The 57,671-nt window shown below is 38.4% G+C and carries 60 protein-coding genes and 1 riboswitch (2 of these 61 running past the window's edge); of the genes, 38 read left to right on the forward strand and 22 right to left on the reverse strand.

Annotation, left to right across the window (positions count from 1 at the left end):
• Together HHO41_RS05455 and HHO41_RS05460 are read left to right on the forward strand one after the other, a co-directional pair.
• Window positions 1-572: the 3' portion of an ABC transporter transmembrane domain-containing protein gene (locus HHO41_RS05455; protein ID WP_169096271.1), read on the forward strand. 1,237 nt of this gene lie to the left of the window's left edge; only the last 572 of its 1,809 coding nucleotides appear in the window; its start codon lies beyond the left edge, outside the window; the stop codon is at window positions 570-572.
• Window positions 562-2,511, forward strand: coding sequence for an ABC transporter ATP-binding protein (locus HHO41_RS05460; RefSeq protein WP_481747085.1), 1,950 nt, complete (start codon window positions 562-564; stop codon window positions 2,509-2,511). Before HHO41_RS05455 ends, HHO41_RS05460 begins: the two co-directional genes overlap by 11 nt.
• A gap of 300 nt (window positions 2,512-2,811) precedes the next feature.
• On the opposite strand, the gene HHO41_RS05465 is transcribed toward HHO41_RS05460, so the two are convergent.
• The 11 genes from HHO41_RS05465 to HHO41_RS05515 form a co-directional block, all read right to left on the reverse strand.
• Window positions 2,812-3,732: a nuclease-related domain-containing protein gene (locus HHO41_RS05465; RefSeq protein WP_169096273.1), complete on the reverse strand. Its 921-nt coding sequence runs from the start codon at window positions 3,730-3,732 to the stop codon at window positions 2,812-2,814.
• A 125-nt stretch (window positions 3,733-3,857) separates the two neighbouring features.
• A complete protein-coding gene (locus HHO41_RS05470; RefSeq protein WP_169096275.1) occupies window positions 3,858-4,118 on the reverse strand; it encodes a small, acid-soluble spore protein, alpha/beta type in 261 nt (86 codons plus the stop codon).
• Window positions 4,119-4,301: 183 nt separating this feature from the next.
• A complete protein-coding gene (locus tag HHO41_RS05475) occupies window positions 4,302-5,015 on the reverse strand; it encodes an exonuclease domain-containing protein (protein ID WP_169096277.1) in 714 nt (237 codons plus the stop codon).
• Window positions 5,016-5,017: 2 nt separating this feature from the next.
• Window positions 5,018-6,004: a DUF294 nucleotidyltransferase-like domain-containing protein gene (locus HHO41_RS05480; RefSeq protein ID WP_169096279.1), complete on the reverse strand. Its 987-nt coding sequence runs from the start codon at window positions 6,002-6,004 to the stop codon at window positions 5,018-5,020.
• Between the two features lie 59 nt (window positions 6,005-6,063).
• Window positions 6,064-7,332: an ammonium transporter gene (locus HHO41_RS05485; protein WP_169096281.1), complete on the reverse strand. Its 1,269-nt coding sequence runs from the start codon at window positions 7,330-7,332 to the stop codon at window positions 6,064-6,066.
• Window positions 7,333-7,573: 241 nt separating this feature from the next.
• Window positions 7,574-8,131, reverse strand: a complete 558-nt coding sequence (locus HHO41_RS05490; RefSeq protein ID WP_169096283.1) for an AtpZ/AtpI family protein — start codon at window positions 8,129-8,131, stop codon at window positions 7,574-7,576.
• Window positions 8,128-8,499, reverse strand: a complete 372-nt coding sequence (locus tag HHO41_RS05495) for a F0F1 ATP synthase subunit B family protein (RefSeq protein ID WP_169096285.1) — start codon at window positions 8,497-8,499, stop codon at window positions 8,128-8,130. Before HHO41_RS05495 ends, HHO41_RS05490 begins: the two co-directional genes overlap by 4 nt.
• 15 nt (window positions 8,500-8,514) lie before the next feature.
• Complete coding sequence (gene atpB, locus HHO41_RS05500; RefSeq protein WP_169096287.1) at window positions 8,515-9,240, reverse strand: F0F1 ATP synthase subunit A; 726 nt, start codon at window positions 9,238-9,240, stop codon at window positions 8,515-8,517.
• A 256-nt stretch (window positions 9,241-9,496) separates the two neighbouring features.
• A complete protein-coding gene (locus HHO41_RS22570; RefSeq protein ID WP_282434265.1) occupies window positions 9,497-9,619 on the reverse strand; it encodes a hypothetical protein in 123 nt (40 codons plus the stop codon).
• A 50-nt stretch (window positions 9,620-9,669) separates the two neighbouring features.
• Window positions 9,670-10,938, reverse strand: a complete 1,269-nt coding sequence (locus HHO41_RS05505; RefSeq protein ID WP_169096289.1) for a dicarboxylate/amino acid:cation symporter — start codon at window positions 10,936-10,938, stop codon at window positions 9,670-9,672.
• A 369-nt stretch (window positions 10,939-11,307) separates the two neighbouring features.
• Entirely contained in the window at window positions 11,308-12,348 is a 1,041-nt protein-coding gene (locus tag HHO41_RS05515) for a DctP family TRAP transporter solute-binding subunit (RefSeq protein WP_169096291.1), read from the reverse strand.
• 103 nt (window positions 12,349-12,451) lie between these two features.
• On the opposite strand from HHO41_RS05515, the gene HHO41_RS05520 reads away from it, so the two are divergent.
• From HHO41_RS05520 to HHO41_RS05560, 9 genes are all read left to right on the forward strand, one after another.
• Window positions 12,452-14,026, forward strand: coding sequence for an ATP-binding protein (locus HHO41_RS05520; protein WP_169096293.1), 1,575 nt, complete (start codon window positions 12,452-12,454; stop codon window positions 14,024-14,026).
• Between the two features lie 26 nt (window positions 14,027-14,052).
• Window positions 14,053-14,724: a response regulator gene (locus HHO41_RS05525; RefSeq protein ID WP_169096295.1), complete on the forward strand. Its 672-nt coding sequence runs from the start codon at window positions 14,053-14,055 to the stop codon at window positions 14,722-14,724.
• 180 nt (window positions 14,725-14,904) lie between these two features.
• Window positions 14,905-16,137, forward strand: coding sequence for an ATP-binding protein (locus HHO41_RS05530; RefSeq protein WP_169096297.1), 1,233 nt, complete (start codon window positions 14,905-14,907; stop codon window positions 16,135-16,137).
• Window positions 16,138-16,336: 199 nt separating this feature from the next.
• A complete protein-coding gene (locus HHO41_RS05535) occupies window positions 16,337-17,368 on the forward strand; it encodes a 4Fe-4S binding protein (protein ID WP_169096299.1) in 1,032 nt (343 codons plus the stop codon).
• Window positions 17,369-17,593: 225 nt separating this feature from the next.
• Window positions 17,594-18,745 carry an HD-GYP domain-containing protein gene (locus HHO41_RS05540; RefSeq protein ID WP_169096301.1) on the forward strand — a complete coding sequence of 384 codons (1,152 nt, stop codon included), beginning with the start codon at window positions 17,594-17,596 and terminating at the stop codon, window positions 18,743-18,745.
• Between the two features lie 153 nt (window positions 18,746-18,898).
• Window positions 18,899-20,104 (forward strand): hypothetical protein, encoded by a 1,206-nt coding sequence (locus HHO41_RS05545; protein WP_248278375.1) that lies wholly within the window; start codon window positions 18,899-18,901, stop codon window positions 20,102-20,104.
• A 152-nt stretch (window positions 20,105-20,256) separates the two neighbouring features.
• On the forward strand, window positions 20,257-21,390 hold the full coding sequence (locus HHO41_RS05550) for a DEAD/DEAH box helicase (protein ID WP_169096303.1): 1,134 nt from the start codon (window positions 20,257-20,259) through the stop codon (window positions 21,388-21,390).
• 419 nt (window positions 21,391-21,809) lie between these two features.
• Window positions 21,810-22,949 (forward strand): trans-sulfuration enzyme family protein, encoded by a 1,140-nt coding sequence (locus HHO41_RS05555; RefSeq protein WP_169096305.1) that lies wholly within the window; start codon window positions 21,810-21,812, stop codon window positions 22,947-22,949.
• Between the two features lie 78 nt (window positions 22,950-23,027).
• Window positions 23,028-23,186, forward strand: a complete 159-nt coding sequence (locus HHO41_RS05560) for a hypothetical protein (protein WP_169096307.1) — start codon at window positions 23,028-23,030, stop codon at window positions 23,184-23,186.
• A 197-nt stretch (window positions 23,187-23,383) separates the two neighbouring features.
• Here the strand turns inward: HHO41_RS05560 and HHO41_RS05565 are convergent, their stop codons facing one another.
• Entirely contained in the window at window positions 23,384-23,752 is a 369-nt protein-coding gene (locus HHO41_RS05565; protein ID WP_169096309.1) for a DUF1360 domain-containing protein, read from the reverse strand.
• Window positions 23,753-23,937: 185 nt separating this feature from the next.
• Between HHO41_RS05565 and HHO41_RS05570 the strand changes: the two genes are divergently transcribed.
• The 6 genes from HHO41_RS05570 to HHO41_RS05595 all read left to right on the forward strand — a co-directional run bounded on the left by HHO41_RS05570 (window position 23,938) and on the right by HHO41_RS05595 (window position 29,012).
• Window positions 23,938-24,291, forward strand: a complete 354-nt coding sequence (locus HHO41_RS05570; protein WP_169096311.1) for a lmo0954 family membrane protein — start codon at window positions 23,938-23,940, stop codon at window positions 24,289-24,291.
• A gap of 18 nt (window positions 24,292-24,309) precedes the next feature.
• Complete coding sequence (locus tag HHO41_RS05575; protein ID WP_169096313.1) at window positions 24,310-24,954, forward strand: PspA/IM30 family protein; 645 nt, start codon at window positions 24,310-24,312, stop codon at window positions 24,952-24,954.
• A gap of 166 nt (window positions 24,955-25,120) precedes the next feature.
• Window positions 25,121-25,855 (forward strand): cell wall-active antibiotics response protein LiaF, encoded by a 735-nt coding sequence (liaF, locus tag HHO41_RS05580; protein ID WP_169096315.1) that lies wholly within the window; start codon window positions 25,121-25,123, stop codon window positions 25,853-25,855.
• Entirely contained in the window at window positions 25,852-26,898 is a 1,047-nt protein-coding gene (locus HHO41_RS05585; RefSeq protein ID WP_169096317.1) for a sensor histidine kinase, read from the forward strand. Before liaF ends, HHO41_RS05585 begins: the two co-directional genes overlap by 4 nt.
• Window positions 26,891-27,523 (forward strand): response regulator transcription factor, encoded by a 633-nt coding sequence (locus tag HHO41_RS05590; RefSeq protein WP_169096319.1) that lies wholly within the window; start codon window positions 26,891-26,893, stop codon window positions 27,521-27,523. Before HHO41_RS05585 ends, HHO41_RS05590 begins: the two co-directional genes overlap by 8 nt.
• 148 nt (window positions 27,524-27,671) lie before the next feature.
• Window positions 27,672-29,012, forward strand: coding sequence for a polysaccharide biosynthesis protein (locus tag HHO41_RS05595; protein ID WP_169096321.1), 1,341 nt, complete (start codon window positions 27,672-27,674; stop codon window positions 29,010-29,012).
• 53 nt (window positions 29,013-29,065) lie between these two features.
• Here the strand turns inward: HHO41_RS05595 and HHO41_RS05600 are convergent, their stop codons facing one another.
• Window positions 29,066-29,701, reverse strand: a complete 636-nt coding sequence (locus HHO41_RS05600) for a Bax inhibitor-1/YccA family protein (protein WP_169096323.1) — start codon at window positions 29,699-29,701, stop codon at window positions 29,066-29,068.
• A 76-nt stretch (window positions 29,702-29,777) separates the two neighbouring features.
• Entirely contained in the window at window positions 29,778-30,173 is a 396-nt protein-coding gene (mscL, locus tag HHO41_RS05605; protein WP_169096325.1) for a large conductance mechanosensitive channel protein MscL, read from the reverse strand.
• A 158-nt stretch (window positions 30,174-30,331) separates the two neighbouring features.
• On the opposite strand from mscL, the gene queF reads away from it, so the two are divergent.
• A complete protein-coding gene (queF, locus tag HHO41_RS05610) occupies window positions 30,332-30,829 on the forward strand; it encodes a preQ(1) synthase (protein ID WP_169096327.1) in 498 nt (165 codons plus the stop codon).
• Window positions 30,830-30,857: 28 nt separating this feature from the next.
• Here queF and HHO41_RS05615 read toward each other — a convergent pair whose 3' ends face one another.
• A complete protein-coding gene (locus HHO41_RS05615; protein WP_169096329.1) occupies window positions 30,858-31,130 on the reverse strand; it encodes an acylphosphatase in 273 nt (90 codons plus the stop codon).
• Between the two features lie 145 nt (window positions 31,131-31,275).
• Entirely contained in the window at window positions 31,276-32,508 is a 1,233-nt protein-coding gene (locus HHO41_RS05620) for an aminopeptidase (RefSeq protein ID WP_169096331.1), read from the reverse strand.
• Between the two features lie 272 nt (window positions 32,509-32,780).
• Between HHO41_RS05620 and HHO41_RS05625 the strand changes: the two genes are divergently transcribed.
• Window positions 32,781-33,935, forward strand: a complete 1,155-nt coding sequence (locus HHO41_RS05625) for a cation:proton antiporter (RefSeq protein ID WP_169096333.1) — start codon at window positions 32,781-32,783, stop codon at window positions 33,933-33,935.
• 35 nt (window positions 33,936-33,970) lie between these two features.
• On the opposite strand, the gene HHO41_RS05630 is transcribed toward HHO41_RS05625, so the two are convergent.
• Window positions 33,971-35,254, reverse strand: coding sequence for an MDR family MFS transporter (locus tag HHO41_RS05630; RefSeq protein ID WP_169096335.1), 1,284 nt, complete (start codon window positions 35,252-35,254; stop codon window positions 33,971-33,973).
• 138 nt (window positions 35,255-35,392) lie between these two features.
• On the opposite strand from HHO41_RS05630, the gene HHO41_RS05635 reads away from it, so the two are divergent.
• Window positions 35,393-37,582 (forward strand): DNA topoisomerase 3, encoded by a 2,190-nt coding sequence (locus tag HHO41_RS05635; protein ID WP_169096337.1) that lies wholly within the window; start codon window positions 35,393-35,395, stop codon window positions 37,580-37,582.
• 70 nt (window positions 37,583-37,652) lie between these two features.
• Here HHO41_RS05635 and HHO41_RS05640 read toward each other — a convergent pair whose 3' ends face one another.
• Window positions 37,653-37,817 carry a hypothetical protein gene (locus HHO41_RS05640; protein ID WP_169096339.1) on the reverse strand — a complete coding sequence of 55 codons (165 nt, stop codon included), beginning with the start codon at window positions 37,815-37,817 and terminating at the stop codon, window positions 37,653-37,655.
• 739 nt (window positions 37,818-38,556) lie between these two features.
• Window positions 38,557-38,655, forward strand: a riboswitch (cyclic di-GMP riboswitch).
• 22 nt (window positions 38,656-38,677) lie between these two features.
• Here HHO41_RS05640 and HHO41_RS05645 point away from each other — a divergent pair.
• Window positions 38,678-38,806, forward strand: a complete 129-nt coding sequence (locus tag HHO41_RS05645; protein WP_248278376.1) for an anti-repressor SinI family protein — start codon at window positions 38,678-38,680, stop codon at window positions 38,804-38,806.
• An 87-nt stretch (window positions 38,807-38,893) separates the two neighbouring features.
• Here HHO41_RS05645 and HHO41_RS05650 read toward each other — a convergent pair whose 3' ends face one another.
• A complete protein-coding gene (locus HHO41_RS05650; RefSeq protein ID WP_169096341.1) occupies window positions 38,894-39,217 on the reverse strand; it encodes a helix-turn-helix domain-containing protein in 324 nt (107 codons plus the stop codon).
• Between the two features lie 233 nt (window positions 39,218-39,450).
• On the opposite strand from HHO41_RS05650, the gene map reads away from it, so the two are divergent.
• Window positions 39,451-40,200 carry a type I methionyl aminopeptidase gene (map, locus tag HHO41_RS05655; RefSeq protein WP_169096343.1) on the forward strand — a complete coding sequence of 250 codons (750 nt, stop codon included), beginning with the start codon at window positions 39,451-39,453 and terminating at the stop codon, window positions 40,198-40,200.
• 23 nt (window positions 40,201-40,223) lie between these two features.
• On the opposite strand, the gene HHO41_RS05660 is transcribed toward map, so the two are convergent.
• Window positions 40,224-40,445, reverse strand: coding sequence for a DUF1128 domain-containing protein (locus HHO41_RS05660; RefSeq protein ID WP_169096345.1), 222 nt, complete (start codon window positions 40,443-40,445; stop codon window positions 40,224-40,226).
• Between the two features lie 137 nt (window positions 40,446-40,582).
• Between HHO41_RS05660 and HHO41_RS05665 the strand changes: the two genes are divergently transcribed.
• The 4 genes from HHO41_RS05665 (at window position 40,583) to HHO41_RS05680 (ending at window position 44,121) form a co-directional block, all read left to right on the forward strand.
• Window positions 40,583-41,050, forward strand: coding sequence for a low molecular weight protein-tyrosine-phosphatase (locus tag HHO41_RS05665; protein ID WP_169096347.1), 468 nt, complete (start codon window positions 40,583-40,585; stop codon window positions 41,048-41,050).
• A 16-nt stretch (window positions 41,051-41,066) separates the two neighbouring features.
• Entirely contained in the window at window positions 41,067-41,429 is a 363-nt protein-coding gene (locus HHO41_RS05670; protein WP_169096349.1) for a YtxH domain-containing protein, read from the forward strand.
• 34 nt (window positions 41,430-41,463) lie between these two features.
• On the forward strand, window positions 41,464-42,285 hold the full coding sequence (locus tag HHO41_RS05675) for a YihY/virulence factor BrkB family protein (protein WP_169096351.1): 822 nt from the start codon (window positions 41,464-41,466) through the stop codon (window positions 42,283-42,285).
• A gap of 357 nt (window positions 42,286-42,642) precedes the next feature.
• On the forward strand, window positions 42,643-44,121 hold the full coding sequence (locus HHO41_RS05680; protein ID WP_169096353.1) for a processed acidic surface protein: 1,479 nt from the start codon (window positions 42,643-42,645) through the stop codon (window positions 44,119-44,121).
• Window positions 44,122-44,406: 285 nt separating this feature from the next.
• On the opposite strand, the gene HHO41_RS05685 is transcribed toward HHO41_RS05680, so the two are convergent.
• A complete protein-coding gene (locus tag HHO41_RS05685; protein WP_211171049.1) occupies window positions 44,407-45,594 on the reverse strand; it encodes an MFS transporter in 1,188 nt (395 codons plus the stop codon).
• 138 nt (window positions 45,595-45,732) lie between these two features.
• Between HHO41_RS05685 and cax the strand changes: the two genes are divergently transcribed.
• From cax to pdaA, 5 genes are all read left to right on the forward strand, one after another.
• Window positions 45,733-46,809: a calcium/proton exchanger gene (gene cax, locus HHO41_RS05690; RefSeq protein WP_348981221.1), complete on the forward strand. Its 1,077-nt coding sequence runs from the start codon at window positions 45,733-45,735 to the stop codon at window positions 46,807-46,809.
• A 167-nt stretch (window positions 46,810-46,976) separates the two neighbouring features.
• Window positions 46,977-47,807 (forward strand): YfkD famly protein, encoded by an 831-nt coding sequence (locus tag HHO41_RS05695; protein ID WP_169096356.1) that lies wholly within the window; start codon window positions 46,977-46,979, stop codon window positions 47,805-47,807.
• 138 nt (window positions 47,808-47,945) lie between these two features.
• Entirely contained in the window at window positions 47,946-48,134 is a 189-nt protein-coding gene (locus HHO41_RS05700) for an SE1561 family protein (protein WP_169096358.1), read from the forward strand.
• Window positions 48,135-48,343: 209 nt separating this feature from the next.
• Complete coding sequence (locus HHO41_RS05705) at window positions 48,344-49,891, forward strand: fumarate hydratase (RefSeq protein WP_169096360.1); 1,548 nt, start codon at window positions 48,344-48,346, stop codon at window positions 49,889-49,891.
• Window positions 49,892-50,116: 225 nt separating this feature from the next.
• Window positions 50,117-50,917, forward strand: coding sequence for a delta-lactam-biosynthetic de-N-acetylase (gene pdaA / locus HHO41_RS05710; protein WP_169096362.1), 801 nt, complete (start codon window positions 50,117-50,119; stop codon window positions 50,915-50,917).
• 40 nt (window positions 50,918-50,957) lie between these two features.
• On the opposite strand, the gene HHO41_RS05715 is transcribed toward pdaA, so the two are convergent.
• Window positions 50,958-51,923 carry a DMT family transporter gene (locus tag HHO41_RS05715; protein ID WP_169096364.1) on the reverse strand — a complete coding sequence of 322 codons (966 nt, stop codon included), beginning with the start codon at window positions 51,921-51,923 and terminating at the stop codon, window positions 50,958-50,960.
• A gap of 168 nt (window positions 51,924-52,091) precedes the next feature.
• On the opposite strand from HHO41_RS05715, the gene HHO41_RS05720 reads away from it, so the two are divergent.
• From HHO41_RS05720 to HHO41_RS05750, 7 genes are all read left to right on the forward strand, one after another.
• Window positions 52,092-52,985: a DNA-3-methyladenine glycosylase family protein gene (locus tag HHO41_RS05720; protein WP_169096366.1), complete on the forward strand. Its 894-nt coding sequence runs from the start codon at window positions 52,092-52,094 to the stop codon at window positions 52,983-52,985.
• Window positions 52,986-53,001: 16 nt separating this feature from the next.
• Window positions 53,002-54,390, forward strand: coding sequence for a 23S rRNA (uracil(1939)-C(5))-methyltransferase RlmD (gene rlmD, locus HHO41_RS05725; protein WP_169096368.1), 1,389 nt, complete (start codon window positions 53,002-53,004; stop codon window positions 54,388-54,390).
• Window positions 54,391-54,617: 227 nt separating this feature from the next.
• Complete coding sequence (locus HHO41_RS05730; RefSeq protein ID WP_169096370.1) at window positions 54,618-54,977, forward strand: hydrogenase maturation nickel metallochaperone HypA/HybF; 360 nt, start codon at window positions 54,618-54,620, stop codon at window positions 54,975-54,977.
• Complete coding sequence (gene hypB / locus HHO41_RS05735; protein WP_169096372.1) at window positions 54,974-55,690, forward strand: hydrogenase nickel incorporation protein HypB; 717 nt, start codon at window positions 54,974-54,976, stop codon at window positions 55,688-55,690. Before HHO41_RS05730 ends, hypB begins: the two co-directional genes overlap by 4 nt.
• A gap of 73 nt (window positions 55,691-55,763) precedes the next feature.
• The gene (locus HHO41_RS05740; RefSeq protein ID WP_169096374.1) at window positions 55,764-56,291 is read left to right on the forward strand and encodes a cytochrome b5 domain-containing protein; all 528 of its coding nucleotides are present in this window, start codon (window positions 55,764-55,766) and stop codon (window positions 56,289-56,291) included.
• Window positions 56,291-57,196 carry a hydrogenase small subunit gene (locus HHO41_RS05745; protein WP_169096376.1) on the forward strand — a complete coding sequence of 302 codons (906 nt, stop codon included), beginning with the start codon at window positions 56,291-56,293 and terminating at the stop codon, window positions 57,194-57,196. Before HHO41_RS05740 ends, HHO41_RS05745 begins: the two co-directional genes overlap by 1 nt.
• Window positions 57,189-57,671: the 5' end (the start) of a nickel-dependent hydrogenase large subunit gene (locus HHO41_RS05750; RefSeq protein WP_169096378.1), read on the forward strand. Its footprint extends 924 nt past the window's final position; 483 of the gene's 1,407 nt are visible here — the first part of the coding sequence; it begins with the start codon at window positions 57,189-57,191; the stop codon falls past the right edge of the window. The genes HHO41_RS05745 and HHO41_RS05750 overlap by 8 nt, the downstream gene beginning before the upstream one ends.

Genomic DNA, 57,671 nt, shown 5'->3' on the forward strand with positions numbered 1-57,671 from the left:
AAGGAAGAATATTACTAGATAATCGAGATCTTTGCGATTTTGACCCGCGATTTTTGCGGAAGCAGATCGGTTATGTTCCTCAGGAATCTCTATTATTTACAGGTTCGATAAAAGACAATCTTGCGTGGGGCAAGAAGGATGCAACGATGGAGGAAATGGTTGAAGCGGCGAAAGCGGCACAAATACATGAGACGATTATGAAGTTACCAAAGCAATATGATGCTGTGATTGGTCAAAAGGGTGTTAATCTTTCCGGTGGCCAAAAGCAGCGGTTGGCAATCGCTCGAGCATTAATTCGAAAGCCTAAGATACTTTTATTTGATGACAGCACGAGTGCGCTTGACTTAAAGACGGAAGCAGCATTGCTTACGGCTATTAAGCGTTATTCATGTACAACCTTCATCATTACCCAAAAAATAAGCACAGCAATCGGTGCGGATTTAATTTTGCTGCTTGAAGACGGGAAGTTAATTGCTCGCGGCAATCATGATTCGTTATTGGAAGAATCCTCGTTATACCGGCAAATATATCAATCCCAATTCGGAGAGGAGAGGGTAAAGCATGTTCGATGAACTGAAAAAACCCTTTCAGTATCCGAAGGGTAATCATGAAGAATTGAATCAGGTTAATTTATCGATGGATTCAAATCGTGGCAGTGAGCAGGGGCTTAAAATGCATCCACATGGCGGTGGAGCGATGCGCCATGGGATGAGAAAAGTTGCTAAACCCACCAATTGGATATCGACTGTAAAACGAATTTGGTCCTATTTAGCGCGAAAAAAAGCTCTATTTGTTTTAGTTTTATCATTGGTGGTAGTGTCGACAGGGCTGGGTTTGTTAGCACCAGTGTTGGTTGGTCGAGCAATTGACCGTTTTGTTGTTACCCATAATTCGGAGGGGCTTATCTTATTATTGCTTAGTTTAGTTCTGGTATATGTTTTGTATGCTACAACAAGCTTTCTGCAAAACTATTGGATGATTGGCATTGCTCAAAAGACTGTTTATTCGTTGAGGGTTGATTTATTTAAGAAGTTGCACCGCCTTCCGATTGGCTATTTTGATAAGCGCCAGTATGGAGAGGTCATGAGTAGGGTGACAAACGATATCGAAAATGTCAGCTCAACCTTGAATAGCTCAGTGATTCAAATATCAACCAGTGTGCTTATGTTGATTGGTTCTGTTTCAGTAATGTTATGGTTAAGTCCGTTGCTAACCTTAATGACATTAATCATTGTTCCATTAATGTTTGCTGGAATGAAATGGATTACGAATCGAACTGGGCAGGCTTTTAAGGAGCAGCAGCGCAACTTAGGAGCACTAAATGGATTTATTGAAGAAACTATTTCGGGTCAAAGAATTGTGAAAACTTTTTCGCAAGAGGAAAAGGTTATTGAAGAATTTTTGGTTCGCAATGATCTCCTGAAGCAATCAGGCTTTTGGGCGCAGACAATCTCTGGTTTTATTCCAAAACTAATGCATGTTTTAAACAATTTAAGTTTTGCGATTATTGCTGGGATTGGCGGAGTGTTGGCGTTGAAGGGGATGATTACGATTGGGGTTATCGTCGTGTTTGTGGAGTATTCCCGTCAGTTTACCCGCCCTTTGAATGATTTAGCGAATCAATTTAATACGCTTCTGTCAGCTGTGGCTGGTGCGGAGCGTGTGTTTGAAGTTCTGGATGAGCGTGATGAAGCTGCTGATGAAGAAGAAAGTCAAATGGGGTCTGCTAGTTTGTCTGGTTTTGAGTCGTTGTTGACCGAGCCAATCAAAGGTGATGTAAAGTTTCAAAATGTTTCTTTTTCATATGTAAAAGAAGGAGATACTGTAACAGACATTAGTTTTCATGCGTTGGCTGGTCAGATGATTGCCCTAGTTGGACCGACTGGTGCTGGGAAATCAACAATCATTAACCTACTTGCACGCTTTTACGAGATTGATGGTGGTGGCATTCTAATAGATGATCGTGATATTAGGTGCTTTAAACGGGATCAGCTTCGCAGTCAATTGGGTTTTGTGCTTCAGGATGCGGTGTTGTTTGAGACTACTATTCGGGAAAATATCCGTTATGGGCGCTTGGAAGCGTCTGATGATGAAGTTGAGGAAGCGGCTCGCTTGGCAAATGCACATGATTTTATCACGCGGCTTCCGGCTGGTTATGATACGGTTTTGAAGCAGGATGGTAGTGGAATTAGTCAGGGACAGAAGCAGCTACTGTCAATCGCGCGGGCGATTTTAGTGAATCCGGCCATTTTAATTTTAGACGAAGCAACTAGCAATATTGATACGATAACAGAGTTGAAGATTCAAGAGGCGTTGCGGCGATTGATGACTGGCCGCACAAGCTTTGTGATTGCACACCGCTTGAATACCGTTTTAAAAGCAGATCAAATCTTAGTGCTAGACCAGGGGCGCCTGATTGAAAGCGGAAATCATGGGGAGTTGCTTGCGGCGTGTGGTTTTTATTACGAGCTTTATGAGAGTCAATTGAAGATGGGTTCTGTAGAGGAATAGGATTGCGGGTTGAGGGATAGCGCTGTGACTACTTGTGTTATGTGAGTGGTTGCGGTGCTTTTTTGGGTTGGGGCTATTATGAGAAAGAAAAGTTGTGGGATATCAAATAAGGTGTAATCGTGACCTCTAGAAGAGTAAAAGAGTTAGTAGGGGTAACGAAAAAATGGTAATCGGCACCTCTAAGTGGAGAAAAGATCGAGTAGGGGTAACGATTGAGTTCTAATCGTCACCCCAAAGCTAACAAAAATCGAGCTAGAGGTAACGATTCTTGATTCTACCTCTAATGAAAACGTCCAAAAATTAACTATCAATATCGTTTGGTAAATAAAACGATGTTCTTCCATGCTCTACAAGTTTGTAATTTGCTGATAAAACTTTTCGGATTGCCTTTTTTGTGTTAATAATACCGCACCACTCCATTACCCCGGACGTAGTCACCTTCCGCTCTGGAAAAAGCAACATATACTCCCTTACACTGCGTAATATTGCAGATGAAACGCTCTCTTTATGACCGCAATTTGAACAAACTAATGTATGATTCGATACAACAAGATTAAATGAAAAACATAAACCACAATATGTCTCTTTTCTGAGTTGTTTGTATTCATATTTTGGAACTTTTGAATAAGGTGAAGTTTTGATATGTAGGGAGAGTAGGCGTTCTGCGAGAATAAAATGGCTGTCATCCAATACAGATGGTTGCTTATCTAAGGAGGTCAAAAATCGATTAAGTTGATTTGGAAAAACAATCTGTTTGTTCATTGGGGCGTGGTATAGGTGGAAACTGGGATTGACGAAAACTAAGTTTGGATTAACAGTACTATAACCGAGTTTTAGGAGTAAACGCCGTAGGAGAACTTCGGATCGTTCCATTTGTGAAATAGGATTCGTGATGGGAGTACCGAAACAAGAATACCATTTTTCATTTTTAATATAGTAATCTCCTTCGAGATTTTTTACTTCAAAAGGGTTAATGGAATGTTGTTTGATTATGAGGGTGTCGATTTGAAAATGCTGGTTGTTAACTTCAAAGAGTAGATCGTTGAGGGTAATAAAATTATCGGTTAAGCCATGAATAAGAGAATCAAATTTTAACTCGCCTTCATAGCCTTTCTCGAGGGTAGTATAACGTGTTTTGTCATCGTCAGATAATGTCATTCTGTTGTTTAAATACCTCATTTTCAACAATTCATCAGATTCACTGCGGGTTTTTAGTTCCATAAGTCATCTCCAATCAATATTTTGATATATTAATAATATCATATTTGAGTGAGATGCCCTGATGTATATTTCTTTTAGAAAATGCAAAAACAGGGAAGCCTGCCCCAAGTTTCCCTGTTTTTTGCTTAATCCTTTTTCATCATCGATTGTTGGGCCATTTTGACCATTTCGCGGACCATGCTACCGCCAATTTTACCACCGATTTTTCCAACGTCACGAGTAGATAAATCACCGTTGTAACCGTGTTTGAGTGGAACTCCGGTCTCTTTTGCCACCTCGTATTTGACATTTTCGGGATTTGTTTGGTTATTTAAGTGAGCCTTTAACTGATCTAAAGCGTCTCTTGCCTCGGGAACGAGGATTTTATTTCTGCGACGACGTGCCACGGCAACGCACTCCTTTATGTCATAATGTTCAATCGAGTCAGCCAATCATTTTTATTTTCATAAAAATAGATTTCCCGAAAATGGCATAAAAAATCCGAAGCGATTTCTCGGCTCGGATGGAGTGGAAAGTAAGGGGGGATTTCATTTAATGCCAATGCCATGCGGCCCGTTCGTAAATTTCCTTTAGAGCCGTGCGACTCGTTCGTAAATTTCCTTTAAATTTTTAAAGCCAGCTCCTTGGAGCTTTTTCATGTAAAGGCACCAAAGTTGGGCTGTCAATTTGGCATCGCCGAGAGCGTGGTGGCGGCCAATTGCAGGAATTCCGTTGTATTCGCAAAAATCCTCAAGTCGGATAAGCTTTTCATTTGGTTCGGCGACACGATATAAGAAAGAGGTGTCGACAACACGATGTTTAAAATGGGTACGAAATAGCTTCCAACTTGCGTGCTGAAGAAAGCTCTTTTCGTGTCCTGCGTGATGGGCTACAAGTGTATCATCCTTTACGTACTTGAAGAAATTAACCAATGTTTCAGAGATTGGTGGTGCATCAACTAAATCGTTGTCGGTGATCTCTGTAAGCTCAATAATTTTTTGTGGTAGTGGTTTGTTGTATTGAACGAGGGAATAAAAGGTATCTTCGGCTTGGATGGTGTTCCCGCAAACTCGTATTGCACCAATTGAAATAATAGCATCACCTTGTTCAGGATTGAAGCCGGTTGTTTCAATGTCAAATACAACAACATTTAATTGATCGAGTGGGATTTTTAGCTTATCCTCGGAATTTAGATCTCGTTGCAGCTGACGAACGTAAGCGATTTGCTGTGCATTTTGCGCTTGGGCACTGCCGAAGACTCCCTGTAAACCTCGCATAAATTGATTAAATGGTTCAAATGCCATGGCTAACACCCTTTTTCGATGATCGCATTAACTTGCAGATGCAGCTTTTTTCCATCTTTCAAAATTTGTTTAATTTCCCTTTTTTCTTCGCGTGTTAGCATTGTGATTTTTAAATAATGAATGTCATCATAAGAAACATCAGTGGTAAAGGAAGTTAATCTTAATTCCAAGAGTCGTAAAAAATTGGTTTTACAGGTTGAAAGCATTGAAAGCATTTCGTGATAATTATTTATATTCATTAATTCGTCTAGGCGCTCAAGCGTAGATGTCTTGAATATCCCTTCTTTAATGGCAAGAAGCCTGATTGCATTGACGTAGGGAAGGAAGGCTGAATATTTTAAGTCGATTGCCCCAGCGTGAATGCCTTTTTCCTCCATGATGATTTGCCCAAGTGGTCCAATTGCGTTTTTGACGTGACTAACATTTTCCATCAACCTTCGAATCAGCGCTGGGTGCTTTTTTTGATAATCGAAAATCACTGTCTTTAATGTATTAACGAGAGAGCAATCGCCGATTAATAATCGAGAGTCGAAGAAGATTTGGAGATTTCGAATGGTTTTAAAGCTCTCTTCATCCATCCATTTTATCAGCTGCGTTTGCCATTGCTCCAAAGGCATACACCATTTTGGGTTAGAGCTCATTACATTGCCTTCACAGTATGGATATCCAACAATGTTTAAGCCGTATGATATCTCTTCACCAAGTACTTTAAAGTATTCATTTGTAAAAGCATCGTTTGTCTCATAGACCATTCCGTGATCTTGATCGCTGATAAGTCCTTGTTCAAATCTTCCGCCGCTTCCGGTAATAAACCAGGCGAAAGAGCAGGGAGGGGATCCGCTATCAATGCGTTTTAACGCAAGTTTATATACCGCTTTCATTATCGTGTCATGGAAGGTATTTAATGAATACGTATCGGTTTGATGTTGAGATATATGATGCTCCTTCCAATCTTTAATGGTTTGATAAGATTGAAATTCCTTTATCATGAGGACACACCCTTCAAAATCGAAAAAGTGAAAGCCTCTGTGAAAGAGGCTTTCGTGTTTTATGAATTTACACTTTTATTTTCTTCAGGTAAGAAAACTTCTGGGTAACCATAGCTACCATGTTCGCTGATATCTAGACCCATAATTTCTTCTTCTTCGGTTACACGTAGTCCGTTAAGAACTTTTTTCGCAATGGCTAGAATAATGAAGGAGACTACAAATGCATAAGCTGCAGAAGTGACGATTCCTAATGCTTGAACACCTAATTGTTCGAATCCACCGCCGTAGAATAAGCCGGGCTTACCGATTGTGGCGAGTTCTTTAGTGGCGAAGAAACCGTTTGATAATGTCCCCCAGACACCAGCTGTGCCATGCACGGATAGTGCAAAAATAGGATCATCGATTTTCATTTTTTCAAAAAAGCGAGCGCTATAGAATACAAGGAGACCTGCGATGAAACCGATTACGACAGCTGCCCAAGTGTCAACGAATGCGCATGAGGCGGTGATGGCAACGAGGCCAGCTAATGCTCCATTTAAAATGGTTGGTACATCTGACTTTCCAAGCACAATCCACGAGATGATTAAGGCAGCGACTGCGCCTGCACCTGCGGCGAGGTTCGTGTTTAATGCGACGAATCCAAAAAATGCGCCATCAACTGAAACGGTACTACCTGCGTTGAATCCAAACCAACCAACCCATAGTATTAATACTGATAATGCTGTGTAAACTTGATTGTGTCCATAAATATTATTTGCTGAGCCATCTTTATTGTACTTCCCGATACGGGGTTTTAACAAGATTGTTGCAGCTAGTGCAGCCATTGCGCCTGTTAAGTGAACAACGGTTGAACCGGCGAAGTCTTGTTTACCATGTTCTGCTAACCAACCGCCGCCCCAAATCCAGTGAGCAATAACGGGATAAACAAGTGCTGAGAAAAGTAGTGCAAAGAATAGATAGACTGATAATTTGGCTCTTTCGGCAAAGCCGCCAAAGGCAATGGTTAAAGAAATTCCTGCGAAAGCTAATTGGAAAAGAAAGAATACTGGGGTAGAAAGACTTGCATCTTTAATTTGAGTCCCTGAATAAAAGAAATCGGATAGGCCGATGAAGAAATTGGAATTTTCACCGAAAATAAATCCATAACCTACAGCCCAAAACACTAACGATGAGATACCAAAGGTGAATATTGTTTTACCAGCGATATGACCAGCGTTTTTCATTCTGGTTGAACCGGCTTCTAACAGAATAAACCCACCTAACATGAAGATAACCAAAACCGCGGATAACATTACCCATAAACTGTTCATCAAAAATGTAGTATCCATAAAATCTTCCTCCCTATAAAAATGTTATATTATATAACTTTTGATGTCAGAAAATATAACATCAATATCTTTACACTTATTTTAGCGCACAACGAAACAATGTCAATAGGTTTTTTGAAGTTTCTGAAAAATTATGTAAGGAAATCTAACATGAGATTTGTGCAAAAAAAACATTACCCAATATGTTCTAGAAGAACTGGGTAATGTAAATAATTGCAACAATAAAAGTAGAGAGTACTATTTAATGAATATGTTTGAATTTGTTTTTTTTCTCCTTCGAACCGGATAGCTCTCGCGCTTTTTGACTTGATATCTTCTGTTCAATGTTATCATGTGTTTTTATGTAATTCATAATCATTACATAAGCAACTGAACCACCGATGATGAGCCCTCCGAGCACTCCAATAATCGTAAAGAGCGGCTCGAGATTCCATCTTTCGTCAGCGTAGCTTCCTAGCTTGAAACTACCAAAAATAGTGATACCTAGCATAATGCAGATGATGATATTAAAGGATAACATTTTGATTAGAAATATCGTGAACTTATGCCAGTCGGTTTCTTTTTTTGACTTCTCGGAGAATATATAGTTTGAAATTTCATCTTTTAGATCATCGGAAACGTCATTATCGATAAGAAAATCACTGATATATTCTGCATTCGTTTTATTAGAGTTTTTTAAAATATAGGCTGTTTTTTCAATATTTCCTCTTGAATAAAAGACGTAAATCCATTTTTCTTCGATATCTAATTCGAGCTTCTCTGTTAAAGCGCCAAATGTTTTTGAGAATTCATGCTTCATCCGACATCACGCTGCCGATCTGTAGGAAGGCTATTATAAGCTTGAGAAATAATCATATTTGCCTCCTCTTTCGCCATTTTTATAATGGCTTGCGCTTCTTTTTGACTTTGTTTAATAATTTCTTTTGCTTCAACTTTTGTCTGTTGTAGAAGTGCTTCTTGCTCCTTGGCGTACATTTCCCCCTCAGACTTAAAGTTTTCTGCCAACATAAGCTGTTTTTCTATCGTTAACTTTCGATTCTCTAAAACAGCAACAAGGTTTGGTAACACATATTTTCTAAGCAATAAAAATAAGCCGGTGAAAAGCGCTGCTTGATAAATCATCGTTCCTAAGGCAACGTGCATTCCGAAAATTGTAAAATCCCCCATTTAGATTCAATCCTTTCACATTTCATGAGCTGAAAATCTTTGCCCAATATATACCATTGTTAGTGTAACGAAGATATAAGCCTGCAATGCTCCGATAAAAATACAGAAGGCTTGCCAGATTACCATCGGAATTGTAGCGAATATTGCAGAGAACCAGCCATTATGTACGGCGCCAGCTAAGAGTGCCAACATCACTTCCCCGGCATAAACGTTGCCAAATAAACGCAACCCCAGTGTCAAAGTTGTTGCAAACTGCTCCAATAGGTTTATCAGGAATAAAGCTTTAAATGGTTTAAAATAACCTAAAAAATATTTTTTTAAGCCATGGAGTTTGAAGTCGATGAAGTGGGTGTAGATAATCATCATGATCGCTAAAGTCATTGTGATGTGTGCATCGGAAGTAGGAGATTTCCACCATAGAATTGATGTATCTGTACCTGCGACAACTGAGAATGGAATTCCCAGCATATTTGAAACCAAAATAAACAAGAAAAGTGTAACACCGGTTGTCAGAATGAACATGTTATTCTTAATACCTATCGTGTTCATCATGATGTTTTGAATGAACTCGACGAGCCATTCCATGACATTTTGCCATTTTTTTGGTGTTGTGGTGGCAAGATTTCTTGATGATAAAAATGCGAAAAGGAAGACGAATAAAGCGGTGAAGGTGCTTGTGAGGATGAGTGATAAATCAAACGTCAGGTTAAAAAATGAGACGAGTGGCCTTTCGTAATGCATAATAAATCTACCCCTTTCTGTTCCCCCAAATCAGTAAGTGGCAGTTGTAGAAATATGAAAATTTTGTCTTATCTGGTTTTATTATATTATATTGATAAAGTGTTTCTGGGGGTTGATTGTGTCATATTTTTGAATTTTCAGTATTTTTTCATAATCATATTTATTAATAAATTAATATATTTAATGGGTATTAACTTTATAATAATGGCTGTGTTAAACAAGAAAGTTGATTTCCGCTCCAGGCACTTCGCGCACCTTAGGGGCTAGTTGGGAGCCTCCTCGGCGCATTCGCGCCTGTGGGATCTCCCATACCAGCTACTCCCGCAGGAGTCTCGTGCCTTCCGCTCCAATCAACTTGCGAGAAATCAACACTAAGCATTAACACAGCCATAATAATAAAAAAAGAACGGGCACGCCCGTTCTTTTTGTTTAGATCACTTGTTGCTCTCCAATTACTTTTGATTCAGGTGCCACTTCAAGAGGATTAAATTCATTCTCCATTTTTGATACAACAACGGTTGCTACACCATTACCGATTAGGTTAGTGATGGCTCTGGCTTCTGACATAAAGCGGTCAACCCCAAGTAGAAGAGCGATTCCTTCAACTGGAATCATCGGGAAGGCTGCTAACGTTGCGGCAAGGGTAATAAAGCCTGAGCCGGTAACACCTGCTGCTCCTTTTGATGTAAGCATTAAGATTCCGAGTAGAGTAATTTCTTGGACCAAGGTTAAATCAACGCCATAAGCCTGGGCGATGAAAATAGCAGCCATCGATAAGTATATTGCGGTGCCATCAAGATTAAAAGAGTAGCCAGTAGGTACAACCAAGCCAACTACAGATTTTGAACAGCCGTATTTTTCAAGGCGTTCCATCATCCGTGGTAAGGCTGATTCTGATGAAGAAGTTCCAAGTACAAGTAGGATTTCCTCTTTAATATATGCGATAAATTTAAAGATATTGAAACGGTAGAATTTAGCAATTGTACCAAGGATAAGGACGATGAACAGAAACATTGTTATATAAACAGAGCCCATTAACTTGCCTAAAGATACAAGCGAACCAAGACCGAATTTGCCAATTGTATAGGCCATTGCTCCAGATGCTGCAATTGGCGAAACCTTCATAATCATATTTACGACACCGAAAAAGACATCAGCAAGCTTTTCGAATAAAGTGACGACAGGCTTACCTTTTTCCCCCATTGCCGCAAGGGATAAACCGAAAAGAACCGCAAAAAAGAGGATAGGCAATAATTCGCCCTTTGCCATTGCGGCAATGATATTATCAGGAATGATACCGGAAATGAATTCGATTGCTCCGTGGCTAGTTTCTTTTGCTGCTTCTGTAAACTGACTCACATCCCCACCTTGAACATTATCAGTGTTAAATCCCTTTCCTGGCTGAATTAAGTTTACAACGATAATCCCAATTGCTAATGCGAATGTAGTTACGATTTCAAAATAGAGGAGCGCTTTCCCCCCGATACGCCCAACCTTTTTGAGATCGCCCATGCTGCCGATACCAATGACCACAGTGAAAAATACGATTGGTGCAATGACCATCTTGATCATTTTAATAAATAAATCAGCTAAAATCTTCAGTTGCTCCCCAAAGTCTGGAAAAATAAATCCAATTGCGATACCGACGAAAATACCGATAATAACCTGAACAGTTAAATTACGGAAGTTGATCTTCATTTTTCATCCCCCTTTTATTAAAAAAAATGTTAGCGTTTCCAATCGATGTTAATGATGTAATATTAACAGACAATTTAGAAAATCCAGATTTATGGTGATATTGTTCTTTTTGTTCTTTTTGGTCACAAAATTGTAAAAAATAAGGCTGTGTTAAATATGTTGATTTCCGCTTCAGGCACTTCGCGCACCTTAGGGGCAGTTGGGAGCCTCCTCGGCGCGTTCGCGCCTGTGGGGTCTCCCATACCAGCTACTCCCGCAGGAGTCTTCGTGCCTTCCGCTCCAATCAACCTGTGAAAAATCAACAATAAGCTTTAACACAGCCAAAAATAAAAAAGGTCAGACCTTAATGGCCTGACCTAAAACGGATATTTATGGCTTTTCTTTGTTAATTTTATCAATACTCTTTGAACCTATTTCTGTTATTAAATCTTGGTAGAGGGGCGAAAAAGTATTTTTCCATAATTGCTTTTGTTCAGAAGTTAAGGAGTGAATTTGAATCGATGAGTTATTCTTGATTTCCTCTAGCTGCTTTGCATTCATTTGCCTTGATTCAGCCTGAATCCACTTTGTTGTTTCAGCAAGTGCACTATAAATTTGCTGCTGTTGTTTTGGGGTTAAATTATTCCAAAACTTTGAATTGATTATAACAGCGTAGCCAAGATAGCCATGGTTGCTTAAGGTAAGGTGTGTTTGAACCTTGTAGAGACCCTTGGAGTAGATATTAGAAATAGTATTTTCTTGTCCATCGACCTCGTGATGCTCTAAAGACCGATAAACATTGTTAAATTCTTGTGGGGTTGTTTCTGCCCCAAGCAGATTGAACTGGTTTTGAATAACAGATCCGGGCATAACTCGAAATCGGAGGTGGCGAAAATCGTCAGGAGTCACTAAAGGACGGGTGTTACTAGTCATTTGCTTAAACCCGTTGCTCCAAAAGGCGAGGGCCTGCATGTTTGGGTCATCTAACTTTAGTAATAACTCCTTGCCTATTGCTCCATTAAAAACCTTCTCGACATGATCGTCGTTTTCAAATAAAAATGGTAAGTCGAGAACTTTCCATTCGGGGGCATACGCGGTCATTTTTGAAAACGTTGGTGCGATTATTTGGATGTCTCCATTGACAAGGGCGTCTACCTCTTCTCCATCAGAATAAAGAATACCATTTGGATAAACTTCGACCCTTATCTTTCCATTTGTCTTATGTTCAACTAGTTCAGCGAATTTCTGGGCAGCTAGCCCTTTAGGTGTATTCTCGGCCACAACATGGCTAAAGCGGATAACGATTTGCTCTCCTAACCCTGATTGCTCGTCATCATGGACGATCGTTTTCGAATGGTTGAGGCTGTTAGTGCCAATCCATGATATTAAAATAACAATTGTTAGTAGACTTATAGAGATAAATGTTTTCATAATAGCCCTCAAAAAGTTGTTTTTTTAATAATATCATTTATTGGAATAATAAAAAATTTATTCGTGTTAAAATATAGTTAAGAAATTAAAGGGGAATTCATGAATGAGAGCACCCATACAATGGAAAATTACTGGTTTAATCGTGTTTATTCTAGGCTTTTCGTTAATCTTTCTTGGCATCATTTTAATTAACGAGTTTACTCATAAAGAACAAAACAAAATTCGTGAGAAGGCCATGCTAACGGCCAGAACGGTGGCTGAGCTACCAGAGGTTATTTCAAACTTACCTGAAAAAAACCGCAGGCAGGAAGAGCTGCAAAAAACAGTCGAAAAAATCCGAATGATTAACAATGCTGATTATATCGTCGTAATGGATATGAATAAAGTTAGGCTCACTCACCCTATTAATGAGATGGTTGGTAAGGTTTCTGAAGGGGTGGATGAGGGAGCTGCCTTTGCAGAGCACTCTTATTTATCTGAGGCTAATGGGGAAATAGGGACAGTAGTGCGCGCGTTTGTTCCGATAATTGATGATGACCATCAGCAAATTGGCGTGATAATGGCTGGTTATAAGCTCCCAAGTTTGTTCGATACGCTGTTGAACGTTAAAAAGGAAATAGTGTTAACGGGAGGAATCACATTTCTATTTGGTGCTTGGGGGGCATGGGTGTTAGCTAGACATATAAAAAGAGAAATGTTTCAGCTTGAGCCTCATGAAATTGCGAAGTTGGTTGTGGAACGAACAGAAGCGTTTAATGCGATGCATGAAGGAATTATCGCGATAGACCGTGATGAAAAAATTACGATTTTTAACAATCGGGCCAAAGAGATACTTGGAGTAGATGGTGAAGTAATTGGCAGTGATATAACGAGAGTATTGCCGGAAACGTACTTGCCAGAGGTCCTTCATTCAGAAGAGCCAATTTACAATAAAGATTTATATATTAATAACTTGATGATTGTCAGCAATCGTATTCCGATTAAAGTTGATAACAAAATCGTCGGGGCGATTGCAATCTTTCAGGATCGTACAAAAGTAAAAAAACTGGCAGAAGAATTGACAGGGGTAAAAGCATTTGTGAACGCCCTGCGTGTCCAAAATCATGAACATATTAATAAGCTTCATACTATTGCTGGTCTAATTCAATTGGGCAATCGTGATAAAGCATTGCAATATGTTTTTCAAGTGACGGAAGAGCAGGAGGAGTTGACCCGTTTTTTGAGCAAAAATATACACGATGATAGTCTGTCTGGTTTATTGTTGAGTAAGGTGAGTCGAGGTAAAGAGCTAGGGGTTCAGGTTATTATCGATCGTAATAGTTATTTTGGCAATTTTCCCAACCAACTCGACCATCATGATTTTGTTTTAATGCTTGGAAATTTGATTGAAAACGCTTATGATTCGTTTCAACAAATTCAGAATGATAGTAAAGAGATTTATGTAAGTATTAGGCAAACTGAAAAACTATTAAATATTTTAGTTGAAGATAACGGTTGTGGGATTAGCGAAGCAGTAATAGCTTCAATATTTTACTATGGTTATTCATCAAAATCAGGACCAAGTAGAGGAATTGGGCTTTATTTGGTAAAACAAATCGTTGATAAGGGGAAAGGCTTCATCCATGTGGATTCAGTTGTTGGTGAAGGGACATCGTTTCAAATCACTTTTGAACAATGATCTGGCAAAATATGGGGGTGGATGATATGTTTAAAGTAATCTTGATAGAAGATGATCCGATGGTCCAAGAAGTAAATCGAATGTTTGTAGATCGAGTTGAAGGGTTTCAGGTGCTTGGTGCAGCCAGCAATGGAAGTGAGGGAATCCAGCTCATTGAACGGATAAAGCCTGATTTGGTGTTGGTAGATGTATTTATGCCTAATCAAGATGGCCTTGAGACGATGAAGCAGATTCGTGCAAAGGGGTATGAAGTAGATGTCATTGCGATTACTGCAGCAAGCGATATGGATACAATTAGAACCTTCCTCCAGCAAGGAGCATTTGATTACATAATGAAGCCGTTTAAGTTTGAAAGAATAAAAAAAGCGCTTGAAAACTATCGTTCGTTTCGAGTTCAAGTTCGAAAGAAACAAAATATGTCGCAAGAAGAACTTGATGAAATCCTATTTCAAAAAGAGTTGGATGAGCAGCCTGATTTACCAAAAGGCTTAAATGCTGTTACTTTAAAAAAGGTTATTAGTTTTTTGACCGATAATTCCTTGCCTACTTCTGCGGAGGAAGTGGCTGAGGGGGTAGGGATTGCCCGTGTCACGGCCCGTCGATATTTGGAATATCTTGAGAAATGCGGAAAGGTCATAATCGATATTCAATATGGAGGAATTGGTAGGCCGGTTAATCGGTACGTATTCCAGAAATAGGGGTTAGAAACAAGAAGATATGATTAATAAATTTTGGGATACTGCAAAGTTTGTCGAATTTTATGATATTATGACGATTTTTTTCATTTAGTTGTAGAGAAATACCTCTCTGTAGATTAAAATATGTATAAGTATGTACAACTAAAAGGTTACATAATAGTCTTGAGGGGATTAGGTTTTATGTCGGACAATATGAATGGTGAAAACATAGTCAGTGAAGAAATAAAGTCTTCTAAGCTTTTTTTGTTGATGTATTATGTTATTTTTTTTGGATACGATTTGTTTTTCTATTTTATTTATCCTAAATTAAATAACAAGTCCATGGGGTTGCCTGAGGGTGGCTTAGGATATTGGTATTATATTATCATGCTGGGGCTTTTATTGATTTCTATCTATTTTTTAAAAAAGAAGAATCCATTTGTTATTAAGTATATTTTATCAATAGGGTTTATATTTTTAGAAATTATCAATTTTCTATTAATTAGCTATAATAATCCTAAGTATATTCATGATGGCAATGTAGTCGAGCTTTTCCTAATATTATACTCACCAATTTTTATTAATAAAAAATATTATTGGGTAGTTCTTACCGCCTTAGCAGGGAAATATGTTTTTTATACATTATATTTTCAGAGTTTACAGTTCTTGTTTCCAGTAGTTATTATGTTGGTCATTGGAATAGTCTCGTATATATTCTTGGCGCGTTTTACATCATACATTAAAACGCTGACCTCCATGTTCGAGAGGCAACGTCAAAATGAAAAATTGGCTGTTTTAGGCCAGATGGCTACATCGATTGGACATGAAATTCGTAATCCACTATCTTCATTGAAGGGTTTTACGCAATTACAACAGGAACGAGATAGTAGTGAAAACTCATTTTATCCAATTATGATACAGGAAATTGATCGAATTAATTCGATAGTGGATGACTTAATGATTCTAGGGAAACCGAAAACCAAGCACTTCGAAAGACATGATTTATATAAAATTGTTGAATATGTGATTAGTGTGACAAGTCAATTAGCGGAAAACACTAATACTAAGATTGTTGTACATCACAATGAAAAAATACCAATAATTGATTGTAATGAAAAACAAATTAAGCAAGCATTAATCAATGTAATAAAAAATGCTATTGAATCAATGCGATATGGTGGAACTATTGAGGTTAGTTTTGCAAGTATTGGTTCTGATAAGGTAAAAATAGAGGTACAAGATTGTGGTTGTGGTATAGAGCCTGAAAAGGTTAAAATGTTGGGCGAGCCTTTTTATACGACCAAATCAGAAGGAACTGGGTTAGGCGTGCTTATTACAAAGAAAATTATTGAAGACCATGGTGGAGAATTGAAGTTCGAAAGCACAATGGGAAAAGGTACAAAAGTATCGTTAATTTTTCCAGTAATAAAATAAAGTTTAATGTAATGAGGACTACCTTAAAAGGCAGTCCTCAATTTATTATTTTGCAGGGTATATGTATGATGAAATGATAAATATTCACATTTAATGACATCTTTTTGACAACATCTTGAAATCGCTGTTTTTGTGAAAAATATCACGCAACAATCCATCTGTTTTTCATTATAGTTATAGAAGAAAGAGGTGGACCAACATGAAAAGCAAAAAGCTTTACAAGCAGCTAAAAAGAAGACCGATAGAATTTGCAAGAGGTACTGTGCAGCTTCTATTTTTATTTTTTATCCTTTATGTCGGGTTACGATTTTATTTATTTTACCAACATTTTGCGACTTCAGGTGTAATGCCATTTGTTGAACGACCATCAGCAGTTGAAGGGTTTCTGCCTGTAAGTGCATTGGTTGGTTTTAAGGTATGGGTATCAACAGGAGAGTTTGACCAAATCCATCCAGCGGGGCTAGTATTATTCACTTTTATTGTTGGTTCTGGGTTGTTATTTAGAAGATCATTCTGTAGTTGGATTTGTCCAATTGGGACAATTAGTGAATGGACTGGTAAATTAGGAAGTAAGTTAACTAAAAAATTCTTTAAGAAGAAAACGATTGATTTACCAAAGTGGTTAACCTGGATCTTATCTCCAATTAAGTATCTAATACTAGCATTCTTTTTGAAATATATTCTTCTTGATATGTCACCAGCAGCTGCTCTAGATTTTATGTATAGTCAGTATAATGTAGTTTCTGATGCAAAAATGTTATTATTCTTCGTAAATATCAGCAGCTTTGCAGTAAAGGTTATTTTAGTTTTATTTGTACTATCATTGTTCTTTAAAAACTTTTGGTGCAGATTTTTATGTCCATATGGTGCAGTAATTGGCCTTGGATCACTATTGGGTATTACGAAAATCAAACGGAATGAAGATACTTGCATCGACTGTAGTGCGTGTACACGAGTATGTCCACAGCGCATCAAGGTTTCTGAAAAGAAAGCCGTGTTAACACCAGAATGTTCAGCTTGTATGCTTTGTGTAGAAGCATGCCCTGTGAAGGATACATTAACGGTTCAGGTGGCTGGGAAAAAGGTTAATAAATGGGTTGTACCAGCAGCATTCTTTGTTGTGTTTGCTGTAACTTATATAATTGCTAGATTGACAGGACATTGGCAGACAATCTTAACTTATGATGACTTTAAATACCTGTTTTCCATGCTAGATAATATTGGGCATTAATCTTTCTAAAACATCGGACTATTGTGGTTCGATGTTTTTTTATGCATAATTAAGTATAATTTCGACGGTTTGTACACAATTAAACAAAATGGTTTATTTGGTTATTAGTAGCTATTTTGTTATGATGAAAATTCAGCTATAATGGAGTCAAATGTCGATTAATGACGAATAATAATCGCCTCATTAGATTGGCTCAAGATAATAGCGAAAATGTGAGGTTTATTTATGGGTTTTAAACGAATAGAAGCAACAATTGTTACTGAAGAAAAACGCACGGTAGTTTGGTTTTTATGGCTTTTTTATTTGATTACAATTGGTTATGATTTAGGATATTATTTTATCTTTCCAAAGTTCTATGATACTGATATGAATTTTGCACTAATAAATATTGCAATTTATATTGTTCTTTTTGCGTTGATACCAATTGCATATCGTTTTATTAAACAGTGCAGGCAGGACCTTGTGAAATATCTGTATTTTATTAGTTATACTATTATCGTTCTTATTCAAGACATATTCACTTATTATGGTTCAAATTTAGATTATAAAACGGGAAATGGTGTTGAAGTATTTTTTATTCTGTTTTCTCCAATTTTTATTAATAAGCGATTTTATAAGGTTGTATTAGTAGGGACCATTTTAAAATACATTATTTTAGGTTTTATTTTAGGTACCACTAATGTATTGGCCCCGATTATATTAATGATGGTATTTGGTGTTGTTGCCTACATCTTTTTAAATCGCTTTACAGGCTATGTACGGGCAATTGAGGATTCATTTGACAAGCAATTACAGGGAATTGTTAAAGGCGTGATTGCAACACTTGAATTAAAAGATCCATATACACGAGGCCATAGTGAACGTGTCGCTTCATATGCGTTAATAATGGCTAAGGAGATTGGCAAATTTTCTAATAAAGAGTTAAAAGAATTTAATTATGCTTGCTTGCTTCATGATGTTGGAAAAATTAATATTCCTGATCAAATATTAATGAAGCCTCAAAGGTTAACTGATGAAGAATATGAAATCATTAAAACACATCCTACAGTTGGGGCAAAAGCTCTCGAGGGCGTTGAGGGTTTAAAAAACGGAATTCAAGTAATTCATTTTCATCATGAACGTTGGGATGGTAAAGGCTACCCGAACCAGTTGGCAGGAGAGGATATTCCGTTATTGGCGCGAATTACATCTTACGCTGATGCTTTCGACGCGATGACTTCTTCACGCTCTTATCGGGAAGCCATGCCATTAGAAGTAGCCTATCAAAGAATTATTCAAGGGCTAGGGACACAATTTGATCCCAATCTTGAAGGGATATTTAATAAATCCTTTCCGAAATGGAAAGAGTTTCATCAAAATTACCCATGGGTAAATTAATAATAAATTGAGAGGAGGTGACAAGCATGAAGATTCGTAAGCTAAAGAAAGTTAAAACAACATGCTGGTGGTGCATATTAATAGGCTATAATTAATGAAGTCGGAAGCCGAAAATAAAATGAGAAAGATTAATTGTTACAAAGGGTGTTTTAAATGAAATTTACCCATAATTCAACCTTGACATTACATCCAATCCAAATCCGAGAAGATAAAAAAAATTATATCGTCGAGGATACGGTCACGGGTGAATTCTTTGAAATGCCCGATATTTGTATTTATGCTATTGAAATGCTTGAAAATGGTGCAACCTTCTTAGAAATTGAAACAGAATTAAAAGCTGTTTATCCTCATGAAGATATTAATATGATCGATTTTGCAGAACAGCTACTCGAAATGGAATTGATTCAGGAAATCGATGGGCAACCATTCAATTTTGAAAAATCAATTCCTGAGCAGCAAGGTTTTTTATGGATTTCGGAAAGATTCTCGAAAAATTTTTTTAATCGCTTTTCTCTTTTCGGTTATATAATATTGTTTATCCTTAATATTGTAATCCTATTTATTAATCCTTCATTTTTTCCACACTTTAAAGATTTATTTGTTTTTGACACGATGTTGATAAATATGTTATTGTATATGGCCTTATCGTTATTGTTATTATTCGTACATGAAATGGGCCATGTAATAGCTTTACGAGCAGTTGGAATGCCGACAAAAATAGAAATCGGTCACCGTCTCTTTTTAGTTGTATTTGAAACGGATATGTCCTCAGTCTGGAGGCTGCCTGCAAAGGAAAGAAATGTGCTTTACTTGGCTGGACTTTGCTTTGACAATCTTGTCCTATTTTTAGCGTTAGGATCCATGCTGCTTTTCCCCAATTTACCTGTGGTCATGACAGGGATTCTAGGGGTTATAGTGTTTGATGTAATGATTCGGGTTGTATACCAATGCTGTTTTTATCTAAAAACAGACCTCTATTATGTTTTTGAAAATAGCAGTGGTTGCTATAATTTGCTTGAAAATGCACAGGTATATTTCATAGGTTTATTTTTCCCGAAACAAGCAAAATCGTCTAATGAAATGTTTCAAGGTGAAAAAGCAACGGTGATTGCCTATGGTGCTTTTTACTTAATCGGCATGGCCATTACACTGTCATTATTAGTATTTTATATTATTCCACAGCTGGTATATGTAATCTCGGAGACGAGACATTGCATTGCGCATCCGATTACGACAATGCATTTCTGGGATGGCTTGCTAACTATCCTGCAATTAGCATTGGGGATTGGTTTGTTACTATACTCTTGGATCAAAAAATATAAATTATTATTTAAGCGGAAGCTGCCCCAAAGGTCTTAAGGGTCAGCTTTTTTTTTTATGTAGTTAATTTTCTAGCCATTGCGACCGTTATTTCAAATTGTCATGAAAGGTCGATTTTTGCGAGAAAAGCTTCTGTATATTAAAATGAAACCATGTATTAATTAATCGGATCATAAATAAAGGAGATACTTATGCAAAAAATAATGAATATTGAACTGAAGCCATTTCTACAAACCGCTTGGGAAAAGGCGGGCTTTGAGCAATTGACGACTGTTCAAATGAAAACAATTCCATTCATCCTTGAAGGTCGAGATGTTATTGCTGAGTCACCTACGGGTACCGGGAAAACGCTAAGTTATTTACTTCCTGTTTTGCAGAAAATTGATGTGGAACGCCGTGGAGTCCAAGCAGTTATTTTAGCCTCATCTCAGGAGCTTTGTATGCAAATTCTCGGCGAAATTCAAAAGTGGGGTGAAGGAAGCGGGATTCGCAGTGCTTCCTTTATTGGCGGAGCCAATTTGAAGCGTCAGTTGGAAAAATTAAAAAAGGCACCGCAAGTAGTAGTTGGTACACCAGGCCGAGTTTTGGAATTAATCAAACAAAAAAAGTTAAAAATGCATGAGGTAAAAACGGTGGTATTAGATGAGGGTGATCAGCTACTAATTCCGGAGCACTTAACAACAGTTCGTTATATTGTTAATTCTCCATTAGCTGATCGTCAAGTGTTGGTTTTTTCCGCTACTTTACCGGCAGTAACAGAGGACCTTGCGAGAGGGCTAACAAATAATCCTGAGCTTGTAAAAATCACGAGAGATGAAACGATTAAGGCTGAGAAAGTCGATCATGTTTATCTTGTTTGCGAACAGCGTGAGAAACTTGAATTGCTGCAAAAGGTGGCTCGATTATCGGGAATTAAGGCTTTAGCTTTTATGAACGATATTGGTGCAGCAACGGTTGCGGTTTCGAAAATGAACTTTAAAGGCATTTCTGCGGGTGTGTTACATAGTGAGTTGAAAAAGCTGGACCGTCAATCAGCACTTAAACAATTCCGAGATGGGGAATCATCAATGTTGATTGCTACAGATGTTGCAGCACGCGGCTTGGATATTAAAGGGATTACCCATGTTGTTCATGTGGATTTTCCGAAAGAGATAAATCAGTATGTACATCGTTCAGGACGTACCGGCCGTTTTGGTGCGAGTGGTATGGTTATTGCCTTAGTAACTGAACGGGAAGAGCGTGAGTTAAAGAAATTTTATCGGGAGCTCGGATTGTCGGGGCAGAAAAGGGTATTTTTTAAAGGTGAACTAGTTTCTGAGAAGTAAGAATCGGCCATTTTTTATATTATAATGGTTCTGTTTTTATTCAGTGTTCATTTTCGTGTAAGTTTGACAATTCATAAGCGGAAATTTTCCGGTTAATGTATCAATATGAAGCTTAAGAAGCAGATATAAACGGAGATATTCCGCTTAACTACTCTAAATTAGCCAAAAGCTAATGATTTGGAGAAGATAAGCGGAAAACCTCCTTTTATTTTTAAGGAAATATGGGTATTTCCCAATTTAAACGGAATATTTCCGCTTAGCAATCAAAACAGTGAAACCAACAGCCTTGTTTAACGCAGCCTAGAAAAAGAAAACAAATGTCGATTTTTCCAATCGGGATTGACGAAGTTCGAGGATATTGTTATATTCAGCATATATTTTCAGAAGAGTTTTTTTATTCATAAAAGAAGGTGAACAGGTTGGCCAGATTTGAAACAGAAGTATTACATAATGTAAAAAAAGGAAAATTGCCGGTCAAAAGTAAAGTAACACCTATATATCAAACGACTGCATTTACCTTTAGCGACCTAGATGAATTAGAAGGCTACTATCATGGACAAGGGAATTATTTATATTCCAGAGTTGGAAATCCAAATACGGATGAATTAGCAGAGGCAGTTTCGGGACTTGAGGGCGCACCTGCTGGAGTGGCGACTTCATCAGGGCTTTCCGCTATTATGGCAGGAGTTTTGGCTGTCGTAAAAAATGGTGATCATATTGTTGCAGCAGAGGATTTGTATGGCGGAAGCTTTCATCTTTTAAAAGAAGAATTAGCACAGTTTGGGATTGAGGTTACGTTTGTATCTTTCGCTGAGTTAACCCAAGTTGAAGCTGCGATACAGCCGAATACAAAGCTACTCTATACTGAATCTATTACGAATCCGTTATTGCGTGTTCAGGATATTGATCAATTCGTGGCGATTGCGAAAAAGCATGGGCTCATTACACTCGTTGATAATACCTTTGCAACTCCGTATCATTGTCAGCCATACGCAAAAGGCGTTGATCTAGTCGTTCACAGTGCGACGAAATATATTGGTGGTCATAGCGATGTAACAGCGGGGGTTCTGGTTGGAAGAAGTGATTTGTTAGAGAAGGCAAGAGCGAAAGTTGTTAATTTAGGCACGAATGTTAGTCCGATTGAAGCATGGCTGACTACGCGCGGTTTGAAAACACTAGCTCTACGAATGGAGCGCCAATCAAAAAATGCGCGAGCAGTTGCAGACGTATTAGCGCAAAATCACGCCGTGAAAAATGTGTACTATCCGTTTGATCAAAGTGAAAATGGCTATGGGGCCATTGTGACGATTGAATTGGGTAATACCGTTGATGTAAATGAATTTTTTAAAAATCTAGATTGGGTAAAAATAGCACCGACTTTAGCGGGGGTTGAAACATCTGTGTCACATCCTGTTATTACCTCTCATCGTGCTTTGCCACAGGAAGCAAGGGATGCATTGGGCATTACCTTTGAGGTGGTTCGTATTTCGGTTGGGATTGAGCATGCAGAGGATATCATTGCTGTCTTCGAGCAGGCAATAAATCGAGCAGCGAAATAAGTAATCGTGAAAGTAAGGAATAAACCTTCATTATCTGTCTCATACTACCTTTGATAATAAAATAAAGGAGTTGACAGTGTGGGCAGAACGAAATTAGGGAATGCAAACGCGAATCGTAATAATAATAGCAAGCTCGGAAATCGAACAAGTGAAGAGATGGTTGAATTTACAACAGGTGAAAAGGGCAGCAGACAGCCTGATATAAAAGATAAGAATATGGATCTTTCAAAAGATTAAGTTTTAAGGGTGCTCATTAGATGGGCGCCCTTTTTTGTGTGGAATGAAGATATATTTTGGCAAGTAAAATCGTGATTTTGGCAAGTAAATTCGAATTTTGGCAAGTAAATCGAGAAAATGGCAAGTAAATCAGAATTTTGGCAAGTAAATCAATAAAATGGAAAATAAATCAGAAAAACATTTTACCCCAACCCAATCTAATCATCTTTCTTCGCATAATAGTCCACTTTCTTAATATTAACACCCACAAATGTTTCAATAATGGCCTGAGCCCCGGCGATGGACAGGATGAAAACCAGGAACATTGCGTACTTAGGAGAAATTAAATAAAATCCCCCTAAAAATATCGCACTCCACACCCCAGCACACCAATAACAGTTTAGCAAATAACCAAACAACGTCCGCGGAACTTCCTTCATTTTCGGACCATGCTCGGTCTGTACCTCGATTTTTTTCATAAACGGTTTTCGTAAAAACTCGGTTATTTTATCAAAAACGATCAAGTGGGTAAGTCGATAGCTTGCCAAAATTAGCATGATATAGGACATCCAGGTGAGATCTTTCATGTGTTAAGTCCCCTTAAAACACAGCATTTTTCTTTATTTTTTCCTGAAAAAATCGCGATTATGTACGGGGGATCATCAGTCTTACCCTAACTAAGCCTTAAGTCCGAGATGAAAATCAAGCTTAGGCACGTTATGAGAATTTGGCTAAAAAGGTAAGATGAAAACATGAAAGGAGGAAGTCAAATATGAAAAAATTTGGTTTGTTATTAGCGGGTGGAGTTGCTGCAATCGTGTTGTTATCTAACTTAGGATCAGTGGTAGGTTTAGCAATCAGCTTGTTTATCTTATATTTCGTATTTAAAAAGTTTTTGAAGACCGAAAAGCTGTTTGCAAAGATTTGCTGGGGACTTCTCGGAGCATGGATTTTAGTGGCTACTGCAGCGAATGCTCCTGGAATTCTAGCAGTTGTTGCAGCTTACGTTCTATATCTTGTTTATAAAAATTGGAACAAAGTAAACCATCGCTCAGTTGTTGTAGAAGAAAGTGACCCTTTCACAAACTTTGAAAAGCAATGGTCTGAGCTTAACAAAAATTATTAATTAAGGAGAGATGATAAAATGAGTAACTTATTTACTAGAATCAAAAATGTTGTGTTAGCCGATCTTAATGAGGTTTTAGACAAAAAGGAACAAAAAAATCCAATCGCATTATTGAACCAGTACTTACGTGAAAGTGAAGCAGAAACTGAAAAGGTGCGCAAGCTTCTTGAACGTCAATATACTTTGAAGGATCAATTTAGCCGTGAGTATCAGCAAGCACTTGAAATGGCTTCTAAGCGTAGTCGCCAAGCCGAGATTGCAGCACAGGCGGGTGAAACCGAACTACATCAATTTGCGTTAAATGAGAAGCTTCAATATGAGGAACGCGCTGCTCACTTGAAGGAATCTTTGCAAACTGTATTAGGTCAGCTTACTGAGTTGGAGCAAAAGTATGAAGAAATGAAGCACAAATTAAAAGACATGCATATTCGTCGCATGGAATTAATGGGTCGCGAAAATGTTACTCGAGCCCACAGCAAAATGAATAAAGTACTAGAAAATCCAAGCTACTCTAACCACTCATTTTCAAAATTTAATGAAATTGAATCATATCTTGACCGCTTAGAGCAGCAAGTCAATAGCGCGTACTATCGTAATACAATTGATGCAAAAATTGCACAATTAGAAAAACAAACGAAAAACAACGAAAACATTTCTATCTAATCATTAAAACTGATATTCTAAAAAGGCGTAGGAAGTTTTCTACGCCTTTTGTACCACCCAAATATATTCTTATTAAAATAAAAACTAGCAGCCACAAAAAAACTCGAAAACAAAGTTTGTGTCTAGCTTCAGTCGCTTACGCTTTTCGAAGAAGGGAGGTTTGGTCATGCTAGGAAAAATCAAAAATGACTATTTCAGTTGGCTATTTTTAATCAGTCTAATGCTCCTATTGTTAGAGGTTTTGTTTTTTAATAAAGGCCTTATCTTCTCACTTCTAGTGGCTGCTGGAATGATTTATATTGGAAAGAAACGTTTGGAAAGGAAAAAGAGGAAATTCCTGTTTTGGATGGGGATTCTCTTCCTAGCAGTCAGTATTTTAGGGATGATTACCTTCCGCTTTCTTGTGCTTGCTGTCTTTATTTATTTATTAATTCAATTTGCAAATACGAAGAAGAAACCACATCTTATTATGCCAATTGTTAAGGAACCGTCAGAGCCTCAGGCGACAGAAGAACTTATTACTCGGGAACCATTGTTCAAAAATGTCATGTTTGGGGAACAAAAAACGCCTGAACACACTTACGAATGGGATGACATCAATATTCAAACTTGGGTTGGTGATACGATCATCGATATGAGCTACACCGTACTCCCAGAAGCTGAGAGCGTCATCTTTATCCGAAACGTGATTGGTAAAGTTCAGATTCTGATTCCGTATGATCTAGAAGTGAGTGTTCATCATTCAGTTATCGTCGGTAATGTGGATATCCTTCATTTCCATGGAGCGAGAATGTTCAATCAAAACGTTCATGTCCAAACCGCAGATTATGAAAAACAACAGCAAAAAATAAAAATTGTAACCTCACTATTAATTGGGGATATTGAGGTGAGAAGAATATGAGCATGGTCCAGAGACAGGTTATCATGGGAGTATTCATCTCGCTCATTTTGTTTTTGTTAATTTCGGCCGGCTATTTAATGGCCTTTCCACTTGAAGAATGGAGTGATTTATGGAATAGAGATATACTGGATATCCCTTTTATTTTCTCCGTTCCAAGTGTGAGCATTGCCATTGGTATTATTTTTGGTTTATTTACCGGTATAAATTGGCGGAGACAGCTGCAAATAGTTGATCAGTGGCTTCATGAGTTGGAGGAAGGGCGCTCGGTTGAAGTTACCTCACAAAATGGATTTGTTGAATTAGAATCCATTAGTAAACGTATTGCTAAAATCCAAAAGCAAATGACAGAACAAGTAAAGCTCTCGCAAAAGCTCGCGACTGAAAAGGTAGAAGGACAGGAAAATCAAATCCAAGAAATTATTTCGCAAGAGCGTAATCGACTTGCTCGCGAACTCCATGATTCTGTAAGTCAGCAATTATTTGCTGCCTCGATGCTGATGTCTGCCATTAATGAAACAAAAACAGAAAGCGATGACCGCGAGTCTAAGCAATTAAAGCTGGTTGAGGAAATGATACACCAATCTCAATTAGAAATGCGGGCATTATTGCTTCACTTACGCCCTGTTGCATTAAAGGGCAAAACGCTACAGAATGGCATGAAAGAACTGTTAAATGAACTGGCTCAAAAGGTATCATTGGCGATTACCTGGAAAATAGAGGAGACATCATTGGATAAGGGAGTAGAAGATCACTTGTTTCGAATCCTCCAGGAATCTGTCTCGAACACACTCAGGCACGCTAAGGCCTCAAAGCTTGATGTTTTATTAATTGAAAGAGATGACTTCATTATTTTACGCGTAGCTGATGATGGCATTGGCTTTGATGTTGAAAATCGAAAAGCTGGCTCGTATGGGCTGCAAAATATTTATGAACGGGCGCTTGAAATTGGCGGGACGATTAAAATCATCAGCTTGCCTAACAAAGGTACTCGTCTCGAGGTAAAAATACCACGGATGTTGGAAGGGGAGGAAAGCAATGATTAAAGTTGTATTTGTAGATGATCATGAGATGGTCAGAATTGGCGTGTGCTCGTATTTGGCGGCACAGCCTGATATAGAAGTCATCGGTGAAGCAGATAATGGCAAAACAGGCGTTGAACTTGCTCTTTCCCTACGTCCCGACGTAATTTTGATGGATTTAGTGATGAAAGAAATGGATGGGATTGAGGCAACTCGGCAAATTATCGAAAGCTGGCCGGAGGCAAAAATCATCATCGTAACGAGTTTCTTAGATGATGAGAAGGTATATCCAGCCCTTGAAGCAGGTGCTACCAGCTATATGCTAAAAACATCAAAGGCGAGTGAAATCGCAAATGCGGTTCGCGATACATATCTCGGGCAGTCTGTGCTTGAGCCGGAAGTGACCGGAAAAATGATGCTAAAAATGCGGCAAAAACAAACATTGTTGCCCCATGAGGAGCTCACTGGCCGTGAGATGGAAATTTTACTGTTGATGGCAGAGGGTAAAACCAATCAGGAGATTGCTGACGAGCTTTTTATCGCGTTAAAAACTGTTAAGACGCACGTTAGTAATATTTTAAGCAAACTGGGTGTTCAGGACCGGACCCAAGCGGTAATTTATGCGTTTAAACATTCTTTGGTTAAGTAGTTTGAAGAGATGTTTCCAATCGAGTTTAATATAGATTGGAAAAGGGTCTTAGGAACAATCCTAAGGCTTTTTCTGATTTTTTGTAAATAATCTCCTAGCTTGTCACATAAGTTTATTAGAAGGAAAGACAAACTGTAAGGAGAATCACATGAATAGCTTAGTTCGTGGTACTATGCTGCTGATTGCAGCAGCCTTCATCAGTGAGTGTGTTGAATTTCTTGTGAACATGGCCCTGGCGAGAGAATTAGGGGAGCGGGGCATGGGGCTGTATATGACGATTCTGCCGACCGTGTTCTTGATTTTCCTCCTTTCAAGCTTCGAGATGCCCGTCTCCATTTCAAAATTTATTGCCGAAAGAGAGACGAAATACCATCATAGTATGCTGCAGCATGCCCTTCGATTGGCGATTATTGTGACATGTGTTTTGTTTATTGCAGCTATGTTTATCCTTCCGTTCGTGCCGGTATTTGATCATTACGACCCGAGAGTACGCTGGCTTGTTGTTATCCTGATTCCGATTGTTTCATTTTCCTCGATTGCCAGAGGCTTCTTTATGGGAAAGCAGCAAATGGGGAAGATAGCGGTAGCGAATTTCTTACGAAAACTACTGCAATTAGGCTTATTGGTTTTCCTTTTCCAACTGTTTGAATATAAAATCCAAACTTCTGTGTTGATTGCCTTGTGTGCATTAATAGGAAGTGAATTAGTGGTCTTTCTTTATTTAATTCATATGTTTTATATTCAGTTTCGGCAGCTCAAACAACAGCCAGTGAAACATATTTCGGGACGGGAAGTGCAGAAAAGCTTGATGGCAGTTTCAGTACCAACGACTGGATTACGGCTGTTCAACGCCTTAACAAACGCAATTGAACCCTTCCTGATTAAGTTTGCCCTTGTACAATCAGGACTTACTGCAGCGGCGGCAACAGATCAATACGGTCTATTGGCGGGTGTGGCGATGTCGATAGGCTTCTTCCCAGCGTTCATTGCCCATTCCTTATTAATTATGTTGATTCCAACTGTTTCTAAAGCATATGCTGATTACGATTTTCCAAGGTTACGTAGATTGCTAAGAAATGTGATGATTGCGACACTCCTTTATGGAAGTGCGGCGGTCTCGATTTTCTGTATCTTTGCCGAACCGTTAACTTCTTTATTTTTTGACTCAAAAGCCGCAGCCTGGTATTTGCAGATGCTTTGGCCGTTCTTCTTGTTTCATTATTTCGTGATTCCGATGCAAGCTTATTTGATTGGCCTAGGGCTAGTAAAAGATGCGTTCATCCATACCGTTTGGTCGACGCTGTTTTCGTTTTCGCTGATGTACTTCTTAGGTTCGTCCTACCAGTTCCATATGGGCGGGATTATTATCGGAATGAATGGTGGGATCCTATTATTGACGTCCATGCATTACTTAACGATTTGTAAGAAAATCGGGATTACTTTCCGCGCAAAATCAAGCTTCGACGAGCCATTTGAAAGAAGAATTTAAACCACAAAAAAACCACATTCAGCATTTGAATGTGGTTTCGCTTTGAAATCTAATTAATCATCACTACCAAGGATCCCGAAAATGCGGAGGATATTAATGAATAGATTGATAAAATCAAGATATAAATTAAGCGCCATTAATGGTACATCCTCAGCGCTTACACCGTAATGCTTCATGCGGTTAAAATCAAACAATACATAGCCACTGAATACAAGCACACCGATGAATGAGAACGCAAGCATTCCGGTTGAGCTTAGCGGCCAAATCAAATTGAAAATGCTTATTGCAACGAGTGCTAATAATGCTGCAAAAAGCATTCCGCTTAAAAAGGATAAATCGCGCTTTGTTGTTGATGCGTAAACTGCCAATCCGGTAAAGACAACCGCTGTCGTTCCGAATGCCATAAACACAGCGTTAGCACCAATTATTGATAAGTAATAGGCTACAATTGGGTAGGTTGTAATTCCTGAAATAAACGTGAAGACATACAGGAATGTATAGCCAATTGCCTTGCGTTTTCTAAAGAAAAATGCGCTAATAAGTAGAATGAATTCAAGAATCATCAGCGGTAAAAATAGTGCTGGTGGAACGAATACACCTGCGGCCATCCCGATAACAGAAATTGCTAGGGACAATGCGAAAGTCCGGAGCACCGAAGGTAAATATTGCGTCTGTGAATGAGCGTACATTTTGTTCACCTCGTAGATTTGTTTACTTAATCATACGATAAAAGTACGAGTTAGTTTCATTTTTTTTTCAAAAAAGTTAAGGGTTTTGCTTGGATGATGCATTTTGCTTGAGAAGGTCACGGATTTCAGTGAGTAATTGCTCCTTATTGTCAGGAGTTGCTGTAGTAACAGGCTGTTCTTCTTGTTTCTTTTTAAAACGATTGAACATCTTTATAACAATGAAAATTGTAAAGGCAACGATTAAGAAGTCCACAACTGTTTGCAGGAATGCTCCATACTTTACTTCGGCATCGGCAACGGTAAATGACAATTTATTAAAATTAATCCCACCTAAGAGTAAACCAATTAAGGGCATGATTAAATCATTGACAAGGGATGTTACAATTTTCCCGAATGCGCCACCGATAATGACCCCGATTGCTAAATCTACAACGTTCCCTTTTAATGCAAATTTCTTAAATTCTTGAAACATGGTTGTCCCCCCTTATTTAAAAGCTCATTTCTATTTTACCTAATCGGAAATGTCTTAATCAAATTCTCGTGCTTAATTTCCATAATTGTCCGTTGACAGCCTTTTAAAATTTAAATATAGTATGGGGTGGTATTTCGTGTAATAAGGAGGTTTTATTCATGGCAGGAAGAAAAGATGAAGAACTTACTGAAATTACCTTGCTAGGTAATCAGGGAACAAAATATTTGTTTGAATACTCTCCGGAAATTCTAGAGGCGTTTGATAATAAGCATCCGAACCGGGATTATTTTGTGAAATTTAACTGTCCTGAGTTTACAAGCCTTTGTCCAAAAACAGGACAGCCTGATTTTGCGACAATTTATATTAGCTATATTCCAGGAACCAAGATGGTTGAAAGTAAATCGCTTAAGCTGTACTTGTTCAGCTTCCGAAATCATGGTGATTTCCACGAGGACTGTATGAACATTATCCTTAACGACCTGGTTGAATTGATGGATCCGAAATATATTGAAGTATGGGGTAAATTTACGCCAAGGGGCGGGATTTCAATTGATCCATATGTCAATTATGGGAAACCTGGTACAAAGTATGAGCAAATGGCGGAATATCGTTTAATGAATCATGATTTGTATCCTGAAAAAATTGATAATCGGTAAATATTAAAGGCAGCCGTAATGGCTGCCTTTAATATTTTATCTTGAATGAGTGATACCCGTCCGTTTTTTCCATTTCTTTAATGGCGATATCGTCCACTGTGGAAAAAGGATTTCCTTTTCGAACGTCCTCTAAAAACAATTGGAGGTTTTCCTCGGACCCCTCAGCAATTATCTCGACAGAACCTTCGTCACAATTGCGAACCCAGCCGCGGATACCGTATTGAATCGCTTTCATCTGTGAAAAATAACGAAATCCCACGCCTTGAACTCTACCGAAAACAGTAAGATGGATTTGCTTCAATGTAAATTCCCTCCGGTTAATCTACGATGTTCATTCTAAGAAGTTGATAAATTATCGGACTTAATGAGTGAATGAACCAACTCCGTTAAGTTCTATTAAAATAGATTTGATATACTTATCATACTAAACTGAATACAAGATGTCACTAAAACGCCCAATTTCCATTACGAAAAATAGGTTCGGTTTTCCCGTCCGCAGTAATTCCATCAATATTCATCTCACTTGAGCCAATCATAAAATCAACGTGGGTAATACTCTCGTTTAAGCCATTTTCAGCCAATTCTTCTTGAGACATGTTTTTGCCACCATCGATGCAGAATGAATAAGCGCTGCCGATTGCCAAATGGTTGGAAGCGTTCTCATCAAATAAGGTGTTGTAAAATAAAATATTTGATTGTGAGATTGGTGAATGATATGGAACGAGCGCGACCTCACCTAAATAATGGGAGCCTTCATCTGTTTCGATTAAACGCTTTAAGATTTCTTCGCCTTCCTCAGCTTTGTATTTTACAATACGGCCATTTTCAAAGGTAATCGTAAAACGGTCAATAATGTTACCGCCATAGCTCAATGGTTTAGTGCTCGATACGACACCATTGACTCCATTTTTTAACGGAACAGTAAAGACTTCTTCCGTCGGCATATTGGCCATAAATTCATTGCCTGCAACATTTATACTTCCTGCTCCAACCCATAAGTGTTTGTTATTGAGCTCTATAGTTAAATCAGTGCCTGGTGCTATATAGTGCAACTTTTTATAGCGTTTGCTGTTAAGATAGGCAACCTTTTCATGGAGATTTTCATCGTGCTGTTTCCAAGCTTCAACAGGATTGTCATTGTCGACTCGAGTTGCCTTGAAAATGGCATCCCACAGCTTATGGACCCTTGTTTCTGAAGATTCTTCTGGAAATACTTTTGCAGCCCAAGCGTCAGATGCCGCGGCAATCACTGTCCAGCTAACTTTATCGGTTAATATGTACTTGCGATATTCTTTCAACGCTATACCGGTTGCCTTTTGGAAATTTGCAATGCGTTCAGGATTAACTCCTTTTAACAAATCAGGACTCGTTGAGACAATCGACATGAAGGCTGCGCCACTTTCAGCCAATTCTTCTAGTTCCTTCGCACGCAATTTTGGATATTCATGAAAGGCTTGATCTGGAGCTAAATCGTATTTCAATCTTGAAACAATATCATCATTCCAGTTTACAATGACGTTTGCTGCCCCATTTTCATATGCTTTTTTGACAACTAATCGGACTAATTCCTGAGAATCAAGTGTTGTATTGATCACCAATGTTTGCTCTTTTTGAAGGTTGACCCCCACTTTAACAGCAAGCTCAGCATATTTTTCTAGGTTTGTTTGAAAATCACTCATTGAATTCGCTCCTTTACCAAAATATTCTTTTTAATTTTATCGATTTCCGAAAGAAAAAGAAACAATAAGCCATGAAATATGCCTTATCTTAACAATTATTCATTTTTATGTCCTAAAAGAAGTAATTTATTATATAATTGTTATTAACGATTACAAAAATAAAACAATTTTTTTGGAGGAGACTGTCACCAAGGGATTATTATGCCCTTTGGTAGCAGTCTCCTCTTTTATTTTTGTTTCGAAAAAGAAAACTAGAAAGGGAAGGTGAAAAAATGTTAATACTTCAATTAGCTATCATCTTGATTGCATCAAAAGTTGCTGGGGACATAAGTGTTCGGCTAGGTCAGCCTTCTGTTCTAGGAAAGCTGCTCATCGGGATTATATTGGGTCCATCATTACTGGGGCTCGTGACTGAGACGGATACCTTAGCGGAATTTAGTCAAATCGGGGTTATTCTGCTAATGTTTATTGCAGGTTTGGAAACCGATTTGGATGAATTTAAACGGACAGGTAAAGCATCAACTTTAGTGGGGCTTGGAGGTATTATTGTTCCACTTGGCATTGGGTATGTAACTGGATTAATGTTGAATATGTCAGTATTTGAGTCATGGTTTTTGGGATTATTATTGTCTGCAACGAGTGTCAGCATTTCTGTCCAAGCATTGAAGGAAATGAACAAGTTAAAGAGTCGTGAAGGAGCAACGATATTAGGGGCAGCCGTAATCGATGACGTCGTAGTTATCTTGGCTTTAGCGTTTTTAATGAGCTTTGCAGGTAGTGAAGTGCATTTAGGCGTTACCATCTTGAAGAAGGTGTTATTTTTTGGAGGAGCGTTTTTAGTTTCCTGGAAAATTGTACCGTGGTTTTTGCGGAAGTTTGCTTCTTTGCGAGTTTCTGAAACCGTGATTTCTTCAGCGTTAATCATCTGTTTTGTTTTTGCGTATCTAGCAGAATATACTGGAGTGGCAGCGATTATTGGTTCGTATCTAGCAGGGATTGCAATTAGTCAGACCAATTTTAAACATGAGGTTTTTGAAAAGGTTGAAACGATTAGTTATTCGATTTTTGTTCCTGTTTTTTTTACCTCTATTGGAGTAAAAGCACAATTTGCAGGGATTACAGAAAATTTAGGTCTGATTGTCGCTCTAAGCATTATTGCTATTTTAACAAAATTTGTTGGGGCGATGATGGGTGCCAAAGTTTCTGGATTTAATTGGAACAGTTCATTTGGGATTGGTTCGGCGATGATTTCTCGAGGTGAAGTGGCGCTGATCATTGCAGCTATTGGCTTAGAGACAAAGCTGTTAGATTCGGAAATGTTTGCGGTGTTAGTTGTGGTGGTGTTAGTAACGACCATTGTTACACCGCCTTTAATGAAACTGTTTTTTGAGACAAAGGAGAAGGTAAAGAAGCAAACTGCATCGTAAAAAAACAAGAGCATCGCGATGCTCTTGTTTTTTTGTTAAGCAGAACATTTCCGCGGCTTTGGTTTTGTTTCATTTTCAAATAACGAAAACATTACCCAAAAGATGACAGCACTTAATGCTGCCAGAAAACAGAGAAGGGCGATTGTCCAATCATAACCAATCCACACTGTTAACGGAATTGAAATTGGCGCAATCGTTTTACCTATCGTATAGCGCAAGCTTGCGGCGGCAAAGTATTGACCACGTAAATGCTTGGGTGCCAGTTTTGAAATAAAGGTTTGTTGAAGTCCAGCTGTCATTAATTCACCAAGCGTGAAAACGGCCATCGCAACAATTAACCACCAGATTGAGATAGTTTGTCCAATCATAAATATGGCGAGAGCATACAACAATGAAGACGCAATAAAGACAGTCCTGTCTTTGAACCTGCTTATCCACCTGGTAATAAAGAGCGTCAATAGTGCTACCAACATTCCGTTTTCTGATAAAAGAATTCCAAATGCTTGCTCACCTTTTATTGAAAGGGACCATTCTCCAATTGTCAGCATGGTCTGTTTCGGAACATTGTCCTTCGTATAAACTGGAATCAGAAGATCCAGCTGCATATAAGTTTGCGCCAGTAATACACCGCCAATGATAAATAGCAACAAGACCTTATCTTTTAATATTAACCTGTATTCCTTTAATTGGGTTATTAAAAAAGAATACCAGTATTGTTGACCATCAGATTCTTTTACGCGATAAACAGGAGCTGTTTCCCTGGTCCAATTTGCTAAAATAAAGCACAACAAAATACAAGCTACACCAGCGGCAAGCATGAGTTCAACGCGATGATGCGGATAGAAAATGGCGCCTAATAAAGGGCCGATGACAACAGCAATATTAATCGAAGTATAAAAAATAGCAAACACTTCGTTGCGATCTTCCTCATTAACCACATCCGCTACCATTGCTTGACTGGCAGGCCAATAGAAGGCGCTAAAAATGCCGACAAAAGCATAACAGACAAAACTCAGCCATGGTGAATCCAGCCATGGAGTATTGGCGAGGCCAAAAACAAGAAAGCAAATGCCCTGACCACAAGCAGACAGGACCATCATGCGCTTTCGGCCAAAACGGTCTGCACAATAACCGCCCATTAAATTAGCAAAAACCGAAAATACTTGCGAAAAAATCAATAATAATCCTGCTTTATCTTTACCGAACTCCTCAGCAAAATAAATCGTGAGAAAGGGGAAGAACATCCAAAATGAGATGTTCATCAAGGCTTCCCCATACAACCTTATTTTTAAATTTCGATCCCATTCTCTAAGTTTCATTTTTCCATCACCATTTCCTTCTAAAATCATTATATCAGGAAAATGAATAAGGCGACTATCGTCGCAGTAATCTGCAATATCTTGGTTAGTGTGGTATATTAAAAATTAAATGTGATTCCGAAAGGATGTTTATATAAAGTGAAAAAAAGTGTAGTACTCGCAGAAAAGCCCTCGGTTGCTCGCGACATAGCAGGTGTATTGAAATGCCATAAAAAAGGAAATGGTTTTTTAGAGGGTGACAAGTATATTGTCACTTGGGCATTAGGTCATTTAGTGACACTTGCAGATCCTGAAAGCTATGATGAAAAGTATAAAACGTGGAAAATAGAAGATTTACCAATGATTCCAAAAGATTTAAAGCTGGTTGTGATTAAGCAGACAAGTAAGCAATATAATTCCGTAAAGAGCCAACTGCAACGCTCAGATGTTGGAGACATTATTATCGCGACAGATAGTGGTCGAGAAGGTGAACTTGTTGCAAGGTGGATTATCGAAAAAGCTAAGGTCAATAAACCGATTAAACGACTTTGGATATCTTCTGTAACCGATAAAGCCATTAAAGAAGGATTCAATAATTTGAAGAATGGTAAGCAATATGAAAATCTATATCATTCAGCCGTGGCACGTTCGGAAGCGGATTGGTATATCGGTTTGAATGCGACACGTGCGCTGACGACTCGATTTAATGCTCAACTCAACTGTGGCCGTGTGCAAACGCCAACTGTTGCTATTATTGCAGCACGTGAGGCCGAAATTAAAAATTTTAAACCACAAACCTATTACGGTATAGAGGCTCAAACTACTGACAACTTAAAGTTGTCTTGGCAAGATGTTAATGGAAACGGTCGTAGCTTTGATAATGACAAAATTGCTGCGATTGTGAAAAAATTAGGCAATCAAAATGCCATCGTAGCTGATATTGAGAAAAAGCAGAAGAAAACCTATGCACCAGGTCTGTATGACTTAACAGAATTACAACGTGACGCAAATAAGTTGTTTGGATACTCTGCAAAGGAAACGTTAAATATTATGCAAAAACTTTATGAGCAACATAAAGTTTTAACGTATCCTCGAACAGACTCTCGCTATATCTCTTCAGATATTGTCGGAACCATCCCTGAGCGCTTAAAAGCCTGTGGAGTTGGGGAGTATCGTTCGATAGCACATAAACTGTTAAACAAACCAATAAAATCTTCGAAAGCATTTGTGGACGATAGTAAAGTTTCAGATCACCATGCCATTATTCCAACAGAAGGCTATGTAAACTACTCTTCATTCACAGATAAGGAGCGTAAAATTTACGATTTAGTTGTAAAAAGATTCTTAGCTGTATTATTCCCAGCGTTTGAATACGAACAATTAATACTCCGGGCAAAAATAGGAGAAGAAAGCTTTGTTGCTAGAGGAAAAACGATTATTTCAAGTGGTTGGAAGGAAGTATATAATAACCACTTTGAAGATCATGATTCAACCGATGATTTAAAAGAACAAATTTTACCTCGTATTGAAAAAGGGGCATTATTAAAAATTAAATTAATTGCCCAAACATCGGGGCAAACAAAACCACCTGCACACTTTAATGAGGCGACATTGCTTACGGCAATGGAAAACCCGACAAAATATTTAGAGGCGCAAAATAAACAGCTAGCTGAAACATTAAAATCAACCGGTGGATTAGGGACAGTCGCTACAAGGGCTGATATTATCGAAAAACTATTTAATTCCTTTTTGATAGAGAAACGCGGCAAAGACATTTTTATTACATCAAAAGGGAAACAGCTATTGGAACTTGTGCCTGAAGAATTAAAAACGCCCGCGTTAACAGCAGAGTGGGAATTGAAGTTAGAGGCCATTGCCAAAGGTAAGCTCAAAAAAGAAGTATTTATCGAAGAAATGAAGCGTTATACAAAAGAAATCGTAACAGAAATTAAAGCTAGCGATAAAAAGTATAAGCACGATAATATTTCCACTAAATCATGTCCTGATTGCGGTAAGCCAATGCTTGAGGTAAATGGCAAAAAGGGCAAAATGCTGGTTTGTCAGGATCGCGATTGTGGACATCGTAAAAATGTCGCTCGGGTTACAAATGCCCGTTGTCCTCAATGCCATAAAAAACTGGAACTTCGCGGTGAAGGAGATGGTCAAATCTTCACCTGCAAGTGTGGTTATCGTGAGAAATTGTCATCGTTCCAAGAACGCCGTAAAAAAGAATCCGGCGGAAAAGTAGATAAACGTTCAGTACAAAAATATCTAAAAGAACAAAACAAACAAGATGAACCAATAAATACCGCTTTAGCTGATGCTTTAAAGAAATTGAACTTAAAATAATCTTCAAAATAGTAGTTGGTAAAGCAAGAGGATGACTTTGAATTTTAACATAAGTCATCCTCTTGAATATTTACGTATTATCTTCACCGCCAACGCGATTTTTGAAGGCTTCTTGAGTAACAATTAATTCTTCATCACCAATTCTTTCTTTTGAATGTTTTTCAGTTGTGCTATTTTTTGGAAAATCGCCCGGATGATTTTTGATTTTATGATCAAAGTTTTTACCGCGTCCCAAGTTTACCACTCCTTTCGTTCTGACTTGTAGCATTCCCCATAATGTTTGAAAAAATGTGAGGAAGGGAAGACGGGGGATTCATTGTGAAAGATTTCACATTTTTTTCACAGACAAAAAAACAAAGCAGTTATATAATTAAGTTGTTCAAAAGTTCACAAACCCCCATAAAGATATTTATTATATAACACCTAAATGATGCTCTCCCCCCAAGAGCATCATTATTCTTTTTAACAAAATGTATCCGTTTACAAATAAAACGGACATGATTGCTCATGTCCGTTGCGTTGTGAATCACTACCTTTAGCCTTCTTATTCTTGGCTTTCTTCAGGAGATACTCCTGGTTTTGAAACATAATCAAGGAAAAAACCGAAACCAACCATTGCAGCGACTGGGACAACAATGTTTATTACGTGCCAAAACGTCATGAATATACCCCTTTCAAATTTAAATGTAGTGTAAATGTAATTTTGTTGTTATGATTATTTTATCCGAATTTTCAGAAAATAGACACAAAAAGTTCACATTTACTCCAAAAACCTTTCGACATAAAATCAACCAACCAACGAATTATTTTTATATAGGCTAATTTAGCCATTTTTTTCAAGGATTAAACCTCAAAAAAGAAAGAATTAGGTCTTTATAATTGAAATGATGTCAGAAAATGTATGAAAAATTATTTGATTTATGACAAAATTATGTACATTTCTCATTTAAAACCATGTAAAATAGAAAAAAACAAAGAGATAAAGGCAAACCTATTGAAAGATAGGGACGCAAAGTCACAGATCTAAGGTCGTCAACGTAGAAAGTATGTACTAAGATGGCTGGACTTCCTACATTTAAAATGGAGGAGCACAATTTGACTACACATTTGAAATCAATTGAAGAGTTGGATATCGAATGGGTTCAACTAATAATGGAAGCATTAGACCTGGGAATTGATAAGGAAGAGATTCGCTCATTTTTACAAGGTAAGCAGGTAGTTTGATGTATTGCGGTTAGTAGTAATACATAATTTAAGCAATAGCGATGGTAACTATTCTTAAACAAATAAAAAGAGGCTGAGCGCCTCTTTTTATTTGTTTTGATTTATTTTCCACTTGTTAAATTCAAGGTATTCACGGAATTGTTCCTTTGTAACACCTGATTCCATTGCCTCTTTAACTAAATCAATCCAACCAGCATCAAGTTGTTCTGTACTTGGCTTGTTTAAGATGAAATAATCAACAGTAACACCGAGGACATTCGCAATTTTATCGAGAAATTGTATTGATGGGTTTGATTGCAAATTCCGTTCCAGGGAACTTAAATATGATTTCGCAACCCCGGCTTGGTCAGCAAGTTCTGTTAAGGACATTTTCTTTTCTTGACGAAGCCTTTTTACACGATCTCCTATCATTAAGCTTCACACACCTTATTAATAGATAATCACATTATAACAAAGGTCTAGAAAATGTTCCATACAGCGAACAATAAATTTTTTCAAAATAATTTATATTTGTGATAATGGCAATATTTCATTCGCGAGAATGGGTAGGGAATGATAAATGTTATAATATAGATTATGAGAATGTCGTAAGTTTATGTATAAAGAGATTCTTTTTCTAGATAGACAAAAAGGAAGTGAGCAATATGATTATTTTAAAATCAGAACGGGAAATTGCAGGAATGAAACAGGCGGGTGAAATACTTGCAGCTTGTCATCAAGAACTAGCAAAGCTCATCCGACCAGGTGTTACTACTTGGGAGCTTGATGAGTTTGTTGAACAGTTCTTAAAGGAGAGAGGAGCAACCCCTGAACAAAAGGGATATCGAGGCTACCAGTATGCTACTTGTGCGAGCATTAATGATGAAATCTGTCATGGCTTTCCGCGAAAACAAGCGTTAAAGGATGGAGACATCGTAACAATTGATATGGTTGTTAGATACAATGGCTCTTTGGCAGATTCGGCCTGGTCATATGGGGTAGGTAAATTATCTACTGAAAATGAAAAGTTATTATTTGTTACGAAAAAAGCGCTTTATAAAGGAATTGAGCAGGCTCTGCCTGGAAATCGTATCGGTGATATCGGTCATGCAATTCAAACCTATGCAGAAGGCGAAGGTTTTTCAGTAGTACGCAATTTTATTGGCCACGGCATAGGTGCAGTGATACATGAAAAACCAGATGTACCTCATTTTGGACTTCCGGGAAAAGGGGCACGAATCAAAGAAGGAATGGTATTTACCATCGAACCAATGATCAATATTGGAAGTTATGAGTCGAAGATGGATTCTAATGGGTGGACAGCAAGGACGATTGATGGGAAAAACTCGGCCCAATATGAGCACACGATTGCAATCACCAAAAATGGACCAATCATCTTAACTGAGCAGGAATAGTTCAAATAGGGGAGGTGACTCCCCTATTTTCTTAAACTGCCTAGTTCTTCAACGATCGCCTGCATTTCACTTATGCTGAATGAATCCTTTTTCATGACAAGGTCATAAATGTCCTTTAATTCCTCATACATTTCCTCATCAAAATGCGAAGGTTTAATGGCTGCGAAATTCATAACCTTTAATTTTTCCTTTATTTTTTCAATCATAAATTCCACATTTTCGACTGACTTTTGCGATAAATTCATACACGTCATCCTTTCACGGGTAATATTCACATCTTTTCATGTTCAAAACGGAAAGTCAACGAAAACAGATAATATAAGCCAAATCCCCTTGAATCTTGGCGTTGATATGAGGAAAATAAAGAAAAGGAGGAAGAACAATGATTCATGTTTTGTTTGTTTGCTTGGGTAATATTTGCCGTTCCCCAATGGCTGAAGCAGTGTTTCGGGATCTTGTTAAAAGGGAAGGCTTAGAGGATAAAATTGTTATTGATTCTGCAGGAACAGGAAATTGGCATGTAGGCCATCCACCCCATCAAGGAACGAGAAAAACCTTAACGCAGCATCAGATTAGTTTCGAGGGTATGGTTGCACGGCAAATTACGGAAGCGGACCTTTCGCATTTTGATTATATTATTGCGATGGATCAACAAAATGAAATGGATATTATCAATCTAAATTCTACAATGCCAAAACAAACGAATATCCATAAATTACTTGATTTGACAAAAGAGCATCAAGGTAAAGATGTGCCGGACCCATATTATACCGGTAATTTTGATGAGGTTTTCCAATTAGTTACCCATGGTTGTGAAAAATTACTTCAGAAAATAAAAGCAGAGCTGTGAAAGGTGGTAATGAATAATGGGTGAAGCAAGAAACTTCTGGAAGGGTGTATTGTTAGGTGCATTAGCAGGTGGGGCACTTAGCTTACTCGACAAACCAACGCGACAAGCAGTTACATCCAATTGTAAATCTGCTACAAAAAAGGTAGTCCATGTGATTAAGAATCCATCTGAAGTAGTAGAGAAGGTGAAAACAACCTCGGAGCAGGTAAGGCAAACTGTAGAGCAGGTTAGTGATGATCTTTATTTTATTAAAGAAAAAGTGGAGGAAATTACCGAAGCTACCCCATACGTTGTTAATGTTGTAAAAGAGACAAAGGATGTATTTTTAGATAACAAAGATACATATACTGAAACGGAGCAAGGTCAATTCGATAAATAAGATACTGAACTAATACATAGAAAAGGTGATTCAAATGTCCTCCATCGACGCATCCATCATTAAGCACTTGTGGGTAAGGATTGGAAGAGATGATATCTCAGGCTTGGCCGCACAATTGGCTTACTTTTTCTTACTATCTTTGTTTCCACTGTTAATCTTTTTGGTGACATTACTGCCGTATTTTTCGATGACTCAGGAAAATTTACTTAGCTTTATTAAAGATTATGCTCCTGGTGACACAATGGTTTTGATCGAGACAAGCTTAACAGATGTAATGGATAAAAACGGGAAGCTTCTATCATTTGGGGTTATTGCAACATTATGGTCAGCATCCAATGGAATTCATGCGATCGTGGCTGCGTTTAACAAAGCGTATGATGTAGTCGAAAACAGAACTTTTGTTGTTGAACGAGGGATTGCAATTTTACTAACGATTGGGATGATTGCAGTCATCGTGGTAGCATTATTATTACCTGTATTTGGTCGACATATTGGATTGTTCTTATTTACGGAATTTGGGTTGTCAGAACAATTTTTAAAGGTGTGGAATGCACTTAGATGGTTGTTTAGTTCGTTATTTCTCTTTATTGTATTTACAGGGCTTTATTGGATTGCGCCTAATAAGAAAATCAGCTGTTTAAGTGCAGTCCCGGGCGCTCTATTTGCAACGGTTGGTTGGGTGTTGACCTCACTTGCTTTTTCTTATTATGTAGGGAATTTTGCTAACTACTCTGCGACATATGGCAGTATTGGAGCGATTATTGTTCTAATGATTTGGTTTTATTTATCAGGCTTTGTTATTATTTTAGGCGGAGAAATCAACGCGTACTATACAGCCAAGAAAAGCAATTGTTAGACTGTTCTACCTTAACTTTCCTCTAGTAAGTTTTCACTTCCGTATCAAAATAAGGAAGGGGAAACTCATTGATAACTTGGAGGGATAGTTTTGACAAAGCATACGAAAAAAGACGGTAGCACTAAGCAAAAAGGGAAAAAGAGCCATCCGAAGCAAAAAACATCAGGTTCAGCAAATGGTTCAAATGGATACCATTAAATGAAAAGGGAAGCGCGAGACTGCGCTTCCCTTTTTCTGTGACAGGAATGTTCAAAAAGTTTATATTGATATAATTTTTTTAGAGAGATGATACTATTCAAATAATTGGCAATCAATTATGATAATTTATGTATAAAATACCATTTTTGGAGGAATATGATGAGGCGGTTTTATTTTATTTTACTATCATTCGTTTTACTTCTTGGAGTTTCGCCGTCAATAAGCTTTGCAATGTCACCTCAAGATTTATCTGATTTTTTAGAAAGGGAAGGATTAACTGAAGTACAGTTGACAGACCTTTTATCGAATTATTGGGAGTTAACTCCTAATGATTTTGAAACAAGTGAAGATTTGGAAGCGCTTTTAGGAGAAAGAATTACTGATGAAAACCTGCAACAATTACTAGAGATTAATAATATCGTTGATGAAACAGAGCTTACATCCCTACTTGTAAAAAATCAGAAACTAGAAGAAGGGGCAGATCTTCGCACTACGTTTGTATATATTAGTGCCCTTGAAAATACAATTTCCTTCATGTCTATCATTCCAAAAACTGATGAAAATTTGCAACAGCTCCTTGATACATACGGGCTAACAATTGATGAATTAAACCAAATTTTCAACTTGAATAATGATTCACTAGATAACTATGAATTTATTGAAGATATTGAAATGGTACTCATTAATTATGGAGTTCCAATTACGGAACATACGCTAGATACACTTCTCAATAATTTCGGACTCTCTCTTGAACAATTAAATCAAATTTTTTCCGATAATAATGACTCTCTTAATAACTATGATAATATTGATGACCTTGTCACGAAATTGTTAGAGTACGGAATTCCGATTACTGACCAAAATTTTCAGGATTTATTAAATGATTTTGAGATAACACAAGATCAGTTTGAAGCATTGATGCTGAAATACGATGATGCCAAGGAGAACTATCAAACCATTGATGAGCTTTATATGACTGTGTTCATGTATATGCTAATTGAGGAATCAGATGAATTTTTAGAGGAGCTTGGAATAGGGCTTGATAAAATTGAACTTAAAAATCTGGTTAAACATTTTCAAGGCATTGATATGACGGATCCAGTATTTGCGGAAAAAATGGCTGAACTTGAGAATCGATTAATCGAATTGGGTGAGTTTGAAAGTCCAGCTGATCTTACCGAGGAACAAAAAACAGTCTTAGTCAATACTTTCCAAGAAATGATGGGATTGTATCAATTACAAGCTCAGTACTATTTAGTAAAAGGGACAGAAAGAATTCCGGTATCTTATCAAGAATTGTTAACAATGAAGATAACAAAAGGATATGATTTAGCTGTTGAATTATATAATACTGATGGGTTGCTCCTTGCGGATATTAATTTGACTGCAGAACTACTCGGGTTTGAAATTATAGAAGAAATCGAAAATGAAATAAATACAGAGAAGGAAACGATAACTAATCCGGTGAATGTGAAAAGTGAAGTGCAGATTCAGCCGGTAAAACAACAGAATCAATCTGGTACAGGAGAAAGATTGCCTGATACTGCAGGAAATAGCGGAAATGGCATTCTTATCGGATTGGGTCTGGCTATGACTGGAGTAATATTGTTCCGAAAGCAAATTGTAAAACAATCTTAATTTTAAAATAACCCGAAGCCAGATTCGAATTCTTCGTTAGGGAAGATTATGAATAAGGGTTCGGGTTTTTTCTTAAAATTAGGCTGTGTTAAAGCTGAATGTTTTCAAAGTTGATTGGAGTGGAAGGCGCGAAGACTCCTGCGGGAGCAGCGGGATAGGTGAGACCCCACAGGCGCAAAAGCGCCGAGGAGGCTCACCGCCCGCCCCGCGGAAAGCGAGCGCCTGTAACGGAAATCAACAAACACGTTTTACACAGCCTAAAATTATAAAGATGCTACCGTTAATTTATAAGACTTTTGCGTGTGCGGTATGTTCTTTACGAAAAAGCATTAGAGCGATAAATATAAACAGCAGCATCAGGCTTAAGCAAAAGAAAAAACTTCCTTCAGGTAAAAACTGTATGGCTAGGCCACCTATGAAGGGACCAGAAATACTCCCAATGCTATAAAAAATTCCACACATGAGATTTCCGGCTGGAAGTAGTTCACGTGGCAATAAATCGGCCATGAAGCTTATTCCTAGCGAAAATGTTGAGCCAACCATCATTCCTGCGATAAAAAAGCTGATTGTTAAACCAAGTACTGAATCCTGTAGCAAGCCGGCACTGGTAAAACAGATAAAGCCTAGAATCATCACTGTTGCTAGGACATGCTTACGCCCATATCGGTCACTCAGTATCCCAAGCGGTAGCTGAAAAATAATCCCGCCAATCGCAAATGAAGGTAGAATTATCGATACGCCACTTACATCAATGCCATTTCTTAATGCATAAACAGGAAAATTCCCATTAAGTGAAGCTTCTAAAAAACCATATCCAAACGGTGGAAGAAACGCAACCCAAGCAAATTTAAACACTTGGCGAAAGCGACTGAACGTGCTAAAGAAAGAATCACTCTCAGTTGTTGTCTTTTCCGGAAATTCATTTTTCAATAACCATATGGTGAGCCAGCCAAGGAGGCTCAAAGCTGAAGCGACGATAAATGGTAAGGCTTCATTTACATACACAAGAGTTGTCATGAAAGGACCAGCAGCAAAACCTAACCCAAAAAACAATCCGTATAATGAAAGGTTTCGACCTCGTTTATTAGCAGGGGAAAGGTATGTAATCCAGGTTTGTGTACCAAAATGTAGCATATGATCGCCAATTCCAATGATTAATCGCAAAATAAACCAGAACCAAAATGATTTCCAAATTGGAAATAATGCAATCGAAATAACAGCTGCGATTCCACCTAATAGGATGACCGGTTTATAACCAATCTTACGCAGTAATCCCTCCATAAAAGGAGCAACAAGTAGAACACCAATATATAAGGCAGTTGCATGAAATCCATTTACTGAGGAAGAAAGACCGTCTTCTTCAAATATTATCGCAATAAGTGGAAGCAGCATCCCTTGGGAGTAACCTGATATAGCAACAATACTAACCAGTATCCAAAAGCGCGCTTGTGAATTTATCTTAATCTTGATCATTATTATTTCTCCATAATAATTTGAGTTATGTACTGATGGTAAAGCGAAATTAACGACTTTGCAAGAAAAATGGAATGAGATATTCCATCCTAGAAAAAAATAGTGTAATCTCTTAAATGGTGAGGAAATTATTTCCTAGTGGAAAAAGGAGTAGTTGAAATGGTAAACAAAATCTTTTTTTTGATGGCTGCAATCGGTGTGCCTCTCTCTGTCGTCGGTTCGCTGATGCATTGGCCAAGCATTCCAATGTTCATCATTTATTGCTTGACAATTATTGCTTTGGCAAGCTTTATGGGTAGAGCGACAGAAAGCTTGGCAATTGTAACTGGACCACGTATCGGTGGACTGCTTAATGCGACATTTGGTAATGCAGTCGAGTTGATTATCTCGATTTTTGCTTTAAAAGCTGGACTTATTGGCGTTGTTCTTGCTTCATTAACTGGTTCGGTGCTTGGTAACTTACTGCTAGTTGCTGGCTTGTCATTTTTCATTGGTGGTATAAAATATAAACGTCAAAAATTTAATGTTTATGATGCGAGACATAACTCAGGGCTATTGATGTTTGCTGTATTTGTCGCTTTCGTTATTCCGGAAGTATTTTCAATGGAAATGAATGACACAAAAACAATTAATCTTAGCGTTGGGATTTCCGTAATTCTAATTGCCCTATATTTGGCAGCATTATTTTTCAAGCTTGTTACACATCGTGGGGTTTATCAACATAGTGAATCGGAAGTACATCATGAGGAAGAGCCTGAGTGGAGCAAGGGAAAAGCCATTGGAATATTATTACTTTCTACACTTGCTGTAGCATATGTATCTGAAAATCTTGTTCATACATTTGAAGAGGTTGCTCACTCATTTGGCTGGACTGAGCTTTTCATCGGGGTAATTATTGTGGCTATTGTCGGTAACGCAGCAGAACATGCCTCAGCTATCATGATGTCTTATAAAAATAAGATGGATATTGCGGTTGAAATCGCTGTGGGTTCTACGCTTCAAGTTGCCATGTTTGTTGCGCCAGTCCTTATGCTTGTATCATTATTTTTCCCAACCCAAATGCCACTTGTGTTCACGATGCCAGAGCTGGTGGCAATGGTGTCATCTGTTCTGTTAATGGTCATTATTTCTAATGATGGCGAAACAAACTGGTTTGAGGGGTTAACGTTACTAGCTGCTTATGTCATTATGGGTATTGGTTTCTTTCTTTTATAAATAGGATTTGATTTGGAAGTCCCGCATTTTTGAGAATGCAGGACTTTCTTTATTTTTTCAGCAATTGCTGGTTATTTTTTTGATATTAGTGGTTTGAATGGATAATTTTTAATGACTCCGAAAAAACTAGACATATCGCTTTTAGGAAATGAAAGGAGTATGACATCATGAGAAAGTTATTAGTTATTATGACGATATGTTGTTTCGTCATGCTTTCATTCTTACCTTCCACATTTGCAGAAAAGGATAAAGAAAAATCAGCACATCCAAAAGCTGAAAAAGTGGCAAAATACCCCGTTCCTAGTTCAGTAAAAAACATTGCTAAAGAGAACACATATCCAAATCCAACCCAGGATATGCCGAGACTGCAGCCTAGTGAATTGACAGACAAATTACTTGAGTCTACAAAAGTAAAAATCGAGAATCCAGATTTAATAAGGATGCTAAACGAGTCAACGATTAATAGTACGCCATTTGCTCTAGGCTATCGCGCAGTCATATACCTTGGTCAATGGCCGCTTAATTACGAATCATCTGAGACAGCCCCAAACTGGGAATATCAAAAGATTAACACGAATTATTACGATAATCGTGGTGGTAATCAACCGTATCAAATTCATTATGTTCAAGAAGCACAAAAGCTCATTCGTGGTGGTTTAACAACAAAGATTCCAAACTCCGAGGATGTTAAGAAAATGATGCTCTTAAAGGCTATGGAAAAAACCAATCTTCCATTAGCGTTTGAAACCGTGATTGGACAGGGGACAAAAAATGAGCAAATCTACAACATCCCGCCGAAACGGCTAGGCTATTTATATGGATTTGCTCCAGCCGTCAATGAAAAAGGAAAAGTCACTTATGGTGAAGTGTATTTAATGTTAAAAGGAAGCAAGAAAGTGATTGTCATTAAAAATGTAACTTCACAAGGTGTAGGCGCATGGATACCAATCCAGGATCATGTTTCCTTCAGCTTTGCTGCTGCTGAGCGCCCTCGCTGAATTTTTGAAAAACGCCCTCGTGGCGTTTTTTATTTATGATTTTCACAAATGAAATCAGGGAACAATAGAATAAATCATTGCTAATATCCGAAATTTTCGGTAGGATGGTATCGATATTCTATAAAGGGGAGAACCATTTTGGGTAGTAAAGTCCACGATAAAGAAAAGCAGGTTGACTTTTTAAAGCATCGTTTGAATATGTTCATTGATGTCCTTGATGCTATCGATCCAGAGGATGCTGATTTGGATGACATTGATCGTCTAATTGCCTATATTGATGAACTCGAATCAAAATGTCGCGAATTTCAAAACCGAGAAGAGGAATAGCCCAGTCACTGACTGGCTATTTTTTTTATCTGTTATAATGGATAAATTTTTTAGTGTCGACCTCCAGGTGCCTTCCGCTTTTCTGACAATGTTCACCAAATCGTGATACTTTTCATCTAATCGTGTTCAGAGTATAATTAGATTCGTGAGAAATAATATAATATTCTAAAAATCGAAAAACTTTCGAACCATGGGGAAGGGGAAACCAAATGAACATCGAAAAGTTTCAGGAGAGTATGTATCAACTAATCGTTGAAACGTCTACAAACCTGCCAAAGGACGTTCGTCGCGCTGTTGCAGGTGCGAAAGAACGTGAAAGCGCTGGCACAAGATCAGCAATGAGTTTAGCAACTATTGCCGAAAACATTAAAATGGCGGAAGACAACGTATCGCCAATTTGTCAAGACACTGGTATGCCAACATTCAAAATCAAAACTCCAGTTGGCGCAAACCAAATTGAAATGGCAAAAGCCATTCGTACTGCCATTGCACAAGCAACGAAAGACGGAAAGCTTCGCTCCAATTCAGTTGATTCATTAACTGGCGATAACACTGGTGATAACCTTGGTGAAGGAACGCCAGTTATCAAATTCTACCAATGGGAAAATGATTACATCGATGCTCGGTTAATTTTAAAAGGTGGCGGCTGTGAAAATAAAAACATCCAATACAGTCTACCAGCAGAAATTGAAGGACTTGGACGCGCTGGCCGTGACTTAGACGGTATCCGTAAATGTATCCTTCATTCTGTATACCAAGCTCAAGGACAAGGCTGTAGTGCTGGATTTATCGGTGTTGGTATCGGTGGCGATCGTACAACTGGTTACGAATTAGCTAAAGACCAGCTTTTCCGTTCAAATGATGACGTAAATCCAAATGAGGACCTTCGTAAATTGGAAGAGTACATTATGGATAAAGCTAATGAGCTTGGCATCGGGACAATGGGCTTCGGTGGCGAAACCACTTTACTAGGCTGTAAAGTCGGTGTTTATAACCGTCTTCCAGCGAGCTTCTTCGTTTCTGTTGCTTATAACTGTTGGGCATTCCGTCGTCAAGGTGTTAAAATCAACCCTGGAACTGGCGAAATCAACGAATGGTTATATCAAGAAGGTGAAAAAATCGATTTCACTGCTCCAGCAGCTAGCGAAGTTGCAGCTTCTAACGAAAATGAGCCAAATGTTGTTACATTACAAGCTCCAATTACTGAAGAACAAATTCGTGCATTAAAAGTGGGTGATGTTGTTAAAATTAACGGCATCATGTACACAGGCCGTGACGCGATTCATAAATACTTATCTGAGCGTGATGACGCTCCAGTTGATTTAAATGGACAAGTAATTTACCACTGTGGACCAGTCATGCTTAAAGATGAAGACGGTACTTGGCATGTGAAAGCAGCAGGACCAACTACTAGTATTCGCGAGGAGCCTTACCAAGGTGACGTAATGAAACGTTTTGGTATCCGCGTCGTTATGGGTAAAGGTGGAATGGGACCAAAAACGCTTGCAGCTCTTCAAGAGCATGGTGGAGTGTACTTAAATGCAATCGGTGGTGCAGCACAATACTATGCTGACTGTATCAAGTCTGTTGAGGGTGTTGACTTGATAAACTTTGGTATTCCTGAAGCAATGTGGCACCTTAAAGTGGAAGGGTTCACTGCGGTTGTAACAATGGATTCCCATGGCAACAGCCTTCATGAAGAAGTTGACAAATCTTCATTAGAAAAATTAGCGAAGTTCAAAGAGAAAGTATTTTAATATTGCTATGATGTTATGAGCTTTAGACCAGAGTGTGATGCTGCACTCTGGTCTTTTTACGTATAAAAATAAACCGATATGACGTTTGACGACATGTTGGGTATTTTTTTCATATAATGATTCCTAACAAAGCAGGAAATACTAACTACCGAATAAGTGAGTTTCTACAGAGACTCGCTAACTAAACCCAAAATCAACAAATTAAAACATCATGGGGGAGCATAGATGAAACAGCTCAGCAAATTTCTGAGTATCCTGTGTATACTCTTCGTATCCACTGCAACCGTTGCTCAGGCACAAACAAGCGATTCAGCAATTCATTGGGGTTTCAAAAAAGGGTACAGAGGCCAACCTGCAGAAGCTGGTCAAATGCTCGAGGGTCTTCTCGACAAATACGGAGCATATTACAAGGGAAACTCAAACAAAAAGGTCCTCTATTTAACCTTTGATAATGGCTATGAAAATGGCTATACCGAACAAATTCTTGATGTGCTAAAAAAGGAAAAAGTCCCTGCTACCTTTTTCGTCACTGGTCATTACTTGAAGAGTGCCCCAGACTTAGTAAAACGAATGGTTAATGAAGGACATATCATTGGGAATCATTCGTGGCATCATCCTGATTTTTCCCAGGTAAGTGATGAAAAGCTAGCGAAGGAATTGGAAATGGTTAAAGCTGAAACAGCGAGGCTGACAGGACAGAAGGAAATGACCTTCCTACGACCACCGCGAGGAGTATTCACAGAGCGTTCATTAGAAAAAGCAAGAGAGTTGGGTTATGTTCACGTTTTCTGGTCACTGGCCTTTATTGATTGGAATACGAATAGCCAAAAGGGTTGGAAATATTCCTATGATAACATCATGCGTCAGGTCCATCCTGGTTCGATCATCCTGCTTCACTCAGTATCAAAGGACAATGCCGATGCTTTAGAAAAAGTAATCCAGGACCTTAAAACGGAAGGGTACGACTTTAGAAGCTTAGATGACCTCATTCTCGAGGACACGTTTAAAGATCCAATGCTGTATTAAGGAGCAAAACCCCGGAGCATGATGCTACCGGGGATATATATTAGGTTTCCTGAGTTACTTCACATACTAGTTTGGGATTAGATCCAAAACTGTGGAAAATCATTCCGATGATGACTAAAATAATCCCAATCCAGGCTAATGAAGAAGGAATGGCTATTGATAAAACCAGGATTTCTCCTGTTAGAGCAAACAGAACTTCTATTGATTGAGTTGCTTCCACTGTCGCCAGTTTCCGCATATTCCCGCGGACCATATCTGTTGCTTTGAAAAATAAAACAGTAGCAATGACACCGGAACTAATCGCCACGATTAAAGCTTGAAAACTTTGCCCCAGGCTTGGCATTCCGTCGGTAAATAAACCATAGACGAAAAGTAATAACCAAAATGGAAGACTGGCCAAGGTCATTCCGAGTACGCGTTGATAAGTATCCAGCCGTCCCCCGCACACATCCATCATTTTTCGATTACCTAAAGGATAAGCAAATGATGCGATAATAATGGGGATAACCCCTAATGATAATGATTTAAAAGAAAGTTGTTGAGCATGTTCCATCTGCATGAAAACAATACCCAACAGAATAATCAACGATAGGACTAGACCTTTATAAGGAATCTTTCCTCTAACTTGAACAGGTCCCTTCCTTGTATAAACTGTTTCAAGGAATAGTGGTGCAAGCAATGACCCTGAAATAATGGTGATTTGCCAAGTACCGGCAATGAGCCAGCCTGGAGAATATGCGGCCGCAAAGCATAACGGAGCATAAAAGAGCCCAAACCCAACAAAGCTCCAGAGCAACCATGTTATCGGTTGTTTTTTCATTTCGACTAAGAGTGGACGTAAATTTTTCCGGAACAGGACAATCGCCAACAAAAATGGCACCATAAATATATATCTTAACGACGCGCTCCAAATCCAGCTTCCTCCTGAAAATTCCATCGAAGCATTCAGAATAAAAGTAAAGGCAAAAAAGAAAGCAGCACAAATCCCTAGCACGATTGCTTGCAAATCAACTTCCCCCGGTTCTAGTTAGTAGCAAATAATTATTTTAATAATAAAATGTTTTTCCAAAAGATACTATAAAAAAATGAAACAATCGATTATATGCAAATTGTAAAAATCCGTTCCTATTATGTTTCGGGTTTTATTTTTGGGAAAATGATATAATACGGGATAATGACCAGAAAAGGACGGACTAAACCTGTGTGGCAAGAAAATATTACAATAACTGGCCCTTACAATTTTGATGAAGTCATACGAAGGCAGGCATTTGACCCGCTACACGTACTATCACTAGACGAGCGCTGGGTGAAGGTACCGCTGTTAATAGATCATCAACCTATTGTGGTAAAAGTCCAGGCGAACGGAACAACGGAACAGCCAAGTTTCATCGTCACCGGAAGTGAAGAAGTGAAACACGAAACGGTCATCGAAACGCTCACTGAGATATTCCAGTGGCATGCTCCGATTGAGGGAGTCTATAATCATTTTCAAAAAACAACCCTAAAGGTATTATTTAACGAACATTTTGGAGCACCACTTGTCTTGGAATTTGATCCATATGGTTGTTTACTGAAGTGCATCATTCATCAGCAACTCAACATGGCATTTGCCCACACTCTTTCAACGAGATTTGTTCACACGTTTGGTTATGAAGTGGAAGGTGTTTGGTTTTATCCACGCCCGGAAACAGTTGCACAACTCAAGGTGGAGCAGCTGCGCGAATTGCAATTCAGTGGTCGCAAGGCAGAATATGTCATCGGCATTGGCAAAGCGATTGTAGAAGGTCAGCTCGATTTGGAAAAAATAAAGCCGCTTACGGACGAAGAAGTAATGAAGCAAATGGTCAAACTCCGTGGTGTCGGGCCATGGACGGTCCAAAATTTCCTGTTGTTTGGGCTTGGCAGGTCTAACCTGTTTCCGATTGCCGACATCGGTATTCAAAATGCTATCAAAAAACTGTTCGGAATGGACCGAAAACCAACCATCGAAGAAATGGAGCATTACAAACAAGATTGGGAACCGTACTTAAGCTACGCCTCATTATATTTATGGCGGAGCATCGAATAAATTGGAGTGAATTATCATGCAAAAACAAGAAACAGTAAAAATTACCCCGGGACAAACCTTCCCGTTAACGATTAAACGACTAGGCATTAATGGGGAAGGCGTTGGCTACTTTAAACGTCAGGTTGTATTTGTACCAGGGGCTCTTCCGGGTGAAGAAGTGGTCGTTGAGGCGACAAATATTAACCCGAAATTTGCTGAGGCTAAAATTAAAAAGATTCGTAAGCCATCGGAGCACCGCGTAAAACCACTTTGCCCTGTATACGATGAATGTGGTGGTTGTCAGCTTCAGCATTTGGCTTATGATCAGCAGCTTAAAGAAAAACGCGATATTGTGATTCAATCGTTAGAACGTCATACGAAACTAGCAGTTGAAAAATTAGACATCCGTCCGACAATCGGTATGGACAACCCATGGGGCTACCGTAATAAAAGCCAATTCCAAGTCGGAATGAGTTCCACGGGGAAAGTGCTTGCCGGTTTATACGGAATGAACTCTCATCAGATTATTGATATTCAGCAATGTGCTGTGCAGCATCCGCAAACGAATCAGGCAACGGAAACCGTCCGAAAAATTTTACAGGACTTACAAATTCCTATCTATAATGAAAAGAAACGCAAAGGTATCGTTCGAACCATCGTCACCAGAGTTGGAGTTCAATCGGGCGAACTGCAAATCGTGTTAATCACTTTTCAAAAGGAACTCCCAAAGAAAGAGTACCTCATTGAAAGAATCGTTGACGTATTGCCAGATGTTAAATCAATCATGCAAAATGTTAATGGTGCCAAGACTTCACTCATTTTTGGCGAAGAAACGGTTGCATTAGAGGGAGAAGAATTCATTCAAGAAACATTGGGCGATTTGCAATTTGAATTGTCGGCGCGGACCTTCTTCCAACTAAATCCGGAGCAAACTGTTAAGCTCTACAATGAAGTTAAAAAAGCGGCTGCGCTGACCGGAGTTGAAAAAGTGGTTGATGCCTATTGCGGCGTCGGCACAATTGGCTTATGGCTTGCTGACAAAGCAGGTGAAATTCGTGGTATGGACATCATCCCCGAATCAATTGAAGATGCCAAGAAAAACGCTAAACGACACGGCTTCACCAACACAAAATATGTACCTGGCAAAGCTGAAGAAGTCCTCCCTAAATGGACGAAAAAAGGTTGGAAACCGGATGTAATCGTAGTTGACCCACCGCGTACAGGCTTGGACAATCAGTTATTAAATACCATCCTTCAAGTGGAACCGAAGAAAGTTATTTATGTGTCCTGCAATCCATCGACTTTAGCAAAGGACATCCAGGTGTTGAGTTCGAAGTTTAAGGTAGAGTACCTCCAGCCGGTTGATATGTTCCCGCAGACATCTCATGTGGAGTGCTGTTCACTACTTGTAAGAAAAGATAATTAAGCTCTAATACAAGCATAGCATCATAGTTTAAAGCCTTTCATCAGTTTTTTGGAACTGATGGGAGGCCTTTTTTATGTTGTATGTACAAAAATATTCGTTAACTCTGCGGAAGCTCCTTTACTCCTATATCCGTTTATATTGACTCATGAGCGATATGGTACTAAGTTCTTTTTAATCATGCTAAGCATAAACATTTAAAGGGGATAATAACAGAAGGTGTGTTAAGGATGCACGAGATGTCACTTATGTTGGAGATCATAAAAATAGTTTCTGAAGACGCTAAATTACATGGTTTTAGTAAAGTAAATAAGATTGAGGTTATTGTTGGTGATTTATCAAACGTATTGCCTGATGCTCTAGAGTTAGCATTTTTCTATTTTCGAAAACAGGGTTTGGGTATTCTTGATGAAAATACGGAATTAGCTATTATACATGAAGAAGCGAAAGCACAATGTCAAACATGTCTGTTTGAGTTTATACCAGACTATAGATTGGCAATATGTCCAAAGTGCGAACTACCAAATTGCTTACTGGTTTTTGGTGAAACCTTTAAGGTTGAATCATACGAAGGTTGTGATGAACTGTGAAAATCAAGCTACGGGAAGATGTGTTAAAAGATCAAAACCTGGCTGCTGCATTCAATAGAGAAACGTTCAAAAAAAATCATACGCTTGTCATTAACTTAATGAGCTCTCCAGGAGCAGGTAAAACGACTTTACTAGAAGAAACAATTAAAGCTTTGAGGAATGAGTTTCATATGGCTGTGATCGAAGGCGATTTAGCAACGGATTTGGATGCAGAAAGATTACGTTCACTTGGAGTCAAAACGGTTCAGATTAATACAGCAGGAGGTTGTCATCTAGATGCAAGGATGATTGCGAAAACATTACCGGATTTTAAACTAGACACTATTGATATTCTCCTTATTGAGAACATTGGGAATTTAGTTTGCCCTGCTAGTTATGATTTAGGACAAGATTATAAAGTGGTGGTTTTAAGTGTCCCTGAAGGAAATGATAAAATTCCGAAATATCCCGTTATGTTTAGACGTACCGATGTAACTATCATTAATAAAATAGACCTCCTTCCTTATGTATCTTTCAATTTAGAATTAGCGAAAAAAAACTTAAAAGAAATTAACCCAAAAGCGCAATTGAAAGCATTATCCGCCAAAACTGGTGAAGGTATGGAAAAATGGATTAATTGGATAAAGGATGCATATCGTCAATGTACAAATTCAAAAAGTAATCGTGAAAAGGAAGATACAGGGAGTTGTTTTTCAGAAAATGAAGGGCGGTGATTTGATTTGTGCTTAGGGGTACGAGCTAAAGTCATTGAAATAGAGGGGGAGACCGCTTAAAGGGGAGAACATCATGCAAAACATCGAAATGATTAGAATGCAAATAAATTATCTTGTTACACAAGCACGCCATGATATTTATACGTTATCCTCATTGAGTGACACTTCCATGAAGCCGCAAATTCTTCAACGGTTATGGGATGGATTATCAACTATTCATTTTCTTAGTGAATGGCTGGCAAATCAAGCGAAAACTGGTTATCAGGTTTTACCTACACAACCATCTATTCCAGTTCCTTCAGGTGTTTTAAATCAGTCACAAATTCCTCCCATTACTCCTTTACCCACTACACCTATATCACAGTCTAATCAACGAACGTTTACAATAAGAGAATTAGCCACATTTACTGGGAAAAATGGGAGGCCTGCTTATGTTGCTGTCAATGGTATTGTCTACAATGTGACAAACAACCGGGCCTGGGCTGCGGCTACCCATTTTGGCTTAATTTCAGGCAAAGATTATACACAGGAATTTGCTTCTTGTCATGCAGGGCAACAATCGATCTTAGCTACATTACCAGTTGTAGGGAGGGTGGTTTAATGGGAGGACAAATTTTGCCGCCAGAGTCTTTAACAAATGAAGCCATTGCCCAAAGGTTAACAAGAACGGCACTTGAGAGCCTCAAAAAGGGAATTATCAAGAAAAGAAATCTCATTTACTTAGAATTAAATGGTTGTTCCGGTAATATCATTTCCTTGCTAAACGGGCAGAATCCAGACTTTGAGTACACGTTAAATTCGATGGTTGATCTTAAGTATTGCAATAGTTTAATGGCTGCTGAAGGAGAGCGGGCCATTGAGAAACTAATAAAGACGATGGACGAAGAGTATATTTTAGCAGTTGAAGGAGCTGTGGCGTTAAAAAATAATGGTTTATACAATATTATCGGGAGCTGGCAAGGAAAGCCTCTTACAGGCCTTCAAGCAGCACAGACACTCGGAGAAAAGGCTTCGTATATTTTTGCAGTGGGGGCTTGTGCCACACATGGAGGGGTATCAGCGGCAAAACCCAATCCATCCCAATCTGTTGGGCTGCAACAGGTCCTGCCAAACAAAAAGATGATTAAACTTCCCGGATGTCCTGTACATCCAGACTGGTTTTTAGGGACATTAGCACATCTTTTATTATATGGGGAGCCGGAAACAGATAACCTAGACCGGCCTTTAATGTTCTATAGCACGCTTATCCATGACCGTTGTCCAAGAAGACCGTTTTTTGACCGTGGGATTTTTGCTGAAAAATTAGGGGATAAAACATGTTTATTTAAGCTTGGATGCCGAGGGCCTGTGACGAGAGTGGATTGTCCGACAAGGCAATGGAATGGTCATGTGAATTGGCCTATCGGAGATAATACGCCATGTATTGGTTGTGCTCAGTTTGGATTTCCAGATGCCATGGCGCCGTTCATTAGCTATGATACGACAAGGGTGGTGAAGAATGAGTAAGCGAATCGTGATTAATCCATTGACACGCATTAGCGGTTTTATGGAAATTGATGTGGTGATCGATCAGAATCAAGTTGTGGATGTTAAAACCAAAGGAAATTTATTTCGCGGCTTTGAGCAAATGTTAGTAGGCAGAAGTCCGTTCGATGCCGTATATTTTACTCAGCGAATATGCGGCATTTGCTCTGCAGCTCACTCCATGGCTTCATCTCGTGCTTTAGAAGATGCTTTAAACATCGAACCAATGGAGCAAGGAAAATATTTACGAGATATCATCCATTGTTGTGAGTTTTTACAAAATCATATCCGCCATTTTTATCAATATACGGTTCCTGACTTTGTAAAGATTGAGCAAAACACGCTTTTTCAGTCCGACCATGACGATTTTCGATTACCCAAAAACATAAATGACCGGATTTCACAGCATTACTTTGATTCACTCAAGTTCAGTCGGCTAGCCCATGAGATGTTAGCC

It is taken from the genome of Bacillus sp. DNRA2, from assembly GCF_012843265.1.
Classification (GTDB): Bacteria; Bacillota; Bacilli; order Bacillales; family Cytobacillaceae; genus Bacillus_BU.

Excerpts from the sequence above, each read along its gene's own strand:
- HHO41_RS05495 (WP_169096285.1), bottom strand. The coding sequence starts at position 8,499 with ATGGGGGATTTTACAATTTTCGGAATGCACGTTGCCTTAGGAACGATG.
- map (WP_169096343.1), top strand. The coding sequence starts at position 39,451 with ATGATTATTTTAAAATCAGAACGGGAAATTGCAGGAATGAAACAGGCG.
- rlmD (WP_169096368.1), top strand. The coding sequence starts at position 53,002 with ATGCAAAAACAAGAAACAGTAAAAATTACCCCGGGACAAACCTTCCCG.
- HHO41_RS05465 (WP_169096273.1), bottom strand. The coding sequence starts at position 3,732 with ATGGAACTAAAAACCCGCAGTGAATCTGATGAATTGTTGAAAATGAGG.
- HHO41_RS05570 (WP_169096311.1), top strand. The coding sequence starts at position 23,938 with ATGAAAAAATTTGGTTTGTTATTAGCGGGTGGAGTTGCTGCAATCGTG.
- HHO41_RS05520 (WP_169096293.1), top strand. The coding sequence starts at position 12,452 with ATGAGAGCACCCATACAATGGAAAATTACTGGTTTAATCGTGTTTATT.
- HHO41_RS05585 (WP_169096317.1), top strand. The coding sequence starts at position 25,852 with ATGAGCATGGTCCAGAGACAGGTTATCATGGGAGTATTCATCTCGCTC.
- HHO41_RS05685 (WP_211171049.1), bottom strand. The coding sequence starts at position 45,594 with ATGATCAAGATTAAGATAAATTCACAAGCGCGCTTTTGGATACTGGTT.
- HHO41_RS05535 (WP_169096299.1), top strand. The coding sequence starts at position 16,337 with ATGAAAAGCAAAAAGCTTTACAAGCAGCTAAAAAGAAGACCGATAGAA.
- HHO41_RS05540 (WP_169096301.1), top strand. The coding sequence starts at position 17,594 with ATGGGTTTTAAACGAATAGAAGCAACAATTGTTACTGAAGAAAAACGC.
- HHO41_RS05730 (WP_169096370.1), top strand. The coding sequence starts at position 54,618 with ATGCACGAGATGTCACTTATGTTGGAGATCATAAAAATAGTTTCTGAA.
- HHO41_RS05705 (WP_169096360.1), top strand. The coding sequence starts at position 48,344 with ATGAACATCGAAAAGTTTCAGGAGAGTATGTATCAACTAATCGTTGAA.
- HHO41_RS05720 (WP_169096366.1), top strand. The coding sequence starts at position 52,092 with ATGACCAGAAAAGGACGGACTAAACCTGTGTGGCAAGAAAATATTACA.
- pdaA (WP_169096362.1), top strand. The coding sequence starts at position 50,117 with ATGAAACAGCTCAGCAAATTTCTGAGTATCCTGTGTATACTCTTCGTA.
- HHO41_RS05575 (WP_169096313.1), top strand. The coding sequence starts at position 24,310 with ATGAGTAACTTATTTACTAGAATCAAAAATGTTGTGTTAGCCGATCTT.
- HHO41_RS05600 (WP_169096323.1), bottom strand. The coding sequence starts at position 29,701 with ATGTACGCTCATTCACAGACGCAATATTTACCTTCGGTGCTCCGGACT.
- HHO41_RS05460 (WP_481747085.1), top strand. The coding sequence starts at position 562 with ATGTTCGATGAACTGAAAAAACCCTTTCAGTATCCGAAGGGTAATCAT.
- HHO41_RS05480 (WP_169096279.1), bottom strand. The coding sequence starts at position 6,004 with ATGATAAAGGAATTTCAATCTTATCAAACCATTAAAGATTGGAAGGAG.
- HHO41_RS05525 (WP_169096295.1), top strand. The coding sequence starts at position 14,053 with ATGTTTAAAGTAATCTTGATAGAAGATGATCCGATGGTCCAAGAAGTA.
- HHO41_RS05530 (WP_169096297.1), top strand. The coding sequence starts at position 14,905 with ATGTCGGACAATATGAATGGTGAAAACATAGTCAGTGAAGAAATAAAG.
- HHO41_RS05740 (WP_169096374.1), top strand. The coding sequence starts at position 55,764 with ATGCAAAACATCGAAATGATTAGAATGCAAATAAATTATCTTGTTACA.
- HHO41_RS05550 (WP_169096303.1), top strand. The coding sequence starts at position 20,257 with ATGCAAAAAATAATGAATATTGAACTGAAGCCATTTCTACAAACCGCT.
- HHO41_RS05620 (WP_169096331.1), bottom strand. The coding sequence starts at position 32,508 with ATGAGTGATTTTCAAACAAACCTAGAAAAATATGCTGAGCTTGCTGTT.
- HHO41_RS05545 (WP_248278375.1), top strand. The coding sequence starts at position 18,899 with ATGAAATTTACCCATAATTCAACCTTGACATTACATCCAATCCAAATC.
- HHO41_RS05695 (WP_169096356.1), top strand. The coding sequence starts at position 46,977 with ATGAGAAAGTTATTAGTTATTATGACGATATGTTGTTTCGTCATGCTT.
- HHO41_RS05665 (WP_169096347.1), top strand. The coding sequence starts at position 40,583 with ATGATTCATGTTTTGTTTGTTTGCTTGGGTAATATTTGCCGTTCCCCA.
- HHO41_RS05490 (WP_169096283.1), bottom strand. The coding sequence starts at position 8,131 with ATGAAGCATGAATTCTCAAAAACATTTGGCGCTTTAACAGAGAAGCTC.
- HHO41_RS05675 (WP_169096351.1), top strand. The coding sequence starts at position 41,464 with ATGTCCTCCATCGACGCATCCATCATTAAGCACTTGTGGGTAAGGATT.
- HHO41_RS22570 (WP_282434265.1), bottom strand. The coding sequence starts at position 9,619 with ATGCTTAGTGTTGATTTCTCGCAAGTTGATTGGAGCGGAAGGCACGAG.
- HHO41_RS05505 (WP_169096289.1), bottom strand. The coding sequence starts at position 10,938 with ATGAAGATCAACTTCCGTAATTTAACTGTTCAGGTTATTATCGGTATT.
- HHO41_RS05565 (WP_169096309.1), bottom strand. The coding sequence starts at position 23,752 with ATGAAAGATCTCACCTGGATGTCCTATATCATGCTAATTTTGGCAAGC.
- HHO41_RS05625 (WP_169096333.1), top strand. The coding sequence starts at position 32,781 with ATGTTAATACTTCAATTAGCTATCATCTTGATTGCATCAAAAGTTGCT.
- HHO41_RS05590 (WP_169096319.1), top strand. The coding sequence starts at position 26,891 with ATGATTAAAGTTGTATTTGTAGATGATCATGAGATGGTCAGAATTGGC.
- HHO41_RS05680 (WP_169096353.1), top strand. The coding sequence starts at position 42,643 with ATGAGGCGGTTTTATTTTATTTTACTATCATTCGTTTTACTTCTTGGA.
- HHO41_RS05515 (WP_169096291.1), bottom strand. The coding sequence starts at position 12,348 with ATGAAAACATTTATCTCTATAAGTCTACTAACAATTGTTATTTTAATA.
- mscL (WP_169096325.1), bottom strand. The coding sequence starts at position 30,173 with ATGTTTCAAGAATTTAAGAAATTTGCATTAAAAGGGAACGTTGTAGAT.
- liaF (WP_169096315.1), top strand. The coding sequence starts at position 25,121 with ATGCTAGGAAAAATCAAAAATGACTATTTCAGTTGGCTATTTTTAATC.
- HHO41_RS05630 (WP_169096335.1), bottom strand. The coding sequence starts at position 35,254 with ATGAAACTTAGAGAATGGGATCGAAATTTAAAAATAAGGTTGTATGGG.
- HHO41_RS05475 (WP_169096277.1), bottom strand. The coding sequence starts at position 5,015 with ATGGCATTTGAACCATTTAATCAATTTATGCGAGGTTTACAGGGAGTC.
- HHO41_RS05595 (WP_169096321.1), top strand. The coding sequence starts at position 27,672 with ATGAATAGCTTAGTTCGTGGTACTATGCTGCTGATTGCAGCAGCCTTC.
- HHO41_RS05745 (WP_169096376.1), top strand. The coding sequence starts at position 56,291 with ATGGGAGGACAAATTTTGCCGCCAGAGTCTTTAACAAATGAAGCCATT.
- HHO41_RS05485 (WP_169096281.1), bottom strand. The coding sequence starts at position 7,332 with ATGGATACTACATTTTTGATGAACAGTTTATGGGTAATGTTATCCGCG.
- HHO41_RS05670 (WP_169096349.1), top strand. The coding sequence starts at position 41,067 with ATGGGTGAAGCAAGAAACTTCTGGAAGGGTGTATTGTTAGGTGCATTA.
- HHO41_RS05660 (WP_169096345.1), bottom strand. The coding sequence starts at position 40,445 with ATGAATTTATCGCAAAAGTCAGTCGAAAATGTGGAATTTATGATTGAA.
- atpB (WP_169096287.1), bottom strand. The coding sequence starts at position 9,240 with ATGCATTACGAAAGGCCACTCGTCTCATTTTTTAACCTGACGTTTGAT.
- HHO41_RS05650 (WP_169096341.1), bottom strand. The coding sequence starts at position 39,217 with ATGATAGGAGATCGTGTAAAAAGGCTTCGTCAAGAAAAGAAAATGTCC.
- queF (WP_169096327.1), top strand. The coding sequence starts at position 30,332 with ATGGCAGGAAGAAAAGATGAAGAACTTACTGAAATTACCTTGCTAGGT.